At 47.4% G+C, this 57,671-nt stretch carries 58 protein-coding genes (2 of these 58 running past the window's edge); 9 read left to right on the top strand and 49 right to left on the bottom strand.

All coding sequences use genetic code 11. From position 1 onward, the window contains the following. From QNO02_RS11675 to QNO02_RS11650, 6 genes are all read right to left on the bottom strand, one after another. Nucleotides 1–363, bottom strand: the 5' end (the start) of a protein-coding gene (locus QNO02_RS11675; RefSeq protein ID WP_289392087.1) for a Gfo/Idh/MocA family protein. The gene continues 735 nt to the left of window position 1, outside the view; only the first 363 of its 1,098 coding nucleotides appear in the window; the start codon lies at nucleotides 361–363; the stop codon falls past the left edge of the window. A 62-nt stretch (nucleotides 364–425) separates the two neighbouring features. After that, nucleotides 426–1,598 carry a Gfo/Idh/MocA family protein gene (locus QNO02_RS11670; protein ID WP_036609172.1) on the bottom strand — a complete coding sequence of 391 codons (1,173 nt, stop codon included), beginning with the start codon at nucleotides 1,596–1,598 and terminating at the stop codon, nucleotides 426–428. Further along, nucleotides 1,595–2,509: a sugar phosphate isomerase/epimerase family protein gene (locus tag QNO02_RS11665; RefSeq protein ID WP_289392752.1), complete on the bottom strand. Its 915-nt coding sequence runs from the start codon at nucleotides 2,507–2,509 to the stop codon at nucleotides 1,595–1,597. Before QNO02_RS11665 ends, QNO02_RS11670 begins: the two co-directional genes overlap by 4 nt. A gap of 347 nt (nucleotides 2,510–2,856) precedes the next feature. Continuing rightward, a complete protein-coding gene (locus QNO02_RS11660; protein ID WP_036670453.1) occupies nucleotides 2,857–3,354 on the bottom strand; it encodes a metallophosphoesterase family protein in 498 nt (165 codons plus the stop codon). 34 nt (nucleotides 3,355–3,388) lie between these two features. After that, nucleotides 3,389–3,823: an Rrf2 family transcriptional regulator gene (locus tag QNO02_RS11655; protein ID WP_076208829.1), complete on the bottom strand. Its 435-nt coding sequence runs from the start codon at nucleotides 3,821–3,823 to the stop codon at nucleotides 3,389–3,391. Between the two features lie 42 nt (nucleotides 3,824–3,865). Continuing rightward, nucleotides 3,866–4,243, bottom strand: a complete 378-nt coding sequence (locus tag QNO02_RS11650) for a DivIVA domain-containing protein (protein WP_017689054.1) — start codon at nucleotides 4,241–4,243, stop codon at nucleotides 3,866–3,868. A 199-nt stretch (nucleotides 4,244–4,442) separates the two neighbouring features. Between QNO02_RS11650 and QNO02_RS11645 the strand changes: the two genes are divergently transcribed. Further along, nucleotides 4,443–5,009, top strand: a complete 567-nt coding sequence (locus QNO02_RS11645; protein WP_101313450.1) for a TraR/DksA C4-type zinc finger protein — start codon at nucleotides 4,443–4,445, stop codon at nucleotides 5,007–5,009. Between the two features lie 189 nt (nucleotides 5,010–5,198). On the opposite strand, the gene QNO02_RS11640 is transcribed toward QNO02_RS11645, so the two are convergent. The 7 genes from QNO02_RS11640 to QNO02_RS11610 form a co-directional block, all read right to left on the bottom strand. After that, the gene (locus tag QNO02_RS11640; RefSeq protein WP_289392082.1) at nucleotides 5,199–5,891 is read right to left on the bottom strand and encodes an ArsR/SmtB family transcription factor; all 693 of its coding nucleotides are present in this window, start codon (nucleotides 5,889–5,891) and stop codon (nucleotides 5,199–5,201) included. 133 nt (nucleotides 5,892–6,024) lie between these two features. Then, nucleotides 6,025–7,314, bottom strand: a complete 1,290-nt coding sequence (locus QNO02_RS11635; RefSeq protein WP_289392081.1) for an MFS transporter — start codon at nucleotides 7,312–7,314, stop codon at nucleotides 6,025–6,027. A 263-nt stretch (nucleotides 7,315–7,577) separates the two neighbouring features. After that, nucleotides 7,578–7,853, bottom strand: coding sequence for a barstar family protein (locus QNO02_RS11630; protein WP_127543685.1), 276 nt, complete (start codon nucleotides 7,851–7,853; stop codon nucleotides 7,578–7,580). A 14-nt stretch (nucleotides 7,854–7,867) separates the two neighbouring features. Beyond that, on the bottom strand, nucleotides 7,868–8,308 hold the full coding sequence (locus QNO02_RS11625; RefSeq protein WP_289392080.1) for a ribonuclease: 441 nt from the start codon (nucleotides 8,306–8,308) through the stop codon (nucleotides 7,868–7,870). A gap of 269 nt (nucleotides 8,309–8,577) precedes the next feature. Continuing rightward, nucleotides 8,578–9,585, bottom strand: a complete 1,008-nt coding sequence (locus QNO02_RS11620) for a Gfo/Idh/MocA family protein (RefSeq protein WP_076249771.1) — start codon at nucleotides 9,583–9,585, stop codon at nucleotides 8,578–8,580. A 2-nt stretch (nucleotides 9,586–9,587) separates the two neighbouring features. Further along, on the bottom strand, nucleotides 9,588–9,962 hold the full coding sequence (locus tag QNO02_RS11615; RefSeq protein ID WP_036609188.1) for a replication termination protein: 375 nt from the start codon (nucleotides 9,960–9,962) through the stop codon (nucleotides 9,588–9,590). 515 nt (nucleotides 9,963–10,477) lie between these two features. Beyond that, complete coding sequence (locus QNO02_RS11610; protein ID WP_289392079.1) at nucleotides 10,478–11,626, bottom strand: acyltransferase; 1,149 nt, start codon at nucleotides 11,624–11,626, stop codon at nucleotides 10,478–10,480. Between the two features lie 72 nt (nucleotides 11,627–11,698). On the opposite strand from QNO02_RS11610, the gene QNO02_RS11605 reads away from it, so the two are divergent. Then, on the top strand, nucleotides 11,699–12,091 hold the full coding sequence (locus QNO02_RS11605) for a YidH family protein (protein WP_289392078.1): 393 nt from the start codon (nucleotides 11,699–11,701) through the stop codon (nucleotides 12,089–12,091). A gap of 176 nt (nucleotides 12,092–12,267) precedes the next feature. Here the strand turns inward: QNO02_RS11605 and QNO02_RS11600 are convergent, their stop codons facing one another. The 11 genes from QNO02_RS11600 to QNO02_RS11550 all read right to left on the bottom strand — a co-directional run bounded on the left by QNO02_RS11600 (nucleotide 12,268) and on the right by QNO02_RS11550 (nucleotide 27,706). Next, nucleotides 12,268–12,873, bottom strand: coding sequence for a general stress protein (locus QNO02_RS11600; RefSeq protein WP_017689064.1), 606 nt, complete (start codon nucleotides 12,871–12,873; stop codon nucleotides 12,268–12,270). An 869-nt stretch (nucleotides 12,874–13,742) separates the two neighbouring features. Next, nucleotides 13,743–16,262 (bottom strand): ATP-dependent helicase HrpB, encoded by a 2,520-nt coding sequence (gene hrpB, locus QNO02_RS11595; RefSeq protein ID WP_289392076.1) that lies wholly within the window; start codon nucleotides 16,260–16,262, stop codon nucleotides 13,743–13,745. Between the two features lie 152 nt (nucleotides 16,263–16,414). Continuing rightward, nucleotides 16,415–17,221, bottom strand: a complete 807-nt coding sequence (locus QNO02_RS11590; protein WP_017689067.1) for an SDR family oxidoreductase — start codon at nucleotides 17,219–17,221, stop codon at nucleotides 16,415–16,417. Between the two features lie 183 nt (nucleotides 17,222–17,404). Beyond that, a complete protein-coding gene (locus QNO02_RS11585; RefSeq protein WP_091031765.1) occupies nucleotides 17,405–18,247 on the bottom strand; it encodes a protein phosphatase 2C domain-containing protein in 843 nt (280 codons plus the stop codon). Between the two features lie 10 nt (nucleotides 18,248–18,257). Further along, the gene (locus tag QNO02_RS11580; protein ID WP_076330724.1) at nucleotides 18,258–19,010 is read right to left on the bottom strand and encodes a vWA domain-containing protein; all 753 of its coding nucleotides are present in this window, start codon (nucleotides 19,008–19,010) and stop codon (nucleotides 18,258–18,260) included. 215 nt (nucleotides 19,011–19,225) lie between these two features. After that, entirely contained in the window at nucleotides 19,226–21,304 is a 2,079-nt protein-coding gene (locus QNO02_RS11575; protein WP_289392075.1) for a protein kinase family protein, read from the bottom strand. Between the two features lie 158 nt (nucleotides 21,305–21,462). Next, the gene (locus QNO02_RS11570) at nucleotides 21,463–21,738 is read right to left on the bottom strand and encodes a WXG100 family type VII secretion target (RefSeq protein WP_017689071.1); all 276 of its coding nucleotides are present in this window, start codon (nucleotides 21,736–21,738) and stop codon (nucleotides 21,463–21,465) included. Nucleotides 21,739–21,924: 186 nt separating this feature from the next. After that, nucleotides 21,925–22,473: a WXG100 family type VII secretion target gene (locus tag QNO02_RS11565; protein WP_017689072.1), complete on the bottom strand. Its 549-nt coding sequence runs from the start codon at nucleotides 22,471–22,473 to the stop codon at nucleotides 21,925–21,927. A gap of 6 nt (nucleotides 22,474–22,479) precedes the next feature. Beyond that, on the bottom strand, nucleotides 22,480–23,310 hold the full coding sequence (locus QNO02_RS11560; RefSeq protein WP_289392074.1) for a hypothetical protein: 831 nt from the start codon (nucleotides 23,308–23,310) through the stop codon (nucleotides 22,480–22,482). Nucleotides 23,311–23,326: 16 nt separating this feature from the next. After that, nucleotides 23,327–27,331, bottom strand: coding sequence for a type VII secretion protein EssC (gene essC, locus QNO02_RS11555; protein ID WP_289392073.1), 4,005 nt, complete (start codon nucleotides 27,329–27,331; stop codon nucleotides 23,327–23,329). 54 nt (nucleotides 27,332–27,385) lie between these two features. Beyond that, on the bottom strand, nucleotides 27,386–27,706 hold the full coding sequence (locus QNO02_RS11550) for a hypothetical protein (protein WP_074094613.1): 321 nt from the start codon (nucleotides 27,704–27,706) through the stop codon (nucleotides 27,386–27,388). 422 nt (nucleotides 27,707–28,128) lie between these two features. Here QNO02_RS11550 and QNO02_RS11545 point away from each other — a divergent pair, with 422 nt between their 5' ends. Beyond that, the gene (locus QNO02_RS11545) at nucleotides 28,129–28,368 is read left to right on the top strand and encodes a hypothetical protein (protein WP_074094612.1); all 240 of its coding nucleotides are present in this window, start codon (nucleotides 28,129–28,131) and stop codon (nucleotides 28,366–28,368) included. Nucleotides 28,369–28,490: 122 nt separating this feature from the next. On the opposite strand, the gene QNO02_RS11540 is transcribed toward QNO02_RS11545, so the two are convergent. The 6 genes from QNO02_RS11540 to QNO02_RS11515 form a co-directional block, all read right to left on the bottom strand. Next, the gene (locus tag QNO02_RS11540; protein ID WP_164783094.1) at nucleotides 28,491–28,643 is read right to left on the bottom strand and encodes a hypothetical protein; all 153 of its coding nucleotides are present in this window, start codon (nucleotides 28,641–28,643) and stop codon (nucleotides 28,491–28,493) included. Nucleotides 28,644–28,887: 244 nt separating this feature from the next. Then, the gene (locus QNO02_RS11535) at nucleotides 28,888–30,363 is read right to left on the bottom strand and encodes an aldehyde dehydrogenase family protein (protein WP_289392070.1); all 1,476 of its coding nucleotides are present in this window, start codon (nucleotides 30,361–30,363) and stop codon (nucleotides 28,888–28,890) included. Between the two features lie 172 nt (nucleotides 30,364–30,535). After that, entirely contained in the window at nucleotides 30,536–31,072 is a 537-nt protein-coding gene (locus QNO02_RS11530) for a GNAT family N-acetyltransferase (protein ID WP_289392068.1), read from the bottom strand. A 113-nt stretch (nucleotides 31,073–31,185) separates the two neighbouring features. Continuing rightward, nucleotides 31,186–31,524, bottom strand: a complete 339-nt coding sequence (locus QNO02_RS11525; RefSeq protein ID WP_076249779.1) for a L,D-transpeptidase — start codon at nucleotides 31,522–31,524, stop codon at nucleotides 31,186–31,188. Nucleotides 31,525–31,580: 56 nt separating this feature from the next. Further along, nucleotides 31,581–32,606: a ribosome small subunit-dependent GTPase A gene (gene rsgA / locus QNO02_RS11520; RefSeq protein WP_502921880.1), complete on the bottom strand. Its 1,026-nt coding sequence runs from the start codon at nucleotides 32,604–32,606 to the stop codon at nucleotides 31,581–31,583. A gap of 529 nt (nucleotides 32,607–33,135) precedes the next feature. After that, complete coding sequence (locus QNO02_RS11515) at nucleotides 33,136–33,729, bottom strand: DUF2087 domain-containing protein (protein WP_091034982.1); 594 nt, start codon at nucleotides 33,727–33,729, stop codon at nucleotides 33,136–33,138. Between the two features lie 178 nt (nucleotides 33,730–33,907). On the opposite strand from QNO02_RS11515, the gene QNO02_RS11510 reads away from it, so the two are divergent. From QNO02_RS11510 to QNO02_RS11500, 3 genes are all read left to right on the top strand, one after another. Continuing rightward, nucleotides 33,908–34,906 carry a YpdA family putative bacillithiol disulfide reductase gene (locus QNO02_RS11510; protein ID WP_017689082.1) on the top strand — a complete coding sequence of 333 codons (999 nt, stop codon included), beginning with the start codon at nucleotides 33,908–33,910 and terminating at the stop codon, nucleotides 34,904–34,906. A gap of 5 nt (nucleotides 34,907–34,911) precedes the next feature. Then, nucleotides 34,912–35,355 (top strand): DUF441 domain-containing protein, encoded by a 444-nt coding sequence (locus tag QNO02_RS11505; protein ID WP_036609212.1) that lies wholly within the window; start codon nucleotides 34,912–34,914, stop codon nucleotides 35,353–35,355. Nucleotides 35,356–35,674: 319 nt separating this feature from the next. After that, nucleotides 35,675–36,187: a hypothetical protein gene (locus QNO02_RS11500; RefSeq protein WP_036609214.1), complete on the top strand. Its 513-nt coding sequence runs from the start codon at nucleotides 35,675–35,677 to the stop codon at nucleotides 36,185–36,187. A gap of 99 nt (nucleotides 36,188–36,286) precedes the next feature. On the opposite strand, the gene QNO02_RS11495 is transcribed toward QNO02_RS11500, so the two are convergent. Together QNO02_RS11495 and QNO02_RS11490 are read right to left on the bottom strand one after the other, a co-directional pair. Next, entirely contained in the window at nucleotides 36,287–36,736 is a 450-nt protein-coding gene (locus QNO02_RS11495) for an NUDIX domain-containing protein (RefSeq protein ID WP_289392065.1), read from the bottom strand. A 76-nt stretch (nucleotides 36,737–36,812) separates the two neighbouring features. Beyond that, nucleotides 36,813–37,109 (bottom strand): HesB/YadR/YfhF family protein, encoded by a 297-nt coding sequence (locus QNO02_RS11490; protein ID WP_017689086.1) that lies wholly within the window; start codon nucleotides 37,107–37,109, stop codon nucleotides 36,813–36,815. Nucleotides 37,110–37,595: 486 nt separating this feature from the next. On the opposite strand from QNO02_RS11490, the gene QNO02_RS11485 reads away from it, so the two are divergent. Then, the gene (locus tag QNO02_RS11485) at nucleotides 37,596–39,341 is read left to right on the top strand and encodes an ABC transporter ATP-binding protein (RefSeq protein WP_091031779.1); all 1,746 of its coding nucleotides are present in this window, start codon (nucleotides 37,596–37,598) and stop codon (nucleotides 39,339–39,341) included. Between the two features lie 12 nt (nucleotides 39,342–39,353). After that, the gene (locus QNO02_RS11480) at nucleotides 39,354–41,444 is read left to right on the top strand and encodes an ABC transporter ATP-binding protein (protein WP_289392064.1); all 2,091 of its coding nucleotides are present in this window, start codon (nucleotides 39,354–39,356) and stop codon (nucleotides 41,442–41,444) included. A gap of 185 nt (nucleotides 41,445–41,629) precedes the next feature. Here the strand turns inward: QNO02_RS11480 and QNO02_RS11475 are convergent, their stop codons facing one another. The 8 genes from QNO02_RS11475 to QNO02_RS11440 form a co-directional block, all read right to left on the bottom strand. After that, a complete protein-coding gene (locus tag QNO02_RS11475) occupies nucleotides 41,630–42,256 on the bottom strand; it encodes a YdcF family protein (protein WP_289392063.1) in 627 nt (208 codons plus the stop codon). Further along, nucleotides 42,253–42,798: a hypothetical protein gene (locus QNO02_RS11470; RefSeq protein ID WP_091031787.1), complete on the bottom strand. Its 546-nt coding sequence runs from the start codon at nucleotides 42,796–42,798 to the stop codon at nucleotides 42,253–42,255. The genes QNO02_RS11475 and QNO02_RS11470 overlap by 4 nt, the downstream gene beginning before the upstream one ends. Nucleotides 42,799–42,897: 99 nt before the next feature. Continuing rightward, nucleotides 42,898–43,608, bottom strand: coding sequence for a hypothetical protein (locus QNO02_RS11465; protein WP_249911068.1), 711 nt, complete (start codon nucleotides 43,606–43,608; stop codon nucleotides 42,898–42,900). Continuing rightward, nucleotides 43,605–44,660 (bottom strand): ATP-binding cassette domain-containing protein, encoded by a 1,056-nt coding sequence (locus QNO02_RS11460; RefSeq protein WP_289392062.1) that lies wholly within the window; start codon nucleotides 44,658–44,660, stop codon nucleotides 43,605–43,607. The genes QNO02_RS11465 and QNO02_RS11460 overlap by 4 nt, the downstream gene beginning before the upstream one ends. Before the next feature lie 6 nt (nucleotides 44,661–44,666). Continuing rightward, complete coding sequence (argS, locus tag QNO02_RS11455) at nucleotides 44,667–46,397, bottom strand: arginine--tRNA ligase (protein WP_289392061.1); 1,731 nt, start codon at nucleotides 46,395–46,397, stop codon at nucleotides 44,667–44,669. Between the two features lie 276 nt (nucleotides 46,398–46,673). Continuing rightward, nucleotides 46,674–46,808 (bottom strand): hypothetical protein, encoded by a 135-nt coding sequence (locus QNO02_RS11450; protein ID WP_283945611.1) that lies wholly within the window; start codon nucleotides 46,806–46,808, stop codon nucleotides 46,674–46,676. Between the two features lie 124 nt (nucleotides 46,809–46,932). Next, nucleotides 46,933–47,268 (bottom strand): four-helix bundle copper-binding protein, encoded by a 336-nt coding sequence (locus tag QNO02_RS11445; protein WP_036609230.1) that lies wholly within the window; start codon nucleotides 47,266–47,268, stop codon nucleotides 46,933–46,935. 73 nt (nucleotides 47,269–47,341) lie between these two features. After that, a complete protein-coding gene (locus QNO02_RS11440; RefSeq protein WP_289392060.1) occupies nucleotides 47,342–48,460 on the bottom strand; it encodes a CobW family GTP-binding protein in 1,119 nt (372 codons plus the stop codon). A gap of 171 nt (nucleotides 48,461–48,631) precedes the next feature. Between QNO02_RS11440 and QNO02_RS11435 the strand changes: the two genes are divergently transcribed. Next, nucleotides 48,632–49,150: a MogA/MoaB family molybdenum cofactor biosynthesis protein gene (locus tag QNO02_RS11435; protein ID WP_047842524.1), complete on the top strand. Its 519-nt coding sequence runs from the start codon at nucleotides 48,632–48,634 to the stop codon at nucleotides 49,148–49,150. A gap of 68 nt (nucleotides 49,151–49,218) precedes the next feature. Here QNO02_RS11435 and QNO02_RS11430 read toward each other — a convergent pair whose 3' ends face one another. The 9 genes from QNO02_RS11430 to miaB form a co-directional block, all read right to left on the bottom strand. Next, entirely contained in the window at nucleotides 49,219–49,773 is a 555-nt protein-coding gene (locus QNO02_RS11430) for a hypothetical protein (protein ID WP_289392059.1), read from the bottom strand. Nucleotides 49,774–49,847: 74 nt separating this feature from the next. Further along, complete coding sequence (locus QNO02_RS11425) at nucleotides 49,848–50,867, bottom strand: oxidoreductase (RefSeq protein ID WP_091031801.1); 1,020 nt, start codon at nucleotides 50,865–50,867, stop codon at nucleotides 49,848–49,850. A gap of 81 nt (nucleotides 50,868–50,948) precedes the next feature. After that, a complete protein-coding gene (locus QNO02_RS11420; protein ID WP_091031803.1) occupies nucleotides 50,949–51,602 on the bottom strand; it encodes a hypothetical protein in 654 nt (217 codons plus the stop codon). Nucleotides 51,603–51,920: 318 nt separating this feature from the next. Next, complete coding sequence (locus tag QNO02_RS11415) at nucleotides 51,921–53,375, bottom strand: nicotinate phosphoribosyltransferase (protein WP_289392058.1); 1,455 nt, start codon at nucleotides 53,373–53,375, stop codon at nucleotides 51,921–51,923. A 198-nt stretch (nucleotides 53,376–53,573) separates the two neighbouring features. Further along, complete coding sequence (locus tag QNO02_RS11410) at nucleotides 53,574–54,131, bottom strand: cysteine hydrolase family protein (protein WP_289392056.1); 558 nt, start codon at nucleotides 54,129–54,131, stop codon at nucleotides 53,574–53,576. A 67-nt stretch (nucleotides 54,132–54,198) separates the two neighbouring features. After that, nucleotides 54,199–55,002 (bottom strand): NUDIX hydrolase, encoded by an 804-nt coding sequence (locus QNO02_RS11405; RefSeq protein ID WP_091031809.1) that lies wholly within the window; start codon nucleotides 55,000–55,002, stop codon nucleotides 54,199–54,201. Between the two features lie 78 nt (nucleotides 55,003–55,080). Beyond that, entirely contained in the window at nucleotides 55,081–55,485 is a 405-nt protein-coding gene (locus QNO02_RS11400) for a PaaI family thioesterase (protein ID WP_036609249.1), read from the bottom strand. 209 nt (nucleotides 55,486–55,694) lie between these two features. Beyond that, the gene (locus QNO02_RS11395) at nucleotides 55,695–56,108 is read right to left on the bottom strand and encodes a YlbF/YmcA family competence regulator (protein ID WP_272907590.1); all 414 of its coding nucleotides are present in this window, start codon (nucleotides 56,106–56,108) and stop codon (nucleotides 55,695–55,697) included. A 299-nt stretch (nucleotides 56,109–56,407) separates the two neighbouring features. Beyond that, nucleotides 56,408–57,671 carry the 3' portion of a tRNA (N6-isopentenyl adenosine(37)-C2)-methylthiotransferase MiaB gene (gene miaB / locus QNO02_RS11390; protein WP_289392053.1) on the bottom strand. It continues 293 nt past the right edge of the window, so the window shows 1,264 of its 1,557 coding nt (coding positions 294–1,557); its start codon lies beyond the right edge, outside the window; its stop codon occupies nucleotides 56,408–56,410.

Raw genomic sequence — 57,671 nt, 5'->3', positions numbered from 1 at the left:
CGTGGTAAACGGGGCTTTGTCTGTAAAATAATCCTTGCCTGCGGCCAGAACTCTCATACCAAGCGGCGCACGATCTGAAGGGATCGCTGCACTTGCCACCAATAACACCTCATCATCTGCAAGCACCTCTGCTTCAGATCCAGCGACTTGAGCCTGTGGGAACTGCTTCCGAAATGCCTCTACCTTCGCCGGGTCCGGATCATACACCCACTTGAGAGTAGCTCCAGCCTCCAACAATGCCCCAACCATGCCGTAGATGTGTCCGTGATCCAGCGCAACAGTAGCAATCGTGAACTCACCCGGACCACATACGACCTCTTTTGTAACACTTTTTGGTGCATAGAACATTCCGTCTTTAGCCATGTCATCCCATCCTTATTATAAAATGTTGATTACAATGAATTCGTCTATATAAGAAATTGTCTTCATTTAAACGTCTGACTCAAATCAGCAGGTTGACTGCCACTGAATGCCTTGTCTTTCTTCGTCGTTGAACCAGCAATGCGTTCCTGCAGATGCTCGTAGAACAGATCCTCATCGATCGGCAGATCCACCCAGTTATCCGTCCAGGTAGACAGCAACATAGCGTTCGATAACGTCAATCCGTGTATACCATCCTCACCGGGAGCAATAAGTGGTACGCCTGTACGAATCGCATCAACCCAGTTACGAATCAGACCCGGGTGACCCGTTTCCACACCTGTAATCGGAATCTCGCATTTCCAGCATTCTGGCTGTCCAAAACCTCCGGTAAACCGCTGATTGAATTCAGGCTCAGATTCCCGAAGTCGCCAGAACGTAAGTTTTCCATCTTCGATCACGATTTTACCCCGGTCTCCGTTGACCTCGAATCGATTGGTACCCGGTGCTTCTCCAGTAGTCGTTACGAAGACACCCGTTGCTCCATTTTCATACTCCACATAAGCTGTTACATCATCTTCCACTTCAATGTTCCGATACTTGCCAAACGAACAGAAAGCACGCATTCGCACCGGCATCATGCCGATGGTCCACTGCCACAGATCCAGTTGATGCGGGTCCTGGTTAATCAGTACACCGCCCCCTTCACCTGCCCATGTTGCCCGCCAGCCGCCGGAATCATAGTAACTTTGGGATCGATACCAGTTCGTAATAATCCAGTTGGTACGCCGTACTTCACCCAGTTCGCCCGAAGCAATCAAGTCTCTCAGCTTAATGTAGAGTGGATTGGTCCGCTGGTTGTACATCATGGAAAAGACTTTGCCACTGGCTGCGGCCGCTTCATTCATCTTGCGTACCTGTTTCGTATATACACCGGCCGGCTTCTCGATCATGACATGCAAGCCATGCTGGAAAGCCTGAATGGCCTGTTCCGGATGATCATAATGCGGCGTTGCAATAATGACTGCATCAATCGTACCCGAAGCCATCATCTGCTCTGCATCCTGCCAATAGGTGACCGTTGCCGGAAGGTGACTGGATACCCAGCTCTCCATCTCTCTTCTTACATCACATACGGCGACCAGCTCTGCACCGGGTACTTCTCCAGCCACCAACGTTCTGGCATGTGCTGCTCCCATGTTTCCTATACCAATCACCGCTACTCGTACGATACTCATGACTGCTCCTCCTCGTCCACACGACGCTCAATTTCGGCGAAAACGTCTGCAAAATGCTGTAACATCGCCTTGGATTCCAAGGCACCACTAAAGTCCTCAATTCCGTAGTATCCGTCATACCCAACGGCACGAAGATCCCGCACCATCTGTACCCAATCGACCATGCCTTCAGTCAGCGGCGTCCAGTGACATTTCCAGGCTGTATTCAGAGCCACTCCGCTGCTCTTCTCAGTCACATTAGCCTTTTGTGAATCTTTCCCTTCTGGTTCAAACCACCCGGCATTTTTTACATGTACATGAGCCAGGTAAGGACCCAACAACTCAAGTCCCATTCGATGATTCTCATATCCTTCATGCACCATATTGCCTGGATCGTACAATACACCCACATGCTGCGGGTCGAGCGATTGCACAAGCCGATAGGCCAGTGATGCCGTGGGTGCAATCGTCTGATGATGCGTCTCTACAATCGCCTTGATGTTGTATTGTTTGGCCAGATCTTGCACTTCATTCAGGTAATCAACGGCTTTACGATACAACTCAGGATAACTGGTTTTGCGATCATATCCTGGAACACCCACACGCATCATAGATGCTCCTAATCCAGCCGCAGCCTGAAACGCCTGCTCGGTGGCAGACAAATCCCCACAGTTCAGATACGGTACAAGTGCGATCGATTTTCTACCTTTCCCTAACGCTGCTTCACGAAAAACAGGAACCTGTTCCTCCCAGCGGCTCGGATCTACCGAGCATCGATTATTTCTCCAGTAAGAAGGCTCTTCAGATATAGCATCTTCAGGAATTCCACGGAATCTCCACTCAATTCCATCAATTCCCGCTGCTGCCGCAGCCGATGCCAGTTCTTCTGCATTCAGATCAGGGGTAGCCACCGTGAATACAGACAGTTTCATCATGATCCATCTCCTTATGTAAACGTATTCATTTCATGTCGTAAAGGCATTGTATCACTCCACTGAACGTCACCATAGGGGAAAACGCCAACAGATGAATGACAGATAACGAACAGAGCACATTCCCCATTCAGAGATAACTTCCAAGAGAATGATGTGATCAAAAATCAAAAAAGACATCCCTGGAACAGATTTGAATTCTGCTCAAAGATGCCTTGTACAATAATCATATATATAAGATGAAATTTAAGGAGAAGGTTCCCTCTCAGTTATCAAGTCGCCACTTCAGTAGCTGGTTCTGGTTCTGGCTCTTGTACTCGTCCAACTTGCAACCAGCGCTTATCTCTCTAATCCCGATCAAAGAACACATGTTCAGCCTGTATTTTCCCCTGATCTATTGTCATGATGCCAAATGAGTATTGTTTCTGAAAACGCCGATCCGTAGGCGACCCCGGATTAAATACCAGTGTGTTGTCCACGGTATGCATCACCGGGATATGTGAGTGTCCGTAGATCACAGCATCCACATGCTGGCCTGCAAAGGTATGAATTGCATTCTGCTCCGTACCCTTTGATCCCAGATGACCGTGCACTAGCCCCAGACGAAGTCCTTCCACTTCAACAATACGGGAATATCCCAGTTTTTCAGCGATTTCGGACGGGTCTGTATTACCCGCTACCCCTTCAACTGGTGCATACTCACTAAGCAATGGGTACACACTCCAATCCGACCAGTCACCGGCATGAAGAATGAGATCGGCACTCGGCAATACATCCAGGAGCCTAGTCGGTAACTTCCGTGATTTACGTGATAAATGTGTGTCGGAGATTACTACAATTTTCATATACCAACCCACCTTTCCTTCGTCTTATTACAATCTATTCTGTCTGCGATGGAACAGCTTGCATCTGAGTACATGAACGTTCCATATCTTCGAGTGTAATGGATGCAAAGAACTGCTCCACCTTCGCCTCGGCAACCTGATACAGATTAGTCAGCAAGCCGTCTATATGCAAGCCTACCTCACAATCCGGGTTACAATTGCCATGAATCGGGAACAATGGACCTTCGTCCTTGGCAGCCTGATAGATCATGGCTAATGTGATTTCACTTGATGGCTTCGCTAAGTAGAAACCTCTTGTTCCAGGAGAGGAGTTCACCAATCCTGCCTTTTTCAGCCCGCCCAGAATACGTCTAACGACGACAGGGTTGGTATTCACGCTACCTGCAATATGTGCAGACGTGATTCGTTCAGGCGCGCTGAGTGACAATAACAACAAACAATGCACACTGACCGAAAAATGAGTACTCATGATTAACCACCTTTATTTTATATAATCCAGGACATGACGACCTTATTCAGAGAACAGATCCTTTTCGGGACGTGCTCTGATCTTGAGCTGTCGCACACTGTATTCCAGTTGTTTCACAATATCATCCAGTTGTTTGCGATCAATCTTGGTTGGATCTTCCACCGGTTTCGCGGACGACTTGAGATCGCGGATCGTTAACTGCTGTTCTTGCCATTTGTCCATCAGATCTGCAATATTGGCATAGAAACGTTCGTAATCTTTGATGACCAGATCAAGATAAGCATCTACCTCATCCGGATCATAACCACGAAGTTTATAATTAAATTGTTTTTCATGTATCGATAACGCATCTAGCTGCACACCCAATTGTTTGAACAATTGTCTCTGTTTATCCAATCTTCGTTTCATATGTTCATCCATATTGACAACCTCCATTATAAGCCAAGCCGTAGTTCTATTTCCTGGGAAGAACACACGGCAATTTCTCTCTCTATTTTTTATAACACATAATCAGTCAGATATAAAACGATACAGCCCTATTCCTCACGAAAATGATTGCTTTTCATCCATTTCGGGTAAAGACTCACTACACCCCACAACGGGAAAGGAGCATGTCCTTATGAGTACATTAACTAAAGATCAACATCAAATACTGAAAAACGCCCTTTTGGAGCAACGTGAAAACTTGCAACGTCATTTTGAATCCAGCATGGAAGACGGTGCTCCAGTCGAGTCGCTGAAAGATTCAACCGGTGAGCTGTCCTCCTACGATAATCATCCGGCAGATGCCGGTACGGAAACATTTGAACGTAGCCGTGATCTGGCGATTGACGATACATTAACAGACGAATTCAATCAAGTGAACGACGCATTGGAACGTATGGAGCAAGGTACATATGGAACCTGTGTAACGTGCGGCGAAGATATTCCCTTCGAACGACTTGAAGCTATCCCCTATACGGCTTACTGTATTGACGACACGCCTAATCGGGAGATCAGCAACGATCGCCCCGTTGAAGAAGAAGTGATGACCATGCCTCCGAGTGGTGCTGGAGAAGGAAGACAGAAGCGGGCCGGCAAGTTCGACAACGCAGATGCCTGGGAAGCGGTCGAAGAATATGGCACATCCAACTCCCCCGCAACCGCAGCCAAACGTGATGTGAAGGGCTACGATGAGAACATGTAACTTTGTTATGAACTGAAACGTTAAGCGTCAAAATTGATTGATTCCATAGGCTGCTCCACCATTAGCCTTCCTTATCACGCATTAAAAAGCCGCCATTGGGCGGCTTTTTCTAGTTTTCTCCATAACAGTCTCTCACGTTTGCGGTTACTTGCTTCCATCAATAAGGCTGAACCCATGTATTCCATCCGTTTATTCTTCCGCCTCACTACCAGATGATGCAGATTCCTGCCGCTTAGACACAGATCGAGACGTTTTCGGAGTTGATTTGCCCTTATCAGACGTAGCTTTCTTTTTCTCTTTTGCATTTGTCTTAGAAGCAGGTATTTTCACTATAGGTTTAGAGAGAGCAGAGAATAACTGAAAGACCTCATGTTCCCCTTGTCGATTCTCTTTTGTAGTATAGGGTTCACAGAGTTTTATGATGTTTTTATACAACTGCTCTACTTCCTCACGGGTTGCATACAGCGTGATGTCCGAGAGGAACATCCGATCTTCGTTTTCCGCCTGATGCATGAATCGCTGACGACTCTGTTCGAACATTTCATTTAATAATTTGAGCGTCTCGGACCGAAACACCTGTTTCAATGGAGAGTTTTCCTTGTCTTCATCTTCGTGACGGAGATGGATCTCTCCGGTGAATGGTTCATAATATTTGGCGATAATCCCATTAATCTCACGCGTGGAAACGATGGTCAACAGACCAATTTTCTCCAGCTTTTTTACATGATAGTGAACTTTGGCTGGCACCTCACCCATCTGGTCGGCGATCTCTTTGACAGTGGATGGTCTGCCCTGCTTGTTAAACATATTCATGATCTGTATCCGATACGGATCGGAGTAGATTTTAATTTCTTCAATTGTTGAAAGAACCTTGTGCGCCATCCCTGTATCCTCATTTCCGGGGTACCTGTTGTCCATCGATATCTCTATTATAACGTTGCGTCAGGACTTCGGTCAAAACGAACCGGAAATGACTTGATGCAGAAAATCGGCTAATGATCACTTCTGAATATCTTCACAGAGCACTTCGAAAACTTTTGCTAAATAACAACACACCTGCTGACATGGCAAGCATAATACCAAAAACGATAAACAGAACGGGCATGGTCATCCAATCTGCAAGTGCTCCCGAAACCAGACTCCCAAGTGGTGCAACACTCACGACAAGCATAGTCTGAAGGGCATACACTCTGCCCAGCATCTCCGAAGGGGTAACTTCCATCAGATAGGTAGCCAGCGGTGTTGTAGCGAGCGGAATCCCCATACCCATCAGTAGACAAAAGGCCGCTGCAACCGGCAGTTGGAAGGAAGTCATGTAAGCGGGTAGTGCCGTCATCGCATAACTGAGACCCAACATGACAATACCGCTGATGACCAGCACACTTTTACGATAGTTCGCTCCCCTTTGTGTCAACCATACACCGCTAAGCAACATCCCCACCACCATCAGCCCACTGAGCAGACTTAATCCCCCAGCGCCAGCATGCAGCGTTTCAATGACATAGGGTGTACGGAGAACATTAAACGGCATCAGGCAGAAATTAACGAAGGCAAACAGGATGGAGACAATTAACAATAAGGCATGTTTACGGAGAAAATGAAAAGCTTCCGCCATTTCGGAGAATATACTACTTTTGTCGGATGAAAGAGAATTCATTTCAGTTGATGTTTTATCTTCATTGTTAGCAGATGTTGAGACTTCAGGGTAGCCTACTCGGCTCATAATTAAAGCACTTAGCGCAAACAACCCCGCATCAATCAGGATCGTCCAGGCAATGCCTATTGTAGCAATAAGGGCACCCGCCACTGCAAGTCCCGCGAGTTCGGCCACTCTGGTTGCGGAAGAGGACATAGCATTACCCGAAAGCAGCATCGATTGGGGAAGCAATCGGGGGACACTGGACACTTCCGCAGGAGTAGTGAAACATTCCAGCAAAGAATTCAGAATCGTGATGACAAACAGATGCCAGACTTCAAGTTGGCCCAATCCAAACAGCAGAGCTGTAATACCCACCAACAACCCGCGACCGGTATTCGTAATCACAATCACTTTTTTGGGAGACATGCGATCAACCAAAGCCCCGGCGAACAGACCCAGAAGGATATTGGGCAAAAAATTCACCGCCAGCAACGTACCCATCAACACTTTCGAACCGGTTAGAATGTAAACCATCCAACTGTAGGCAATCGAGTCAATCGAATCACCAAATCTGGATACAACTTTACTAAGCATAAATTGCATGTACGGTCTGATTCGTATTAACTCACCCATACCTTGCTTGCCAACTGCTGTGTTATCACTCATCCCTTTTCACTCCTCAACGTTAAAATATTTTTCATGTTAATTTTATTTTAACGTAAGTTATGCAGAAATCAACACCTCCGTGAAAATAATTTTAACGACAAGTAAGTAAAGTAAAAAATCCGCTATTCTTTCAGAGAATTCGTAATCAACACAGGGACTTTTGGGACAACCTTTTTGAACAACCTCCTATAACACAAAAAAAACAGACCACATGTGGTCTGCTCGACTGGACGTATTGTATTTGAACTGTCTTTATTTGCTACCTACTTCTCAACAAGCAATTGAAATCCAGCCTGTTCAGCCTGTACCTCCAACATCAAATCACGTACCCGGCCTGCTTCATTCCCCAGTCGTTCTTCGCTGATTTGGTAGTTGGTCCATTTTAACTCTAGTGGAAGTTCAATTGTACCCGTCAGGCAATCCCACAGAGCGTCGAGATTACCGCCATAAAAATCCGGCAGTTTAAGCTTAACCCTTAATTGTTGATGAAGTTCAACGCTACTAGCAAAGTCTTCTCCATCCAGAATCACGGTATTCATGGCTGCTCCTTCCTCTATTTCAAACGTGTAAATGATGCATAGTGATCTGTCGTTTTGTAGATGAGTCCATCATTGGAGTACACAATTCGATCCGAATTACGGAAGCCGGAAGTATAGTTAATATCCGCTTCGCGCCATGTACGTCCGCTGGCCGAAGGCAGAAGCCCCTCCCGATTGCCAAATACGTCTCCACCGATGCTTTTCCCAGGAGCCACTACAGCCAAGTTTCCTTTTGACGCTACCCAGCCGAGCCCTGTTGCCTGTGATTTGGTAATAAAGTTACATGGCAACGTTCCGTTTGCACTCAAATAATTTGCTACACCCGTAAACGTATTGATGATGGTACATGTTGCAGCAGATGCCTTCTGCTGTGCGACTGGAGTGAACTGTGAACCTGTGAGGAAAACAAACGTTAACAACAATGCCAGTAATGCGGTGGATATCAACTTTTTCATCAATCCGGCCTCCCGATCCCTCAAAGTAGATGAACGTTGTCACGATATGCGTTCTGCAAGCTGTAATGGTTTAGTTGTATGTTCTGCTAGATTATAGTAAACAAGTCATCTCATGACTATTTATATCACATCATTTTGGTAGAAATATCAAATAAAGACGTTGAATTTGTAAAATATTATAATGGTAACATTTTAAGACAGAAAAAAAGACTCTCATCCCTGAAGATGGAGTCTACTTTTCTAGTATGTTTAAACTGACCTGACCTAATCTAACCGATCAATTGCACACGTTGACGAGTTCGAGCCGATTCCAGGCACGCATCAATAACGCGCATGTTTTGAATGGTATTTTCCGGACTGAAAGGTAAGGCCTCTCCTTCAAGCACAGCCGTTGCAAACGTCTCCACCTGAAGCACATAGGAATTCGACACGGATACACGTTCCTCACGGCTGACCGAATCGGTGTGCACAATAATCTGAGGTGGAATATCGCTGTTCTCCCAGCCAAATACTTTTGGCAGTTCAATCCGCCCTTCCGTCCCGAGAATCTCCATCTCCGCTCGACCTGAAGCCCACATGCCACAGTCAAAAGTTAAAGCTACCGAATTCGGAAACTCTACCAGTCCCGACGCCATCATATCCACGCCATCATGCTCGTCCGAGAATAGAGCGTGAACTGTCACCGCTTCCGGTTCCTGTCCCAGATACATCCGGGCCGCCGAGATCGGATACACGCCAAGATCGAATAATGATCCGCCGCCCATCTCTCTTTTGAACCTTACATTCTCCTTGTCATCAGCGGTATTACAGGTAAAATTACCATGGATGGCTCTGACGATGCCAATCTCTCCACTAGCTATAATCTCTTGCACACGTCTGTGCTTGGGATGATATCGATACATAATCGCTTCTGCAAAAAGAACACCATGCTGATGACATACCTCGATCATTTCTGCCGATTCATCTGCATTCAAGGCAGCCGGTTTCTCACACAACACGTGTTTGCCAGCCTGTGCCGCTTTGATGGTCCATTCTTTGTGCATATGGTTAGGCAAAGGAATATAGACGGCTTCAATGTCCGGATCAGCGATGAGCTCTTCATAACTGCCATACGATCTGGCAATGCCGAGTTCTTCGGCAAGGGTTTCTGCCTTTTCTTTGCTGCGGCTGGCAATTGCCAACACCTCACCACGTTCAGACTGCTGGATCGCCGGAATGACTGCATTTTTGGCAATGGTTGACGTACCGAGTACACCCCACTGTAACTGTCTGTTCATGCTCATCTTCCTTTCGTACCGTAATTGTCCTCTTCTGCCTTGTGTAACATGCCGAGACAACGATCCAGGTCCGTTTTGACCTGTTTCTTGTATAACTCAGCTTTTTCCGCTCCATCATCCGTGAAATGATATAAAACGATTTCCTGAAAATCGACCTTTGGATCATTGCCCTTCAGCTTCTTTGTGCGATAAAAAACACCTTGCTGTACCAATTCATGCAGTGCCCGATATACCTCGCTCTGGGGTGGTACATAACCGTAGTCTTTGAATTCCTGCTTCATCGCCTCCAGCATCTCGTAACCATACCCCCTGTGCTGTTCAACCATCGTAATCAGATACAGCTTGATAAATGCCCGCTGTGCAATCATAAAAGCCACGTTCATTCCCCTCCTGTCAGAACCTATATATCTAGTATTATAAAACTTATGTTCGGGTTCTGCCATCTTTCTCCGCTTTGCCTCCCTTTTATCCATCTTCAAAGAAGGTGAGAAAGAAATCGTGTGGATACGCGTTAACCTTAGGGAAGCACGGAAAAAGGTTTTCTGTTGTGAATTTTTCAGGTAATGAAATTTTAATTGTTATTCAAAAGAATCAATTTCATAATACCTTTAGCTGCTTCAATCAAGGCTGGATATCGATCGAAACGGTTCAATTTGTCTATATCCAGTTACAGAAATCCATTTTTAGTGAGTTATGAAATTGATTCAAAAGTTGTTTATTTCAGGGCTCAGGGTGTCGTGAGATCGAATTTTAATGACAAGAAAGTCTGTGCAAAAGCTGTAAAAGCTGTAATACCTGTGCTCCTGTATCTTGTGTTCATATACTCTCGTACTCCCGTACACTTCTATGCGGCTGTGGTGATCTATTATGAATTTTTCATATGTTGATGGATTCATTTATCGCGGACAGACTTCGGTACGGTTCCCACAATCCATTTGCCCCAGCTTACACGCGAGATAAGCCATGTCACTACACAGGATAATGTAAGAGCCAACAACCAGGTGATGATCATTCGGACGACAGGGTTCCAACCCATAGCAACGTAAAACAACTCATCCGGAATGTAGCTATACCGCAGCATCAACATATGCATCAGATAACCGCCATACGATACACCACCAATCCATCCCAGCAATCGTGTAGCCCTGAGGTTGTGAAGTTTTCCGGCCAGCTGGTACATGACCATAATGGAAGCGATCAGAAAGAGTGCCATATCAGGGCGGATCAAGCTGACTGTGTAGAACGTAATTTTGATTCCTTCCGGCTTCTGAAACTCTAGCATTAATAAATAAGTAAACCGCAGACCCAGAACAATAAACACTGTCCAGTACATCCAGCGCAATCGATGAATCCATTCATTCCAGTGCTGGACGGATAACCCCGCTGCTGCACCAAGTACAAAATAAATAAAGAAATAAAGGAAATTACGGTCTGCATACGTTGTAAAAGCATCTGTTAGCACCGGGATATTCACCCGTTCCATGAACTTGGCAATGTTTCTTAATTGATCCGCAAGTACAAGATACACCACACCAGAAATCAATAATGCGATCAAGCGCCCCTTGGCCTCATATCGGTTATATACATAACGAATGGCTCGCAAAAAGAGCGGAAATAACAGATAAAACTGAATCAACATAATGATGTACCAAAAGTGTGAAGTCGTTTTGCCCGTAAGCAACTTCAGGCCTAGGTCTGGGATGTCATTCCATCCAAATCCGGTCCAGCCCCGCGGTGCAAGTGTAAAATAAATGAGTGACCAGATCAGGTAAGGCACGATCACGTCCTTTACTCTTTTTCTCATAAACTTGCCGTAATTCAGCTTGTCTCCCGTGTTATAGAAGAGCACCATACCTGTTATGAATATGAATAAAGGAACTGCAAATTTGGAGAGCATCAGCAGTATGGCCAGTAACACGCCATCCTCCAGTCTCGTTTCCGGGACCAATGAGTAATGTGCGATGGAATGCTGGAGAACCACCGCTCCAAAGGCAATTCCCCTTAAGCTCTCTATTTCTGTAATTCGTTCTTTGCGAGGCATATATTCAGCCATCCTTTCTTGGTTTTGCGATAAAAACAAAGTACAATGAAGCCGTATATTTATTGAACGGAGTTGATTCACATTTCTTTAACAGACAAAGACGTAACCACTACCGATTCCAAGTATGTCCAGCAACATCTGGCTAACGAGCGAACTTTTCTGGCCTGGGTGCGCACGGGTATTGCCATGGCGGGCATAGGCTTTCTTGCTGCCGGATTTGGTTTCAATTCGTCGGCGTATGATCAACTTGCACATGTTGCGGCGATTATTACGGGTATCACTTCTCTGATTGGCGGCATATCCATCATTGTGTATTCGGCAGCAGCGTATCATCGGAAGCGTACACAAATCAATGAACAGACGTTTCAGGCATCGACCGGATTAATCCGGTTTCTTACCATGATGTTACTGGTGATTGGACTCGCTTTGGCTGTACTGTTATATGTATTGTTATTCCCTGCTTGACTGGGTAAAAACACCATCCGACATTATTGACACCCACCTATATGCAACACAGGGACAAAAGCCGGCTTCCCTTAAGGAAACCGGCTAATGACCATCTGGTGGATCATATATGTCATTCCATTTTGCAGATAATAAGTCCTTGGGTTTATTTCATATCGATTAAATTCGCGGCAAGATTACAGGAATGTATTGTTACCGAATCGCGCTGCCTTGTTTTGGGCTTCCAATCTGCGTTCTTCCATATCCAGATCCGGACGTTCGGCTGGCACATCTCCGCGATGAGCTGCTTCGGCTCTGTCTCGGTTAAGCTGGCTGTTGCCACTGAACACATCGTACACATCGGAGTCACGATCCGTAGAATCAACGAGCAACAGGATTTTACCATTCTGTACATACTCCTCATACTGTTTAGCGTCCTCTTCCGGAATACCAAGACCCACAAGTCCACCCACCAATCCGCCAGCTCCTGCACCCACAGCTGCACCGGTAAATGCTGCTGCGATAGGGCCTGCGGCCAGAATCGGTCCTATGCCGGGTATGGCTAGTGCACCGATACCTGCGAGCAGACCGGCTACGCCACCAAGGACACCACCTGTTGCTGCACCAGCAGCCACGCCCTCAGGGGCTTTGGTACCTGTCTCTTCCCGAATTGCCTTCAGTTCATCCCGATCTTGTGTAACAACGGAGATTTCATCTGAAGTGAATCCTTGTGCTTTCAAACCCTCGATAGCCTGCGATGCTTCACGTTCTGTATTAAACACACCTACGATTTTCTTCTGCATAGTGAATCCCTCCTCATATTATTGAGTGGTTCGCTATGTTATTACCCGCCTAAGTTTCTTTTAAACGCTAGCAAGTCAATATACTATGTGTTGATAGTAAATAATTGCTAAGGTTCATTCCTTTTAATCCTCATCAGGGTGTGCCTTCAAACTCAGGTATGTGATACGTTATCAGGCATGTTCTACGTTGAAGGATGTTAGGGTCCAAAACATCTTGAAGTCCAGACTGGCTGATCCTGGCGGATTGTCCCAGGCAATTTTCTAAGGAACCGAGGACGTCTTATTTATCCTTCGGGCCCTCCTTATATTTTGTAAGGAACATGAGACACGTTATTTACCAAAATCACCTGACAAACCCGTTGTAAATGGCTGGTTATTCAAATATAGCGTGTTTTAGATTCCTTAGGTTACTGTGGGCGCTTCAAATCGCTGAATAAGACGTCACAAGTTCGTTAGCGCTCCGCTCCATGGTTCTGCTCCATGTTCAGCTCCCCAGGCACGTGCAGTTACGCTTCAGCTTCGGCAGGTTTGAAGATACGCTCTGGGGTGTACCTTCAACCTCTAAAAAAGCAGATTTTGCTGAATTCTCGTTCCATGCCGAAAGTTTTCAGCAGGCGTGCCGGGGCACTTCAAGGGAAGGTAACGCAGCATGGAGCGAAAAGGCAAAGTAACGTAACATGGGGCGAAAAGGTAGTAAAAGATGCACGTCAGCGAGTTTTGAGACACGTCCTGGTTAGAGGATGATGCTTTAAGGTAGAGAATGATTCGATCAGCTACAAAACTGAAGGTTGTTCAGCAGAGTCTGAGCCTGATGAAGAGCGCCCTTTGGGAGCCAAATAGTTGATGTCTTTAAAAATGAAGTAATTCATCTATTTGCCCCGTGGTTTGGCCCGATTTGTGGCGACCGCTTCAAGTGGATTATCCGGCCAGTAATGCTTCGGATAACGACCTTTCAGATCTTTTTTGACGTCAAAGTACGTCTCTCGCCAGAAATTCGCCAAGTCTCGTGTAACCTGTACAGGTCGCTGAGCCGGTGATAATAGGTGGATGGTCAACGGGACTCGCCCACCCGCTATACGCGGTGTCTCCTGTTGTCCAAACATCTCCTGTAATCTTACTGCCAGCGCCGGGTCCTCTGGACGACTGTAGTCCACAGGAATACGTGAGCCACTGGGCACCTGTATATGCGTCGGAGCTTCATCGTCCAGTTGTTGTCGTTGCGTCCAGCTCAGGCCACCAAGTAATACATCTTGCATCGACAATCTCTTGAGGTCGGCTGCCGATCGCATGCCTGTCAGATAAGGGGTAAGATGTTCTGCCAACTCTTCGGTCAGATCATCTTCGATCAGGTCAGGCCACTCAGGTAGATGGAGATGCAGGAATCGTAGCCTGTCCGCAAGTTGTTTGGACGTTTTTGTCCAGGGCAGACAATCCAGCCCTTCCATCCGTATCCCGTTTAACAGTGCTTCCAGCACCTGATCTTCAGGTGGCTGTGCAATACTGCTCTCTTTAATCACAAGGGCTCCAATACGAAGTCTCTTATGTGCGCGCACGCTGCGAGTGTTGGAATCCCAGGCCACTTGCACTTCATTGTGCAGCAAGTGCTGACCTGCCTGCACCAATGTCTGCTCCTGCAACGGCGCAGCCAGCAGGATGCGCGCATCTGCGCCCTGGTCGTCTGCCTCGGCTGCGACCAGATACGCTGCACGGCTCAGCGATTCTGTCGCTGCGAGCCGTACGCCGCGGCCGCTGCTCAGCAGATAGCGGCCGTCCTCCCGGCGTTGCCCGATCCGGTCCGGATAGGCGAAGGACAGCAGCAATCCGCAGCTGTCCTCATCCGGCCGCACCGGATCGGCCGACGAGCCGAGCGCCGAGCGCAGCTGGCGGCTCTCCTGGAGCATGCGCCGCACGGCCGCGCCGTCTGCGACAGCCGCTGCCGCTTGCGGCATGCCGCTGCTGTCCGCGGTCAGCAGCGCCTCTACGCGCGGGCGGAGGTCCGTGCCCGCGCCTGCACTGCCACTGCTGCGTAGGCCGGCAGGCTCCTGCAGCAGTGCCGCCAGCATGCTGGCGTAGCTGGCCAGCCCAAGCTCCGCTGCGCGGAGCAACATGCTGGCCAGTCGCGGATGCACGCCCAGCGTGTTCATCCGCCGCCCGAAGGGCGTGATGCGGCCTGTGTCGTCCAGGCCGCCCAGCTGGCGCAGCAGAGCCTGTGCCTGGCCGTAGGCGGCGTCAGGCGGGGTGTCCAGCCATTGCAGCTCTGCTGGGGACTGGACACCCCAGACGGCAAGCTCCAGCGCCAGCGGCGCAAGATCCGCGGAAGTGATCTCCGGGCGAGCTGCCTCAGGCAGTCCCCCGTGAACCTCTTCGCTCCATAGCCGGTAACACACTCCTGGGGCAATTCGCCCTGCACGCCCCCGCCGTTGATCGGCTGACGCCTTAGACACCGGCAGGGTGACAAGCCGGCTCATGCCCGTACGCGGCGAGAATGCCGATGCACGGCTCAGCCCCGCATCCACCACAATCTTAACTCCAGCGAGGGTGAGGCTGGATTCCGCAATGGAGGTGGAGAGCACCACTTTGCGCGTACCCTCAGCCGCCGGACGTATGGCCTCATCCTGTTGTTCCACCGGCATACTGCCATACAGAGAATGAACTTTCACATGTCCAGGAAGAGATCCATTTGATAACTCCCGCTCTGTACGATGTATCTCTCTAGCCCCTGGAAGGAAAACAAGCACGTCCCCCTCCTGTTCGGCTAATGCCTTAGTCACCGTCTGAGCCGTGAATTGTTCCAGCGGCATAGCTGTTGGTCTCGGCAAATATCGTGTTTCCACCGGAAACGTGCGACCCGGACAGTGAATTGATTTTGTACCTTCGCCAAGCAATGCACAGACGGGAACAGGATCAAGGGTCGCCGACATCACCAGCAATTTCAAATCTGGACGTAACATCGCTCGGGATTCCAAGGCCAGAGCCAGACCCAAATCCCCATGTAGATGCCGCTCATGAAATTCATCGAATATAATCATTGCCGTATCTTCAAGACTCTGGTCCTGCTGCAACATCCGGGTCAATACCCCTTCCGTCACCACTTCAATGCGTGTCCCCTGACTCACCCGGGTATCCATGCGTACACGATATCCTACAGTCTGACCCGCTTTTTCCCCAAGCGTAGCCGCCAGTCTCGAAGCAGCCGAACGCGCGGCCAGCCTCCGGGGTTCCAGCATTATGATTTTCCGTCCCGCAACCCACGGTTCTTCCAGCAAAGCCAGCGGTACAACAGTTGTTTTTCCCGCTCCTGGCTCTGCAATTAACACACCTGTATCTTGATCCCGAAATAACTGTCTTAACTCAGGAATAACCTCTTGTATCGGTAACTCTATATGCATATGATCGCTCCTATTGAATGTACCTACTGCTCTTCAAAATCTCTATTCGAATGTTAGCATTATAACAAAAAAAGCCGTTCCAGAGGAACGACTATCGCAGACACACCCTAAGACACGCCTTAGCAAAAATGAAATTTATCCAGAATGCTCACTTAGCTGAGCAATGATTCTGCACCATCAATCACGATCTCTGCTCCGGTAATATGTCTGGATTCGGACGATGCAAGGAAGCTTACCAGATCGGCAACATGTTCCGGCTGACCCGGCCCGTCCGCAAGCGGTTGCTGTCCTTCCGGGAACTCCATCGGAATAATGATCTGTTGTAGATCATCCGTTTTGACCGTACTTTGATCGATATTTGTCGCAATCGCTCCTGGGCAGATCACGTTCACACGTATCTTGAACTTCGCCAGCTCAAGTGCAGCCATCTTGGCAAAAGCAACCTGTCCTGCCTTGGACGTGCTGTACGCCGACATGCCAAAGCTTGAGAAACGTTGATTGCCATTAATCGAACTCGTGATGATGATACTGCCGCCACCCCGTTTTTTCACGTGAGGCAATGCATATTTAATCGTGAAAAATGTACCATTCAGGTTGGTTGTAATAATCTGCTGCCAATCCTCAACCTGAATCTCCTCAATGGGTGCCGAGACACCGTTAATGCCCGCATTGGCAAAAACAATATCCAAACCGCCGAATAACTCAACGGTTTCCAGTACAGCCTTTTCCACACGTGCCGGGTCGGAAATGTCTACATCAAATGCTCTTGCCGCACCGGGGTGCAGCGCATTAATCTCTGCTTCCGTTTCCGAGATCCGATCATTCACCAGATCAAACAATGCAACATGTGCACCCTCTTTAGCCAGCTTGACCGCAGTGGCTTTCCCAATCCCGGAGCCTGCTCCGGTAATAATCGCAACCTTGCCTTGGAACCGTGACTTGCCGTTATGTTGTGTCATTATCCATTCCACTCCTTCATTTTAGCAATTATGTAAGAATGTACGTTCAAACTCAAAGTCAATTCTTCACAAGATTACCCAAAAAGAGTGTCTTTTAAATCAACACCAACAAGTTTTTTCACCGTTGATCTACACCAATGTCACAGCAACATCAGGAACGGTCCATAACTTTATAACTGACACTCACCATTCCAGCTCAATGAAAGCGGCATCATCTTCAAGACCGCCGGTATGTGTGGCATCCAGCAGTACCTGAATGTGTTCATCTGGGACATAGGCTTGAATGGCATCCAGATCATTTAATCCATCCGTATATAACTGAAGACGTAATGAATCTCCTGCGGATCCTTTCATCTCGTAGATGTGCGGCTTACCACCAACAGGTCCTTCAAGTGTAGACCAACGCTCATTTGTCTTGCAGTGAGTCTGAAATAATTCAGACTGTTCCTGGCCATTACGCCACAGACGAATGCGGGAATCTCCTTGCCACGCAAGCCACACCCGACTTTTGCGACCGCCTCCCGTAAGCTCAATCCGTCCACATACATACATGGCTTGACTGCCCCGACTTCGCTTTTCCATCAACACTTCACGCAGCAGCAAAGGGGAACTTTCCAGCGGCTGTAATTTCTCCAGTTGCTCGGATGCCGGAAGGGTGAGGTCATGAAGAAGACGCTCCACGGCATCCTCCGTCGGATGCTGCGTCGTTTCCAGCCAATCCAGTAAGGCATTCCCCAGAAAACGCGCTGCAAAATCACCCAGATAACTCATGCCTACGCCATCACACAATACAAAATTGCAGACATTTCCTTTCATACGTACCGCAGCAAAGTCCTGTCCTGTATCTCCCTGATGTACCGTCTCAGCCGCTCTGCCATAACCATATCTGCACTTAATTGTGCCCTGATAGCGGGTTAGTGGCTGTTCTCCCGTCTGTACACTCACATAGCGAAAGTTGCCATGCCGTTGCTCGGCATGGCCCCCCTTATCTCCAGCAGACAATGTTGCCAAACGCATCGCTCTCATGATTCCCCTCCTATCTCACAGGCGTAGCAGCGGACATCTGGAACCCGATTGATACCAATTCTGCACATGTACCTGGCAGCATCATTAGTGCACCGGGTGCAAGCAAATAATCAGCTTCAACAAGCATTTCCCGATAACTTTCGGGCAGGACGGATGACATATTCCGCAGCTTCTCTCCATGCTCATCCTGTAGATTCGTTTCCGAAGAGATTCCCTTCCATCTTCTAGGTTCAGCAATTGGTCCTTCCAGCAGATGATCCGATATAAAAATATTCTCCACCAGTACATTGCCGTCAGGTACACTCATGCCCATGATTCTTTTCGCAATGGGCTCAGGATCTTCACCTGTGGCTACCCCATCGGTCATATGGCACACAAGTGGTGCAGGACAATCCTGCATATTCGGAATTTCGGCCTGCAGAATCTTTTCCGCCTGCAGGAAAGCCTTCGCAGAATCTGAAAACCGTTTCGGTGTCAAGTCAGGCAGAGAACCAACGGCAGCGATCTCGTCAATTCCTTTGATACCGTTCAACAAGTCATATACATCATCGCTGTAAGCCAATATGGCTATACGATAGCGAGGTGTCAGACGATTTCCCTTTGTAGAGCGAAACACCATTTGGCGGATCGCGAGAGATAGGGCATCATAGACGACATCAATCCGTCGACGATTTTCCAGAACCATGTTCATGGAGGCGCTAATGTCAATTAAATATATAATAAGTGCAGGTGTACGCTGTGATGCTTGAATCGTGTAGTTCATCTAGGGTGAGTCACCTCCATCATTCACATTAATTTACAAGGTTGTTCAAAAAGTCCGCTTTTGATTACGAAGGATGCCTTCAGGCATCATCAGCATCGAATATGAAATTCAGCCGAAATGTCCGTTGCTCACGTAGTTTTCCCTACGCCCCGCTACTCCATTTCTAGCTTCATCCCATCTTCTCGGTACTGAAAACCGTCCTTTTTGAACACGTACTATAAGTTGGGCAACGTGTAGCTGTTGTTGCTCAGGAATTTGTTAATGGCACTCATTCGAGCCGCTACTTTGCCGACACCTTTGAAATAGGAAGCATCGGTATTGTAAAGATTTTTGAAATCACGGGCATACGATTCCGCATTTTCAATTTTTCTGCCTTTTTGCGCGTTATACGTCTTATTGTAATGAGCAATCAGCGTGACCACATTCTGGGCACGTTTTTTCTTCAGAGCTGCTTTCTGAGCAATCTCCTGTTGACGTTTAACTTCAGCTGCCGCTTTACGCTCCGCTTCCTGTTTTGCAAGCTTGGCATCATTCTCTTTTTTCCAGACCAGATAAGCTTCATATTTTGCCTGTTTATCGTACTTCTCCTGCTGCGCTCTCTTAGCGGCTTCTTTCTTCTGCTGCTCCTGCTTCACCAGATAGGCCTCATATTTCGCCTGTTTGTCGTACTTGGCTTGTAACGCCTTACGTTCTTCTTCTTTTTTCTTTGCTTCAGCTGCCTTCTGCTTGGCTTCAGCGAGCTTTTTCTTTTCCTCTGCGTCCAGTTTTGCAGCATCTGCGGCCTTTTGCTTCTCTTGTTCTTCCTGTTGTTTGAGCGCAGCTGCCTTTGCTGCTTCAGCCTCTTCCGCAGCTTTGATCTCTGCCAGTCGTGTGGCTTCCTGCTGTTCTTTCTGTTTCACCTCTGCCTGATCGGCGAGTATTTTAACCGTTGGCACGCCACCTGCCAGCAATAGAATAAGCACAGCGGAGGAAATCATGAACTTTTTGGATCTGTAGAATGGCACAGGTACAGGTTTGTCTGTGTCTTCTTTTGGATTAAGCTTGGCATCCAGTTCCTTGATTGCAGCCTCGACTTCCATCTGCATCGCGCTGTTATGAGGAATAAAATGATAAAGCGAGCGGTACACTTCCAGTGCTGCAGCCGGTTTATCTTCATCCTCCAGGGCTCTTGCTTGCAGGAACAGACGGTTCACAACCGCTTCCTGATCGGGAGATTGCGGCGTTTGAGGACGGTTCCCGTCTTGCGTATTCACCGGTTCACTTACTGGTTCTGAGCTCTTTTTCAGATTCACATCAGCTGCTTCGGACGGATTGGCAGTTTCTTCTTCCAATGTCACAGCAGCAGCCGCATTGGCCTGATCCACGTCTACCGCAGCCAATGCAACATACCACTCACCAAACGTCGGACAGCTGCTCAGATCGTGACTTTCCCAAGCTCGAATGAACAGATCGGACAGTTTGGAACCCCAACGCTTCTCAAGGGACTCCCGCATCGCATAATACCGTTCACTCACTGTTTGCATTTCATGCTGGTCAAAATAACTTTCGCCCCACGCTTTCTCTACAATCACAGGGTCCGACCAGCTTAACATTTCAGCAATAATAACAGCTCCGGCAAATCGGTCAGCATATGAACTCCACAAACCGCTGTGCACTGTTCGATGGGCTGCATAACCGGGTGACCCGGCAAGCAGGGCATCCGGACGATCCATTTTGGAACCGTACATCTGCTCGACATCCACAAGTTCTACCGCAGACGTCTTCCCCAGGTTCTCCACTTCGGAAAAAAACGGAATCATTACATTGGGAGCGGACATATCGCAATGAGCCAGTCCACGTTGTTCCATAGCCGAACCCGTTCCAGCAAGCGCTCTGGCCAGCTTCAGGCTCTCCTCAGCCGTCAACTGTCTCTGATCACTGATCACATCGAACCAGGTCTGACCTTGCACCCATGGCATCAACACCGCATATAACAGATCGGGATGTTTTCCAATGAGCGCTCCGTTTCTTTCCGGAGTGAGCACATCACGCTTGCATACCTGCAAACCTGGCAGTTCACTGTAAGACTCCATATGTTCAGACTGATACACCATAGCTGGAATACGGAATTTAGGAAAAAATACTTTTAGTGCTTTGGCCCCATGAATGGAACCATTACGGGGTATCAACTGATAAACAATCCCCTGCCTTCCGGCTTGGGCATAAGCCAGACCCGGCGCAGCCGGATGTTGCCCAATCGTATAGGCAATGTCGTTAATCACCACTTCATCCCCGGGATTTGGTTGAAAAGACATGCTTATCCCTCTCTCTGTCCTAGTGTCATAGTTGCAGCAAAAACCGGGTGTTGTGACAACGCCCGGTTTTTGCTGTAGTTGTACATCTTCAGCTTGCTATCCACCTATAATTCAGGACGAATTCAGACTTCACATCGGCCTGATCTATGTAAAGCAGATTAACGAGCTTGGTCAGCTGTACGGAATTTGTTAGCAATAGCTGTAAGTTCAGCGCTGATGCTGTTCAGCGTTTGAACGAATGATTGCATTTGTTTGCTAGCTTCTTGGAACTCTTGGAAGAAGCGTTGCTTTGTCATACCTTCCCATTGTCCTTCCATGCTTGTGATGGATTGAGTCAATGTAGATACGATTTGCTGACTTTGCTCACCGCTTTGTTTAAATTGGTTGGAAACCTGATCAAGCTGCTCTGGGGTAACTAAAATACGTCCTGCCATTTGTAAATTCCTCCTTGGTTTGTGCAATTAAATTTTTACTTGTTCAAATTGTACTATACCAGGATCGATCGGACAAAAGCCGAAGGACCTAATCCTATTTACCCCATTTTCAGTACTTGAAACTTCTCCTAACAGCCTATTTACAAAAAAAGATTCACTTTCTGCTGTTACTTTTATTCATGCTGTTCAGGAAACCACAGGCTCGGTCCCTCTTCTTCCCCGAAAGGAAGGATCTGTGAATCTCCATGCTACAGGCTCAGGCTGCATAGCCTGCACCAGTGTAGCCGGGGAGCCATCAGGCGGAGCGGCATCCTGAACACGATATACGGCCGCCATTGCGGAAAGGGGATCGGATACTACAGCTACAGTTGCAGAATGTGCAGGCATGATTTCTCCTGTACGATTGTTCTGAAGAACATTCAGCATATTGACCGCATTACCATAGGCTGTGTTCACATGACTCAGCACGGAACGATACTCCATGTCTGCCTGCTGGAATAACAACGCTTTGCGTCCCAGCTGTACGCTTAAGTCCATTAATCGACGCAGCGCATCCTCGCCCAGTCGTTTACTGTGATTCCATTCATTCATCACCGCTGCGCGGGATTCAACCTCCCACTCCAGCGAATGAATCGCCTGATCCAACACTGTCATCTTTTGCTGTATTTGCTCCGCTGCATACTGAATCTGCTTGCTCAGTGCCCGAAGCACATCCGGTTCCACACGAATGCGCATTTACCATCACCTTTCCTCTTCCCCTGCAGGCTGTTTAAGCCAGTCCAGCAGCATCTCGTGAAACTGTTCTCTAGTCGTTAGTGCTGCAACAAGCCAATCATCTGAAGCCGCAGTGCTCATCCGGAACAACCAGTTGGATACCGCACTTGCAGCAAATGCTGCCGACTGCGACTTCCACCCGTCTTCATTCCATACAAGCAACCTGAGCTCCCCGTCTGACTCCTTACCCACCAGACAGCGTGCCAGTGCAAGTGAGCCCTCAGGATCACTTGTCTCCTGTTCGAGTTCCGCTGCTACGGTCTGTACTCCGCTGTTTTCGAGCTCATTCATGACATCATAAAATTTTTTCTTGGAGCACATTAGGGCCGGTTTCTCCGCAGGAGAATGGCCGCTCCATTTCATCCGCTCTATCAGAACATCAATGGCTTCACGAACACTTCCCAGATCGCTGAGCCGGAACGAGTCCGTTACGTCGTCAACACGGGAAACTTCAACGACCCGCTCATCCGTGCAATGGATATAACTCTCATGCGACTTGCCGTTGATCGTGTAGCGAATCCAACAAGCTCTGTCGGACAATCCGGCAATGGCTACCCTGGAGAAAACGGTCGGTGTCATGATCAGCTCATCGGTATCCTGATCCCGAATCAGATATCCTTTGTCAAGCAGGGAGGTTTTGACACGCTCCCACTCCATCGCGATATCCTCCGCCATATAGCCGCGAAACGGATCTTCCACACCAAGCAGTCGGTCTGAACCGAGAATACCAGCCAGGAAAAAAAGTTCCTTTGTTTGCAACGTGACTACCTTTTGCTTAGAATCATGAACCGTCAACATTATGAGCCACCTCCCCTCAAACTACAACATGCCATCGGTCACGAATTTCAGAAATCCAATCGGTCATTTTCCAGCTGTCATCACATGGAACTGCACCTTTAACCCTGGAATATTTACGTTTTACATAATAACCTTGACCCGGAGGCAGTACCTTCAGCCCACCTGAACTACCTCCAGATTCGGAATAAGGTATACGGAAGAACGAGAGATCGTTAGGGTCTAAAGTCCCGAACAGCATTCCGCTCTGGGAAGCCTTCACATCCGTTACCCAGTCAGAACCGAAGGTCGGGAAGTCTGCCGGAACCCCGGACAGAATCACGTGTACACCGCGATCCCTTCCTTGACGAACAATCGCTCCCAATTGATCTTTTACATTAAAATCGTTTAGCTGCTTGGACAAGGTGTCCGCATCATCGATGACGAGCACAAGTTCCGGTCCACCGGAAATCTCGCCTCTTTTCAGAACTTCATCGTACAACTGTTGAATCACAGGTGCAAGCTGTTCTTCTCGCGATACATGTCCACGGACATGGGGCAAACTGCTGATTTCCCCCAGCCCACCTGAGCCATAACGCATATCTACTGTGTATATTTGCACATCTTCCGGAGAAGCATGATAAGCCAGTGATAACATCCATGTCAATAAAAATGTTGTTTTGCCGCCTTCCATCGGACTTGTTACCATGAAATGCGGACCTTCACGCAGATTAAGCTCGAATGGTTCCAGATCATCCGTAAGCAGTCCCACAGGGACAGTTACAGACGATGTATCCCAAGCCTGACCATATGATCCTGTCCGAATGAGCAGATCTTTCAGTTTGATCTCTTCCGGAAGCGGAGCAATCTGCGGCGCTTCTTCCCCTGTCCAGCCTTGGCGAATCTCAGCAATCGTACGGCGCAGTGCCGATGAACGTTTGCCCTCATCTGCCCCTGAAGAAGGTAATGCCGCCTGGAACATTAATGGAGGCACTTGCCCTTTGACCAGACCTCTTCCTGGCGGAAGTTGGCTTGGTGCCTTGGAAGGTCTCCCCACGGCATAATAATAATCGCTTGGATCGGATAACTCAAATGAAACCGCATTGGGAATATTGCTTCTGAATTTTTCAAATACATCGGTTACCCGATTGGCGGTGAGCACAAAGGTGATACCCAAACTTCCGCCTTCACGCAGGATCGTCTCCAGAAGTTCATTTTCTTCCGGATAAGCATTGCGGAATGAAAGATAACCATCGATAACGACCACAACCTGCGGTACAGCCGCGTGAGCTGTCCGGCGGTACGCCGAAATCGTTTTAACACCCGCCTCCGAGATGATATCTTTGCGTTGTGCTGACAGCTTGAGAATATAGCGGAATAACCGCTTGATCCGGTCTTCCTCTTCAGCCATCATCACACCACCGATCTGAGGTAGTGCTGCAAAGTCTTTCATCATGCGGCCCATGTCGATAATGTAACCATGCCAAGGCTCAGTTCTGTGGGAACGGGCCAGGGACATAAGCAAGGTCTGAACAAATGTTGTTTTTCCTAGTCCCGGCATGCCGTACACGACCAGATGGCCTTGATCCACAGGCAATGCGAGCGGCTGTTGGCGCTGATTAGGGAGATCATCCAGCAAACCAACCAGTGGTTTCAGACCACTCGCTCCGCCATCAAGCAGCAGATCCCGATTCTCTACTTCCTGCCATTCCTGAAGACCTTCCCATTCCAGTGTCTCTGGTAAAGGTGGCAACCATGGTCCTGGCAAACGACGGATACCCGCATCCGCTGCAGACTGCGCAACATAATCAATAAATACCTGAAGCTGTTTCGGAACATCTTCACCTTTGAGAACGGCTCTACGCTCTCCAGTTAACAGAGGCTCCCGCTTACCGTTCAGGCGTACTTCCATAACAGGCAACACCGTCGTTGAATCCTCCTGCTGGTTATAGGGTGCACCACTCCAGGCGAATTGCATTTCTTCAAACACTTCATCACTACCAACCTGGAAATATCCACGACCAGGCTTTGTAATCCAGGCAGCATTTGGAATCTTGATCATATCCCTGCTATCTCCCTCACTCTGTACGCGAAGGCAGATCCGGAAGCGCGAATTACTCCATATTTTATCGTCCACAACACCAGCTGGCTTTTGGGTTGCCAGAATTAGATGAACCCCAAGTGTCCGGCCAATGGCCGCGATACTGATCAATTCATCCATGAACTCCGGCTGGTCCCGCTTCAATTGAGCAAACTCGTCAATGATAATAACCAGATGCGGAAGTGGCTGTTCATGTCTGGAGCGCAGAATTTTGTAATATTCATCAATATGCTGGAGGTTTCCCGCATCATTTAATATTTTTTGCCTTCTGACCAGTTCGGCCCGAAGTGAGATGTTCGCCCGCTCGATCAGATTTCCATCCAGATTGGTGATCGTCCCTACCACATGAGGCAGATCAACAAATGTATTGGACATCCCGCCACCTTTATAGTCAATCAGCATGAAGGCCAGATCGTGTGGATGGAATTCAGCAGCGAGTGAAGCTACGATGGACTGGATGACTTCACTTTTACCTGAACCGGTTGTACCTGCAATCAGACCATGGGGACCATGACCCTGACGTTCAATTTTGTCATGCAGGTTTATCGCTATTTTTTTGCCGCCAGCTCGTACACCCATTGGTACGGGCAGTGTGTCAGGATATCTCGTCTGTCCCCACCTGGACACCACATCCAGATCTTCCACGCGAGATGTGCTCAGCATATCGAATAACGGAAGCACTTGTGGGATATCTGACGCAGATGACCGCTTTAACCGGATCGGTGACATATAACGGGAAAGTGCCTCTGCCATCTCCTTCGAGATCACATCAGGCTTGTACGTTTGTTGAATAACATCTGCATCTTCCGTTTTTTTGATATACACCCCTTTGCCTTTGGAGGCATCCATAATCAACTGACAATGCATCGGCAGAGACTCCTTGCGATTAGCCAGTATGATGGTGCATACATCAATTTCCTGAGCCGATTCCAGCAGCAAGGGGAGTAACGGTTCTTCTTCAATCAATTGCGTATCGGAGAGAATTACAACGTAACATGGCGTTTGTACGCTTTTCTTGTAACGGTCTTCCTTATTGTTACGACGCCGGTTCAACACGGAAAACAAGCTGTCCGCTAATTGATGCGCACCGCTGTGCCTGTCGGCCATATAGCGTTGTCCTTGGTCTTCATCCCAGATATGGGGCATCCAGCGAAGCCAGTCCCATTCCTTGCTGTCCTTTTCTTCATAGAAAGCAGCAAGCTTCAATTCATCCGGGGAATGGCGTACCGTCAGCTGTGAGATGATGACTCGCAGGGAAGCAAGCACTTCCTCCCGATCACCGACAAGTCCCATAACCTTCGATTGGAACAAAGGCAATGTAATGGAAGCATCCGGTACCGTCTGGAATTCAGCCGCAAGTTCATGGGCCGCTTCAATTAGCTCATCCTTCTCGTATCCATCAATCCGCGGAACCTGAAGTTTGATGCGGAATGGAATCTCTCCCGTACCAATGCGCACCTGAAGGAAATCATCATCCTCTGGTGAACGCTCCCACAGGGAACTGTTCCGGTTCTTCACCACTTGAAGACACACACCCGGATCACCATGAATTTCGTACAGGCTTTTCACTTGCTCCGCCTGAGCTTCCTTCAGTTCTTCCCGGTGTTTGTCCAGTTGGGCAAGATACATTGTTTTTCGTTCTTCCAATTTTTTGCGATATGATTTCTTGTTGCTCAGATACACGAAGAATGGAATGGTGTACGAAGTAAGCATCATCATGACCGTCATCATCTGAAACATCATATAACTGCTGTTATTCATTTTGCCGGTCATATTGATATATACGTAGAAACCAATGCTGACCATGGTCATCATGATCGGCACAATAATGGATATCATGGAAAACGTGGGTTTGCTCGGTTCTGTTGGAGGCCTGAGTATTTCGAGTCCTTCTTCCTTGAGAACCGGTGTCATTCTTGGAGAACGCTGATATAACACATTCACGAAGAGAAGACCTCCTTTAGTTCGTTCAATAATGAATGTATACGTTCAAAAGCCCTATTCGTTGCTGTCCTGTTGAAACAATGAACGTCTTCCATATACAGGCGCTTCTTCCGAAGTCGTTGAAAAAGCCCGCTGGACACGTACGCAACTGCCTTGTCGCAGCCCTGTTTCCATTAACTGCTGTGCGTTCTGCGGAGAGAACCACAGACCTTCCGGAAACTTGGCTTCAAGGATGTACTGAATGCCGTCTCCCGGTGCCTGTCCAAAAATGCGAACACCGAGTAATGTCTTCAAATGTTCAATGGTACATTCGTCCGGAACATCAATGTCGAACCATTCTCCTTCCTCGCGGCCGGAATACACGGTTAGAATCATCCGAATCCCTCCCATGGTCTCATATGTAAATTGTCCTAATGTCAGATTAAATCAAAAAAAAGAGAATGAATCGTTATATCAACCCTATTTTCTTACATAAACACCCTGTTTGCAATGTACCACCTGTAATTTTGTTACATATGACCCACGTATATATTAAAATATCGTACATTCGACTCAGAACTTTCGTGGCAGTTATGCATTTAAATATTGCGAGGATACGAAACTCTTCGTTTTTTGTTCCATTTAAATGGTAATTAAGTTACGTTTTTCAGGACTTTTATTCCTTCGCTCACAATTGAATTGTGAACACTTTTCAAACATTACCCACCTTTATGTTTTCATAAGCTGATTTTAAGGTAATTTTAAGCATTGGAATTTAATATTACCTGTATGAAATAACAACCGTGAGGTGATTTCAAGTGAGAACCCTAATAACCTTTCAAAACAAATCAATCCCTGTATATTTTAATCAAGAAAACAAACAACCTATGCAGAAGACATTAAGATTGCTTAGCAGTGCTCTTGAGCATAAAATTAGCAACGGTAAACGCGCCATTCAAAAATGTCTGCATTCATTAATTAGTATTGAGATTGTTAATGGAGAAGCCATTCTCCACAGTCGAAGTGAAAACGACTCCCTTGCTTTATCTTTATATTAAAAGGAGTCAACCAAGACACATTCATTACAAGACATGAAAAAGGAAGCTGTCGTTATGGACAAGCTTCCTTTTTTGAGTTGTATACACGTTAACAGCGGATCGCAATTATTAGCAGCCATCACTCAGTGCAGTTTGCTCAGGACATAGGCGGCATCATGTTCTTCCGCAATCTCGGCTTTACGAATACGAATGACAAACAGCCGAACCAAATTGGCACGTGTATGTTCTTCCTGACAGGTATTCAGTTTCCTCAGAATAAAGCGGTCAATGGACATGAATTTAAGCCCCTTTGCCATTGGATTTACGGATCGATTTTTCCGTGTATCCATAAATAACCAGATAGCGTCAGCCCCAAACAGCTTTTCCGCTCTTATATTAAGCCGTATTTTGCTGAGGTGTAAAATTGTGCAAAAAGCCCGTCCCACCAAGCTGGAGACGGACTTTCGCATGATTTGTCGATCTTTTTATAACCCACTCTAACCATTCATAAATGCCCCTGCTAGTTCACTCTTTTTCGACTTATTTCACTCCCGGATATTCCCGATATTGGTGCTGAATGCTGATCCAACGCGTACGTGTAAACTTCTCAATGGCCCAATCCCCACCGAAACGTCCAATCCCTGAAGCTTTTTCACCGCCAAACATCACATGCGCTTCATCGTTCACAGACTGATCATTTACATGCACCATACCAGATTCAATGCGCTGGGCAACCTGATGTCCTCGATTCAGATCTTTGGTGAATACGGAACCACTAAGTCCATAAGGCGTATCATTTGCCAAACGAACAGCTTCCTGTTCATCATGAGCCTTCATGATCACTGCCACAGGGCCAAACAATTCCTGCTGCACGATATCCTGTTCAGGTTTAACATCGGCAAGTACAGTAGGAGACAGCACGCTGCCTTTACTGGTCCCCCCGAGCATTAACTGTGCTCCTTCATTTTCAGCTTTGTTCACAAGCTCCAGCAATCGTTCTACCTCTTTTTCCCGAATGAGTGGACCCACAAGTGTTTTGGAATCCGCCGGATCACCTGCCTGGACATTCTTCGTTTTGGCAACAAATGATTCGACGAATTGGTCGTAAATATCGGCATGCACGATGATACGATTCAGAGCCATGCAGATCTGTCCCTGATGCAGAAACTTGCCAAAGACTGCCGCTTCGGCAGCACGTTCAATGTCCGCATCTTCAAGCACAACCATCGCGTTGTTGCCACCTAGTTCCAGTGCCGTTTCTTTTAAATGTTCACCCGCCAGTTTACCGATCCCTTGCCCAACTTCTGTGGAACCCGTAAATGAAATTACTTTGGGAACCGGATGAGCGACAAAGTAATCCCCGATCTCGCTGCCACTTCCCGCAACGACATTCAGCACGCCGTCAGGCAGACCAGCCTGTTCAAACAAATCGGCAATGAGCCAACCTGCCGTAATCGGAGTGTCTGATGCTGGTTTAATCACTACACCATTCCCAAGAGCAATTGCTGGAGCTACAGATCGCAGGCATAGATGCAAAGGGAAGTTCCATGGCCCGATAACACCAATCACTCCCTTCGGCTCACGAACCACACGGTTCTCTTTGCCAGGAGTATTGGACGGAATAATCTCACCCTTCATGCGATAAGGAAAAGATGCTGCTTCGTCCACAATGCGTTTAGCCGCTGCAAACTCCGCCTCCGATTTGATTCGGGTACTCCCGGATTCCGTGATCAACAGTTGAATAATCTCCTCTTTTCGCTCTGTCATCTGGGATGAAACTTTACGCAATACCTCTTCTTTCGCAGCGGGCAAAGACTTCGCCCATTCAATCGAATTTTTCTGAGCTGACTGATAAGCCTTATCTATGTCTTTCTTATTGGAAGAGCGCCATGTGGCAATAACTTCTCCCGTATAAGGATTGATATTCTCCATTGTTTTCTCACCGGAGCCATCTACCCATTGGCCATTAATATATTGTTTCGTCCATGTTGTATGTTCAGTGTCCATTAAAGTCATGTGAATACGCCTCCTGATCAAGATTAAATGTCACACCTGCACAACGGTGTAATACATCATTAACCTTGTTCAGAATTACGCAAACGTGAAGACCTGAATTAGCTATTCCATTCTTTAAGCTTAAGGAAACAACACAACCCACACTATTCTGTCGCCATCTGGACGTCTTTCATCAGTCGGGCAGGCTTTTCTCTCCAAAGAGGCTCAAGTCTTCCCATCCGTAGCCAACTTCGATCAGATCTTGACCACCAATGCGGAGAGACTGTGTCTGGACTGGAGTGCCTCCCATCTTTTCATAGAAGCGACAAGCTGAATTACGCTCCAAAGCCCATATGATCAAACGTTTCATATTGTAGGTCTGCAGATGATGAACGACATGTGTCGCCAGTTGCTGACCTATCCCCGTTTGTTGCACTTCCTTCAGCAAATATATAGCGTACAACTCTCCATCATAAGGTAATTTGCCTTCACGCTCCTTACCCCCACACGCAAATCCGACAATGTTCCCATGATCCTGTTCAGCTACCACCAGGATCTGATCCTTTTCGCCAGAACGAATGGTCTTCTCCCACTGAGACAATCTTGATTCTATAGTCAAATGATCCAAAAAATCGTCAGGCACAATTCCCCGATATGTTGTTTTCCAACTCTCTGTATGTACATGGGCTATACCTTGCGCATCCCCTTCACGCGCCGGCCTGATCAGCATAGCTATCACTCGCTTTCTCTCGTAACTGCCATAGTTTTACCATATTATATGTTCTTCTTTCTATAATTCCAAATTGATCCATTGAACTACCTCTTATAAAGTAAAATCCGGCCCTACGGCCGGATCGTCACTCTCGTACCTACAGATACCTTGGAAGACAAATCCAGTACATCCGAGTTGTACATGCGTATACAACCATGGGAGACGGATTTGCCAATAGACCAAGGCTCATTGGTTCCGTGTATACCATAATGGGGAGCTGACAGTCCCATCCAGAACACGCCAAACGGCCCACCTGGATTCGATTGTTTGTTAATAATAGTGAACTCCCCGTTTGGAGTCTGCGTGAGCATCTTTCCGGTGGCTACGGGATAACCCTTAATCACCTGATTGCCATCCAGAAGATATAACATGTGGTCAGACAGATCTACAATAATCCTGTAATCTGGCATAATGACATCCCTCCTGACCTATCTTATGCAAGATGCCGGATGATGCCCGCCTGATTTCAGGCTTCCTCCCACTCTTTCACACTACGGGAGTGCTTGGGTTTGCGACTATTGGCCGGTTTGCTGGAGGCGGTACGCCTTCTGGATGCCACTTCTTCCTTGCGTTGCTGATATTGCAATTCCTTCTGCATTTTTAGATAATTATTCAGTCTTTTTTCATCCAATGAACCATCCTGTATGGCCTCTTTCACTGCACATCCAGCTTCCCTTGTATGACTGCAATCCAGAAATCTGCACTTGGCCGCAAGTTCTTCAATTTCTCCAAACGCATGCGACAGCCCATCATTGCCCTCATCCCAAAGATTAAGCTCGCGCATTCCCGGAGTATCGATCAATACGGCTCCCTGTGGAAGTACAAACATCTCCCGGTGTGTTGTCGTATGTCTCCCACGGCTGTCTCCCTCGCGGACGGATTGTGTAAGCTGCACATCCTCACCCATCATCCAGTTCACCAGCGTAGACTTGCCACTGCCAGAAGATCCTGTGAGCGCAACAGTCAGCCCTGGCTGCAAGTATCGTTCCAATAAGGATTTCCCTTGACCCTCCACTGCAGATATCGCAAGCACTTCAACGCCTGGAGCGATTCCTTCTACACTTCGGATCTGTTCTTCCACATTGTTGCACAGATCACTTTTGCTCAAGACAATGACTGGCCTTACGCCACCATTCCAAGCCATCATCACGTATCTTTCGAGTCGTCTAAGGTTGAAATCATGATTAAGTGCAGCCACGATTAACAGTGTATCTACGTTTGCGGCGATTAATTGTTCCTTGGTCACCGGACCTGCTGCCTGTCTTGATACCCTGCTCTGACGTGGCACCAGATTGTGAATAATTGCTTCTTCACCTGCCTGACCTGTAATCGCCACCCAATCTCCAACCGCTGGTACCAAGCTGGTCTCCAGACTATCATGACGCATTCTACCCGATATTCTTCCCCAGCATTCACCCTCTTCTGTAACCAAACGTTGCAGATGTCCATGGTCTGCGATAATTCTGGCTGGCTTTTTCTCCTGCTCTTCCATTCCTGTCTCTTGCCACAGTTTCTGCCACTTTGCAGACCAGCCGTACTTCTCAATATGATTATCTAAAATAAAAATTCCTCCCAAAATAAGTTTGTTTACTTCGTTCAAGCCGAGTGAACAATCATCTCCGGTTCAGATCAAAACAAAAAACCACGAGTAGAAATACACCCGCGGCAATAAGTAGTTAGCCGAATCAAAGATCATCCCTTCTCGTAGATATACCGAACAGCATACATAGCCATCCGCTATAAACAATTCAGGAACCCCTTTTATCGGCAAACAAAAAAGCCACGGGTGCGTCACCCGTGGCTTCATCTGAGCATGTGATACTTCACGTTAAAATGGATACTGCTATCCAGCTAACGCAAAATTACATGCTTTGATCCGTTCCGGAGACGCTGTTCATATTCAAATTAACGTATACTGCATTTAAGTTTGTCATAAACAATCGCCTCCCTTGTAGAATTATCCATTATGTTACACACTGAGCTTTGCAGTTGTCAAGCCCAAACTATTTTACCTGTCTACTTTATTTGACCTGATCCCAGCGCGTCCACATTTCCTTCGGATTCAATTCATAGATCTCCTCTTCCCGATACATGAACTGATGCATGATAAATTCCCGCCGAATCGTGGCAAAGTCTTCATGGTATTGCTTTATAAATGTATTGATTTCTTTCTCCGTATACTTCCGACCAAATTCAAGCTGCTCGACCAGATGACCAAGTACAATCAGTTTTTTCTTGTATTGAGCCGGAATCTGACGCAGTCGTCCATCTTTGGAGAAAAAATTTCTCATGACCGACGCTTTCAATGTTTCGTTCACATCACTCATATCCGTAACCTCCTCTCGCTTAAAGATAAAATCAACCGAGGCCTGTGCATTCTCACGGATAAACGAAGGATTCAGTGTGAAATACACTGTATTTTTCTCCCGTCGTTCCTTGATCAGCGCCGCCTCCCTCAGCTTGGATGCATGATGTGTCACGGTTGGCTGTGACAGATTCAACCGCTCGGCAAGTGCCTGTCCGTGCAGTTCACCCTGTGCCAGCAACAGCAGCATGCGAAGCCGGGTCGGGTCAGCCAACGCTTTATGATAAGCCACAATTTTCTCCAGCTGCATCATCGTTCATCTCACTTTCAATTAGATAAATATCTAATTTGATATTAGTCTTTTCTCCTCTCCACGTCAACTCCTTTGGATTCAAGTAAGCTTGTCTAATTTAAACTCACGCTTGAACTGGCATTGGCTCGTTATTTACGGTAGGATTATATTGCTTGAAATAAGGAGGATTAAGAACATGGAAGATGTCATTATTATCGGCGGAGGCCCATGCGGTCTGTCTGCTGCCATTGAATGTGAGCGGCTGGGACTGTCCGCTGTGATCGTTGAGAAATACAATATCGTTCAATCTATTTATCTGTATCCAACCCATATGCAGTTTTTCAGCACAGCCGAGCTGCTTGAGATCGGGAACGTTCCGTTCAGCACACCTAATGATAAACCGTTTCGTTATGAAGCACTTGCCTATTATCGCAGGGTAGCCGAACATTTTGGTCTGCGTGTTCATAACTATGAGGAAGCCCGTGAAATTAAACGCAAGGATGATGGTACGTTTGAGGTACATACGCTCAATCGCCGCGGGGAGGCCATCGTACATGTTGGACGTAATGTAGTTGTAGCTACCGGTTATTTTGACCATCCTAACTATCTGGGCATTCCTGGAGAAGATAAAGATAAAGTAACCCACTACTTCCGGGAAGCTCACCCTTATACCCGTACACGTGTCGCCATTATTGGCGGAAGCAACTCAGCCGTGGATGCGGCCATGGAACTGGTTCGGGTCGGAGCACATATTGATATGGTTTATCGCGGCAGTGGTCTGTCCCAGCATATTAAACCATGGGTACGTCCGCTATTCGAGAGCATGGTGACAAAAGGCCGTATTACACTGCACCTGGAATCACGCGTGAATGAAATACTGGATGATTCGATTCGTCTGATACACACGGATGGTTCCACTCGGGAACTGGATAATGACTTCGTACTGGCAATGACCGGTTTCCGTCCAGATCGTCAACTACTCACGTCGGTAGGTGTGGAGATGTCTGATGATATGGATAAACCTCTATATGATGCACAAACGATGGAAAGCAGCGTACCTGGTGTATATGTGGGCGGAGTCATCGCTTCGGGTCGTAATGCCAATGAAGTCTTTATTGAATCCGGACGCTGGCATGGACGTTACATTGCGGAACATATCGTTAGCAAACAACGTGGACAGACCGAAGGGAAATGAAAACAATGGATATGACTTCCCTACTGTTGCTCGTATTTGCGGCTCTCGGGATTATCAGCAGCAACACACCTGTGACCGTAGCGATGGTATTTCTGTTGTTGCTACGAGTCCTGAACCTGAATCAGGCATTTCCATGGCTTGAAAAATACGGACTTACACTGGGCATTATCATTCTAACCATTGGCGTGATGGCACCTCTTGCCAGTGGCAAGATGAGTCTGCAGACGATCGGCGAGTCTTTCCTGCACTGGAAATCATTACTCGCCATTGGCGTAGGATTACTGGTGGCATATCTCGGAGGACGTGGCGCTACGCTGATGGGTACACAGCCAACTGTCGTTGCAGGGCTGTTAATCGGAACGGTACTTGGGGTTGCCCTGTTCAAGGGTGTACCTGTGGGTCCATTGATTGCGGCGGGAATTTTATCATTGCTACTGGGCAAATCCTGATTCAAGTTGTGAAGGTTGTGACCTGACATTCTATGCAGATTGGCTGTATTTCCCACCGTTGTGTGATATACTTCTATTCATGCAAATTATGTACACGAGTCTACAACAGAATAATCCACATTAGAGGTTGTTCAAAAAGTCCGCTTTTGATTACGAAGGATGCCTAGAGGCATCATCAGCATCGAATATGGAATTCAGCCGAAATGTCTTCTCGGTACTTAAAACCGTCCTATTTGAACACGTACTATTATGGTTATGCTGTTGCATGAAATATAGATTCACTTTGCAACTATTAATGGCGCAGGAGGATTAAGGAACCATGTCACGTCAGTTTATTACAGAAGCCGTGATGGTGGCCATTTACGGTCAATTGCTAGCGCCGCCCGCGCCTGTTGAATATATTGTTCCTTATACCACCATCCTTGAGCTATATGAATTCCAGACCAGTCCTGATCCCATGATGGATAACCCGGCAGATGATCAGCATGTGAAATCCAAAATCAATGAAATGATTTCTTATTTCGAGGAACCGCTGAATAAGAAAAAAATAGAGCGTGCGTTACTTGTTCCATGGGCCAAAAGCCCCTCCATTTTATTTGGTGACCAAGTATCCATTGCCATTATCAACGCAATAGATACGGCACAGTACGGGGAGTATTTCGATCCCATTGAGACAGAACTGCTGCTGACATCTCAGCGACTGAGTATCCCAATTCTCACCGATCAGGTTGAACTGATCGCACGCATAATTGAGTCCGAATCACCTGTACAGGTATTTGATATTGATGATTTTGATTTTGCGATGGATGATGAACCACTGGATCAGGTGTAATTCATGCTCTGAGCACGTGAATCGGATTTTAAAAAAAATGACCTTGGCATCCACTTTATCGTGTATGCCAAGGTCATTTTTTTTGCGTCAACACTTATTTTATTCTGCAATATCCCGCGCTAACAGAATTCGGCTAATCTGATTCAGAGGTGGTAACGACTCCAGCGCAAAAAACTTCAGACCTGCATCACTATTTACACGCGACTCCACAAGGTCATCCTGAATGATCACTGTCCGAAACAGAGCAATGACATAATACTCTTCATCTCCGCTTGAATCCAGATACCGAAGGTCAGGCCCCGAATAGAGACCTTCCAGTGTCATGGTATCAGCAGTCCAACCTGTCTCTTCCCACAACTCCCGATGTGCAGCATCTTCAATGGCCTCACCCGGGCGCATCTCACCTGCTGGCAACCGCCAGTGACCGTGTTCAGCATGCTGAATCAGCAGTAATTCACCTTGTTCGTTCTCAGCCCGCACAGCCGCCTTTACAACAATATGAGAGCGTTTTGCGATATACTGGGCCAAATCTCGTGCTGGCAGATTCACTGCTTATCCCCTCCTCCTACTCGGAAGCCGGTGGCGACCTGTAATCCATCTATTGCTTAGCAGAATACTTCAAGAATTAGATTTCGGTATAACGATATTCGATATCCTGACCTTCATCAACGATATCCACATGCAGTTGATGCCCTTTCAGATACCAATAATCGTGATCTTCCATAAAGAATTGAATCCCCGACACTTCAGTTTGATCCGCAGGATGTCTTGGTTTCTCCACAGCAATACCTAGCGAAAATCCAGGGTGAAGACCTCCGCCAGAGCTATACCGGGCAAAAAATCGAATGCTGTCTCCCTCGTTCAAATTCAGTTCTTCCTTGTACCAGCGAGCAGCTTGATCGGATACATGTATGGTACTCATTTGGTGTCAGCTCCTTCTGTATATATATGTTCCATCATATCTCGAAAGGGGACTTGAATACAAACCCAAGAGACCACATGAAGACAAATTAAGTTGTGAAAAATGTTTGACAGATTGTAAAAGCCGGTGTTAAGATGCAAACATACGAGGTCTACATTGTATTTATTTCCAAAAAAAGAAAGGGTGATTACGGTGTTTAACAAACATATGATAGGTCAATTCAGCACACAACTAAATACCGGAGCACACCCGAAATCATTATTCCGTTCATAAGTCGGCGTTACAGATGATCTTTCATTAGAACCTCTGTGATGTTTACTCACAATCGAACTTATGTATGGTGGCGGCTCTGTTCTCGGAGCCATGCTGCCGTATGATCATATGAAGACATACCGCCTGCGTGCGGTATGTCTTTTTTTGTGGGTACATTTTGGCATACATGAACGGAATCTGCATTTCTCGGACATCGAAAGGAAGGGATAACACTTGTTCTCTGTACTTAAAAACCTGGCCTGGTTCTTCCGGCTGGAACGCAAACGATACCTAACCGGTGTCATCTTGCTTATTCTGGTGGGCATTGCCGAACTGCTGCCTCCTCGTCTTCTTGGTAATGCCATCGACGAGATTGTGCGCGGTTCCATTACCGGCACCTCACTTACCCGTTATATCTTGCTTATTCTGGGAACGGTCATCATTATCTATCTGGTTACATACGTTTGGATGCACAAACTGTTTGGTGGTGCCAATCTGGTGGAGCGGCTGCTTCGTTCACGCTTTATGGACCACTTGTTACGGATGACTCCTCCCTTTTTTGAGAAAAACAGAACAGGAGATCTGATGGCACGGGCCACCAATGATCTTCGTTCCATTGCCACTACAGCAGGCTTCGGCATGCTGACCTTAACAGACTCTACAGCCTTTCTGGCCACCGTATTGTTCGCTATGGGTTTCCTGGTCAGTTGGAAACTGACCTTGGCGGCAATCCTGCCATTACCTTTTATCGCCATTGCCATGATGATCTATGGTAAAGCTGTACATCAACGTTACACCCTGGCACAGGATGCATTCGGAGATATGAATGACCAGGTGCTGGAATCCATTGCCGGGATCCGTGTTGTGCGTGCCTATGTGCAGGAACGTCTGGACGAGAAACGGTTCGCCGACGTGACCGAAGATGTGTATCGCAAAAATCTGGCTGTTGCCAGAATGGATGCGCTATTCGAACCCACCATCCGGCTCTTCGTAGGACTCAGTTATGTGATTGCACTTGCCTACGGTATATATCTTGTATTTCATAATGAAATTACCCTAGGGGATCTCGTATCGTTCAACATGTACCTGGGGATGATGATCTGGCCCATGTTTGCCATCGGCGAATTAATTAACCTGATGCAACGTGGTAGCGCTTCGCTTGATCGGGTCAACGAGACTTTATCGGTAGAACCTGCCGTACAAGATGTGGAGCAACCTGCTCACGTTACGAATCCGGAAGAAATTGCGATGCAGGATGTTACATTCCGTTACCCCAGCTCCACTGTCGACAATCTCAGTCATATCAGCTTTTCGCTGCGACGGGGTCAAACATTGGGTGTTGTGGGTCGTACGGGTAGCGGTAAGTCTACTTTGCTCAAACAACTGCTTCATGAATACCCTGCCGGTTCGGGCACATTAAGCATCTCGGGTCATCCCATTCAGGATATCGCCAAAGATGACTTGCACAGCTGGATCGGGTACGTACCACAGGAACAAGTTCTGTTCTCCAAATCAGTTCGTCAGAACATTCAATTCGGTAAACCTGGGGCCAGTGATGAAGTCATCATGGAAGCCATTCGTACAGCCGCTTTTGACGGGGATCTGGGAACCTTGTCCGATGGACTCGATACACTCGTTGGTGAAAAAGGAATCTCTCTGTCCGGAGGACAGAAACAGCGGGTATCGCTGGCGCGTGCCTTTATTGCTAATCCTGATATCCTGATCCTCGATGATGCCTTATCTGCTGTCGATGCACGTACTGAAGCCAAAATCATTGAAAATATACGCAACAAACGCTCGGGCAAAACCACGCTGATCTCGACTCATCGCCTGTCTGCTATTGAACATGCTGACCGAATCATCGTACTGGAGCACGGGAAAATTACGGAAGAAGGCACTCACCAGGAACTGTTAGCCATGAACGGCTGGTACCGTGAACAGTATGAACGGCAACAGGTCGAGTCCAATCTGTCCACGTAGGAGGTCAATTCATTGAAGTCTAATACAGGCAAAAGGCTGCTTGATTACGCCTTGAAAGCCAAAGGAACATTTATCGCTGCATTAATTATGCTTACCATTGGTGTTGCGGCTGAGCTTGCCGGGCCGTTCATCGCCAAATCCATGATCGACAATCACTTGCTCGCGATTGAGCAGCCTTTCTATGAGACGACAGCTTCAGATGAAGCCGCGGTCTACAACGGTAAGAACTACAAACGCGAAGGTTTGTTCGAACCGGGTGAAAACAAAGGTTCCGAAGTGCGGGTATTACAAGCCGGCAGAAGTTTTTATTTTGTAAACGAACCGGTAAGCGCACCTGACGGGGACCGCACATATGCGGATGGAACCCTCACGGTTACACGCGCAGGTGAAGTGACAGGCCAATATGCGGCAGCCCCCCTGTCCGCTGGTGAACTGTTTGCTTTTTACAAACCGGAGATGCCCAGCATCTATCAATTAATTGTGTATTACATGATCTTCCTCGTGATCTCGGTCATTATGGAGTTTGGTAAAACATTCTGGCTGCAGTCCTCGGCCAACAAGGTCATTCAAAGACTGCGTAACGATGTGTATGCCCATATTCAGCGACTGCCGGTGCACTTTTTTGATAACCTGCCCGCAGGTAAAGTTGTATCTCGGGTCACGAACGATACGGAAGCCGTCAAGGATCTGTTCGTTGCCGTTCTTTCGAACTTTTTCTCAGGAATCATCACGATTACAGGTGTGTATGTCGCACTCTTCCTGCTTGATGTTCGCCTGGGTCTAATCTCATTATTCGTTGTGCCGATGCTCATTACATGGATTGTGCTCTATCGCAAATTCGCTACTCGTTACAACACGATCATTCGATCCCGACTGAGTGAGATCAATGCCATCATTAACGAGTCCATCCAGGGGATGTCCATTATCCGCGTATTCCGCCATCAGAAACAAACCAAACAGGAATTCGAAGATCTGAATGATGACTATATGAAACACCAGAACAAAATGCTTAACCTGAATGCCTTCACCTCACACAACCTGGTTAACGTATTACGGAATATCGCCTTTGCGGTGGTCCTGTGGTACTTCGGTTCCAGTGTCCTGGATGGCACAAGTATTATCTCTCTGGGTGTTCTGTATGCCTTCGTTGATGTTCTGGGTCGCTTGTTCCAGCCAATCACCGGTATGGTGAATCAACTCGCCAACCTGGACTCCTCCCTCGTATCTGCTGGTCGCGTCTTTGAGCTGATGGATGAAAAGGGAGAAGCTGTAACCGATGGCTCCATGCCAAGATACAAAGGGAATGTTGTCTTCGATGATGTATCCTTTGCCTATAAAAAAGATTACGTGCTTAACAATATCTCGTTTAAAGCATCCCAAGGTCAGACGGTCGCTCTGGTCGGCCACACCGGTTCGGGTAAAAGCTCAATCATCAACCTGTTATTCCGGTTTTATGATCCGCAAAAAGGCAAGATCACAATTGACGGTCAGAACGTCAAGGATCTGCCTAAACAGTGGATTCGCGAGCATATGGGGATTGTATTGCAGGACCCGTATCTGTTCACAGGCACCATTGCTTCCAACGTCAGTCTTGGCGATGAGAAGATCTCCCGTGAACGGATTGAACAGGCGCTGCGTGATGTAGGCGCTGAACGTATACTGGCTCATTTGCCTCAAGGCTTTGACGAACCTGTCATCGAAAAAGGAAGCACATTGTCTGCTGGACAGCGTCAGTTGATCTCCTTTGCTCGTGCACTGGCGTTTGATCCGGCCATCCTCATTTTGGATGAAGCGACAGCCAATATTGATACGGAAACGGAAGCATTAATTCAGAACGCACTCGAAGTCCTCAAAAAAGGACGTACCACCTTCATCATTGCTCACCGTCTCTCCACCATTCGTTCAGCAGATCAGATTCTGGTTCTGCATCGCGGGCGTATCGTTGAGCAAGGTGCACATGATGAACTGATGGAGCTTAAAGGCCGCTATTATAAGATGTATCAGCTTCAACAAGGTGCGCAAGCAGCAGCGGTCGCAACTCTCGAGAATCCGTCAGGTAATTCCGTTCCAACCTCAACCTCCTTTGCCGGAGGCAATGCATAACAGAGTAAAGCTGAAAGTTCTTTAAGTAACCAATCAAAAATGATGTACTCGACGGCAACACAAAAACCGATCTACACCGCAAACCCTGAGGTAGCTGTGTAGATCGGTTTTTTTGTATTTTCATCGGGATTCAAATTCCGATACTGTTTATTTCCTCCAGTCAAAAAAACAATCCGCGTGCAACCTCATGGCTGCTGCGGATTGTCTATCCATCCTTTGATCGTATATCCCATGTACATCACGGTCTCTCTTGCGAGAAAAGGAAACTTGCTGCGCCAGGTTCGATACGCCGTTGTTCGTGTCGGAGAGGGTACGGCATCCATACCCAGACCGGCAGCCAGCTTCATGGCCCGTTTCATATGTAATGGATCACTCACAATCGTATAGGTTTGATAACCGGCCTGTTCACCAATTGGAATTGAATTGACTAGATTCTCCTCGGTAATTCTGGATTTGGTCTCTATGCGAATGTCCGCAGGATCTACTCCATGTGCGATGGCATACTTCTGACCCACTTCAGCTTCCGTATGTTCTCCCTCATCACCTGACCCGCCTGTGAAAAGCAGATTACGAACGGTACCCTGACGGTATAATTCAATCCCGTGTTCAATACGTTCGCGAAATACAGGTGAAGGGTTATCCCCCGCCACGGCTGCGCCCAGAATGATTGCTGCATCCGATATCCTGGATGAATCCTCATCCGTATATGCAGATATTCGTACTGCCGTAACCACAGTCCACAGGATTCCAACCAATACTACAGCCAGAACCGTCATTAATATCCAGCGTTTCGTTATCCGTTTGCTTGTCATTCATCCTCTTCCAAAGCCCTTGCTTGCATACTCTCGGTATGAATCCGCTCCAGCGTTTGCAGAGCTGCTGCGGATTCGGCATCCAGACCAAGCTCTGCAATCCAGGCACCCGTATATTGCTGAAGACGGATCTCCAACTCCTGTGCACGGTCTTTGAAATCCTCCAATTCCTTAATCATGCGTGATCGTCCTTCCGGACTGAATGTCTCGTGAATTCGTTCCTTGAAATAATGATGTACGATACGGTTACGTTGCTGCCATAATTCATTCAACTGGCGAGTCTCTTCCTCAGAGAATGTAAAATGATGGCGCACTTCGTGAATGAGCTGCCCCAGTGAACTGCTCATCTTTCGTTCGTACAGATCTTCCAGATCCTCTTCAGACACGGCTTTGCCCTGAGACATTTTCATTAATAAAATCAGATTGACCAGCTGCTGTTCAAGCGCCTGCCCGTAGTACACGGCCAATCCGTAATAGGCAAACAATTCCCTGGAGTGTTCGCTGTCCAGCATGTCACCATTCTGGATATCTGTATTTTGCATATGCGAGCGCCCCCTTCAACCGTACAATGTTAACCATTCCATGTCCCTCTATCCTAACCAAACCAAGAGCAACATTCAAGTTATCGGGAAGCGCGTCTTCTAACTCCGCAGATCTCTTCTACCGGACAGCCACACATGGATGATTAGTAACCCCATTGCGTAGAGCACAGTCCACAGCATAACCGAAACAAAAGAGTCCATCTTTGATTCATCAAATAACATCATCTCACGAACCAGATAAAAAGCTGGCGGAAGAATGCGGCCAAGCCATTCTAACGATTCAGGCAAACGTTCACTTAAGGAACCTTGGATAAACGATAGTAATAATACAATAATGAGGGCAGGCATACTTCGACTAAGCAAGGGAATGTACGATTTTTGAAAAAATACACTGATGCCCAATCCCAGCAACGATAACCCCAGATGTCCTAACCAAGTCATCATCCACTCCTCACCTGTGGGTTGTCTCTCAAACATTCCTGCGAACACGGGATACAGCACAGTGATTACGGTGAGCATGAATTGCATGATCCAGGCACAGATGAGTTGACTTGTTACAACCTTACGCCTGCTTCCTGTATGAAGGACAAGTAATTGATACTGCTTAGCAGGTTCGGTATTCATCACCATTACTCCGAGCCAAGCAGCTGCCAGAAATAACAGCATAGCCGTAACACTGTAACTGTCCGCAATAGGGTTGGGTTTGTAGGAATAGATCAGCAACATGGCGATGATATAAAAGATAACCGGTGCAAAATATTTCTGTGAGCGAATGTGATGCCTTAACAAATATCGGGTCAGATAGATCATTGGGCTTCTCCCCCCGCATCATCCATGGAAGAGCTTAAGTCCACAGATTCTGTGACACCTCCACGACTCGCATGTACAGCTGGATGTTGTCCTTCCAGCAGACTTTCCATATGTAGTTGACTTTCTTCCTGTTGTACAGACACAACCGAACCTCCGGAAGCCAGAATCATTCTGAGGACATCATCAGTTGATTGTTGAACTACTTTCCAATCCCACAACCAAGACTTGGATTTCTCCGAGCTCGTATTATGAACTAAAGACATTACTCCCGGTTGTTGTACAACGGATGGATTGTTGGCCAGATCCTCTCCAGCTTCCGTCAGACTTTGAATACGTACAACGGGTTCGCCAGCTTGTAATATATCTTCACGACTCCAGTAACGGAGCACGCGCCCTTGCTTCAACACAATCACCTGGTCTGCCAAACGTTCAATAAGCAACGGTTCATGGCACGCTGTAACGATGGATGTCCCTTCATCCTTCCATTGCCCCAATAAGGATACAACTGCCTCTTGAGCTGGAATATCCAAGCCTGATAAAGGTTCATCCAGCAACAAAAGACCCCCCGGTCCAGGTAACAGGGCCTGAATCAAATTTACTTTTTGCAGTGTGCCCTTCGATAATAAGGGTAACTTCTGATCAATCGCGGTATCGAGATATAAAAGTTCACTAAGTTCTCTAATCCGCCCACGCAGTACTTCGGGGCGAATGCCCCGAATCCGACCCATGTCCCACAAGTACTCTCCAGAGGTAAAGGGTAAACGTGGCAGGCCATCTACTGCATACCCATCAGAACCCTTCATTGTACGCTGGATCGATCCTGTATCGGGTAACAAAATACCTGCCAACATACGTAGCAACGTACTTTTACCAGAACCGTTTCTGCCAACAAGCACAGCACATTCTCCCTGCTTCACTTCCAGATTAATTTCATCAAGTACTTGAGCATTACCTAATCGCTTGCTCACTTGTTGAAGCAACATACCTCGACCTGATGAGTCTGCTACATCTTGATCGGCTTTCTTGAAAAGTCCAAGTGTACTCCATATCACCTGGGATCACATCCGCTCTGGAGCTTGCACACCTAGCAAATGTAAACTGTACGCGAGGCGTTCGGCAGTCCGTTTGGCCAATGCCACCCGGAAGGACCTTACATCAGATGACGCATCCGCAATCCGTTCGGCGTGATAGAAGCGGTTGAATGCTTGAGCGACATCTATTGTATATTTGGCAATGACCGAAGGCTCATTCCGATGAATTGCTTTTTCCAAATACTCGGGATATTCACCGAGCAGTTTCAGCAATGCCCATGAGGTATCTCCGATAATGAATGAAGTGGTCACTGTGTCATTCTCACCATCCGCAAGGCTGGGGTTAGGCAGAGGGTTTTCATTTTCCACGCGGATCGCCTCTTCTGCCTTGGCAAGCACACTTTGAATCCGAGCATGGGTGTATTGCACATAGGGTCCGGTCTCCCCTTCAAAACTCACCGCATCTTCCAGTGAGAAGTCCACATCGTTTAACCGATTATTACGTAGATCACCGAAGACAATTGCACCTACACCAACAGCCTCGGCCACTTTCTGAGGGTTCTCCAGATTCGGGTTTTTCTCCTGAATAATCTGTAGTGCACGAGCAACTGCCTCATCCAACACTTCCTGCAAAAAGACGACTTTACCACGACGTGTAGACATTTTCCGTCCCTCAAAACGCATTAAGCCAAACGGGATATGTTCACACTTCGCAGACCATTCATGACCCATCCGGGATAGGACCGCAAATACCTGCCGGAAATGTAGCTTCTGCTCGCCTCCGACCACATATAACAACCGATCTGCCTTCATCACCTCATGACGATAAACCGCCGTAGCCAAATCCCGTGTAGGATAGATTGTTGTTCCATCTTTTTTGATAATCAGGCACGGGGGCATGTTCTCGTCCTCCAGACGTACCACGAGTGCTCCATCACTCTCTTCAAGTAAACCTTTCTCCTTGAGTTCTTCAACCACCGCGCCCATCTTGTCATTGTAAAAGCTCTCCCCCAGCGTATGGTCGAACTGTACATTCAGACGTTCATACATCCGGTTGAATTCCTTCATGCTCACTTCCACAAAGAACGCCCATAACCGCTGTGCTTCATCATCCCCTTGCTCCAGCTTGCGGAACCACTCCCGTGCCTCAATCTCCAGAGAAGGATCGTTCTCCGCCTCATCGTGGAAACGCACATACAGCTCCAGAGAAGTACGGATCGGGTCTGCCTGCAAGGCTTCATCATTGCCCCACCGCTTGTACGCTGCGATCTGCTTGCCAAACTGGGTTCCCCAGTCTCCCAGATGATTCACACTTACGGAGGTATAACCCGCTTCGTTATACAACCTATACAGTGCTGCACCGATTACAGTAGAACGCAAATGTCCGATTCCGAAGGGTTTTGCGATGTTAGGGGAAGACATATCAATCACAACACGTGAACCTTGACCAAGCTGAAGCTTACCAAATGTGGCATTCCCCAGTTCTTTCAGCAGATTCGGCGCGAGCTTCTCCCGGTTGAAACGGATATTTACATACGGCCCGGCGGGAGTCGCTTCAAGTCCTGCTGCCTGCAATCCCGTTGCGAGCTCGGTCGCAATGACTGCCGGTGCTTTTTTTAATGACTTCGCCAATACAAAACAAGGGAATGCTGCATCACCCATCTCGGCCTGCGGTGGGACCTCCAGTAATTTCAGAACCTCTTCTTCATTCAATCCCGTTAAAGGGGCAATATCGGCCGCAGCCTGCTTCATCAACATGTCGAACACTCCTTATAATTCATAATTAGCTGAAAAAAACACAAAAAAGCTCTCGTCTCTACATAAGAGACGAGAGCTGACTTAACAGTTCCCGCGGTACCACTCTAGGTGAACAGCTACTCTTAATATGCATAAACATACATACCGGTAGAACCTGTTCCGCTCGATGCGTATAACGGACGCATGCCGGGGTACCCTCAGACAGATATGGCCTATCCCCAATCGGGATACGTACATCTTTTCGGATAACCATCTCACGGGTGCGGTTCACTCAGGTCATGTCATACCGGCTTCCACCTCTCCCGGCTCGCTGTCATGTATGGATCTGGCTACTCTCCCGATCAGTGATATTCTTCGTTTCAATTCATTGCCATCATTATACATACCACGATCAGACTTGGCAACCCGCATTAAAAATCCCCTACTGAAAGGCAACACATAGACACATCTTCTCAGATGCCTGTGTTCACTGCCTTCCCTTAGGGGACAACGGTCATTATCGGTTTTAATTATATATATTCCAGAGAAATAATAATTACGCTACTGCTGCCATCAATCGGCAAGCTTCTGCACATCTGCGGCAAGCTTCTGCACATGCTTGGCAGTGATCATGGTGGTGTTTGCCACACTCTGCGGCGCAAGCTTCACAAGCTTTCACACACAATTCGCATATTTCAGCAATAAAATCGCTTCCACGTGTCATCGCTTGTGCAGCAAAACTGCAGATCTCCGCACATTCCCGATTCAAACGAATGCAATCACGCAGCATCGCCAGATCATATTCTTTAAGACTCGATATGTAACATACGTTGCAAGCATTCATGCACTCCAGGCAAGCATCGATACATTGTTGATATTGTTGTTGTGTCATTTAAAGTTACCTCCCAGGCAAAGTTTGCTATGCATCTTAATACCCAGTTCGGAGGAATATTGAATCATCTAACCTACTTTATTGCTTCCAATTCCAGTAATTGGTCACGAATGACAGTTTGGTCAAAATGTTCACCTATAAACACTGCAACATTAGGGACCTCTCCCTGAGGTGTGATCTTCATGTAGTCCGATTCACGGTAGGCATACTGGAACCAGAAGCGACTCGCTGTGTCACTAAACGATAAAATGCCTTTTGCTCGATACACATCCCGTGGCAAAGCAGATACAAATTGTTCAAACGCCTCACTGTTCACCGGATGACTGAAATAATGCGTATATACCATGACATGTTCGTGTGAGGCATGAGGAGCAACATGCTCGTGACCGTGGTCATGGACATGGCTATAGGATGCGTCATTATTCGTAGCATCACCTTGGACTGTATGATGTGTATGTTCATGTCCATGACTGCATCCATCTGTGCCACAGGTTTCCGTATGCACATGATGCTCTTGGTGAGCCGGCTTATCTGCTTCAGAAGCTGAATCACGTACATGCACGTCTGCCCCGCTGCGAAGCAGCAGATCCATCTCCACCTCACATTTCACTGTAGGAATTACAGGTGCGAAGCCATTCCATTTTGCCAAAAGCTGTTCCAGATCCTTCAGTTCCTGTGCACTCACCCTATCCGTTTTATTCAAGAGAAGCACAGACGCACAGCGAATCTGCTCCTGCATCAGTTTGAACGTCTGCCCCTTCTGCTCCTGATATAGGCCAGATAGATGCGCTGCATCCACAACGGTAATGAGACTTTTCAGTTCCAGTCGCATGTAGAGTGAGGTCTCCGTTACCGCATCCAAAATCTCCATTGGGTTCGCGGCACCGGTGGCTTCAATGATGATCACATCCGGTGATTCCTCTTGAACGAGATCAGCAAGTTGCAATCCCAAGTCACCACGTACGGTACAACAGATGCATCCACCTAACATCTCTGTCATCGGAACGGTGGAATCCACAATCTGACCATCCAGATTGACTTCGCCTAACTCATTCATCACCACTGCGGGACGCAAACCCTGCTGTTGCCAATGTTCGATCAACTGAACAAGCAGTGTTGTTTTGCCACTCCCCAAAAAACCTGACAGTATATATACAGGTATGGATTGTTCTTTTAAAATCGTTTCGTTCATCCTTAAACACCTCTCTGATTGTCCTTCTTGTAACCTGATCTAACTATATCTAGCGAGTGTACACCATCCCGCATTCGTTGTGCAATAACGTTCAACTCTTCCCCAGTACATTGCCTGATTCTACCGGATGGTCTATGCTATGAGGACATGTTGATTGAAGGAGGAAGTTTCATGACTAATTCAGTGGAACAACATCGCCAGGAAGCTCCGACCACGGTATCGTGCATGATTGTTACAGTATCGGACACACGCACTAAAGACACTGACACCAGTGGCCAGCTCATGCACCAGCTTCTGAATGAAGCGGGTTATCAGATTGTTGAATACATCATCACACCAGATGAAACGGAGAACATTCGTAGCATCCTGCAAGATGCAGCCGTTCGTGATGATATCGAAGCCGTGCTGCTTAGCGGCGGAACAGGGATTGCACCCCGAGATACAACCTACGAAGCTGTATCCTCACTACTCGACAAGGAACTCCCGGGCTTTGGTGAGATCTTCCGTTTTCTCAGTTACACCGAAGATATCGGTTCCGCTGCCATCCTGAGCAGAGCCGTCGCTGGAACGATCGGACGCACAGCCGTATTCTCCATGCCGGGTTCCAAAGGAGCCGTCAAATTGGCTATGGAAAAACTCATTTTGCCCGAGCTGCGGCATGTGATGCGTGAAATATATAAACCCGTCTGAAAGATCAGACGGGTTTTTCGGGTTTATTTTCAACTGTATGGTAAAGTACGAAGGGTATCTCGCTCTACTTATCTTAGTTGCCCCAGCACATGTCGGAACACCTGCAACACATCCTGTTCATACTTGTCCTTTTCCCCACCAGAAGCTGTATATACGAGTGAGACGTTTCCTTTGCTGCGAATCGTTGTTCGGCCAAGCGCATTCTCCAAGACAGCTTCATCACGATTCTCACTGTACATTTGTTTCATGCTGGCAGCCCGGGTTGTCGCATCACTGAAAATATGGACTTTCACGATATGTCTGCCACTTCCATTCAACAAATACATATAAGAGATCCCACCATGGCCGTCATCGGCAGACATATTATTCATCAGCTGAATGCCTTTTGCTTCAAAACTCTTACTGATCTCACTCACCAATTCACCGTTTAATCCGTGTCCTTGACTCTGTGCCCTCATATTTCCTTCATCTGTCGCTTCGCGGGTGTAGACCTTCCGCTCCTGTTCAATGGATGATGCCGAACAAGCCACCAGTGACCAGATACTCGTGATCAACACGCCACTTACAAGTACCAACTTCATTGTTCTTCCAGCCAGACTTCGGCCTTTTCTAGCAAACCACATGCCAATCCTTCCTTTCCAGCCACGTGTACTGTGACCCAATCAGGTAGAATTAGCATGTCTAAGGACTTAGAATCTTATGCGGATGGCAGATCTGATATCGTATTGACCACCGTACGACCTACTGCACCACCTTGGAGTATCGTCTCCAGCGTATGAGGCAATTGATCTAGAGAAATCTCCCGGATTCCCAGTTCCAGCGCGCGCTCCGGTTTCCATTCTCCACCGAGAAGTTTCCACACTCGTTCCCGACGTTCCATCGGGCAATATACAGAGTCTATACCAATAAGCTGGATACCACGCAAAATAAACGGAAGCACCGTAGATTCAAAAGCTGTGCCGCCTGTTAACCCGGATACCGCTAACGCACCTCCGTATTGAATCTGTTTCAATCGCTCCGCGAGAGCTGGTCCTCCTGTTGGATCAACAACGCCTGCCCATAGCTGTTTCCCCATGGCTCCTTTGGCTGGAGCATCAGCTTGTTCACGACTAATCACCTCTGAGGCTCCCAAGTTTCGGAGCAATGACTCCTCCTGCTCCTTCTTGCCTGTGCTGGCTGTTACTTCAAAGCCGAGTTTCGCTAAAATCGCAACGGCCATACTCCCAACGCCACCTGTTGCACCCGTAACCAGAACCTTGCCCATCTCCGGTGTAACTCCAGCTTGCAGAAGCGCATCTACCGAAAGTGCAGCCGTAAATCCTGCGGTTCCAATCGCCATAGCTTCTTTCTCACTAAGACCCGGTGGTAGCGGCACCAGCCATTCACTGCGCAGACGCGCATACTCGCTGTATCCTCCGTAATGAGATACACCCGGTTCGAACCCAGTACTGATCACCCGATCTCCCGGTGCAAAACGTCCACTTACCGACTCCTCTACCGTTCCGGCGAGATCGATTCCGGGTACAATCGGGTATTCACGAACGACACCACCCTTTTCAAGCGTCGCGAGCCCGTCTTTATAGTTGACACTGGAATATTGTACCTGTACCGTTACATCTCCATTTGGCAGATCTTCCTGCTTCAGTTGCTCTATGGCAGCTTTCACTCCGCCCTGTTCTTCTTTACGGACAACATATGCGTTAAACTGGTTTTTCATCGATATGCACTCCTTCTTCTGAGTTTTATATATTTTTCCATTAAGCACATGAAATGTTCGCATTCAGGCTTAACGTAATGATCAGGCTCTGTCTCTCCTTAATGTCAACAGATAGATTAGTGGACCCACAATGGGAATAATGCCTGCCACTGCCCAAGCTGGTGAACGTCGACTCACTATAGTATCCCTGTATATCGCAAGCATGGAGAGTAAGGTCAGCAGTACAAAATCAATGGTCATGATATGTACAAAGGAAGATTGTCTGAACGCGTCCATATATACATCCGGATCACCTTGCGTCACGGCATAGAATGCTGTCCCCAGCGTTAACAGCAGAAGGACTACATGCGTCAGCTTATGGGCCACTACCCGTGCAATTCCCGACTCCCGCTGACGGCCAAAATGCAAGCTTGCGTAACCCGAAGCTCTATTGGCGGATGATGACCATGCATAATAGGGAAGCAGCGCAAAAGCGCCTAGTCCAAAAGAAAACAACACAAAAGGCCAAGCCGGTACACGTGCACCTCGTTCTTTCACAGATGTTCTTAACAGTATACAGGCATAAACTGCCGGGAAAATACCTAACCACGAAAACACAGTAAGTAACCACGGCTCTTTGCTTTGCATTGTGATCAGTTCTTTGAATATCGGGTCACTTCCAGGTGACTGCCCCGGTGCCAACAACAATGCATAGGCAATAAAAGCGATCCAGACCAGGCCCAATATGCATCTCATGTCTGCACCTCCTCTTACTTTCATCCCCTACAGCCGTGCGATTGAATCAATCGTTGCAGAATTTGGCGTCTCCTGCGCTTTCCCGAGAAATAATGACTGCCTTGCACCTCTAAATGCGCGTTCAAAAAGTCCATTCTTGAACAACCTCTCGAACTGAACAAGCCAAATTCCAGTATGCCTGCTACCTCGGCGGTCTGTCCATGAGATTTCTTACATCACTGGATCATACAAGAAAAATGTATACCCTTTATGAGCATCAAAAAGGCATAAGCCAGTCATTTTCCCTGGTTATGCCTCTCTGTAATTCTGATGTGTAGATCATTCCTCTGTGAATTTCACATGTTCCGCAATGAGCTTCTGCTTCATATTCCATGCCGCAGGGCTGATGTTCACACGGTAGATCTCCGGGTTGAGCTTCCGTTGGTATTCAGGCCAGAAGAGGTTCATCTGTTCCTGGTGGTACGCACGAATCTCATCCAGATTAGGCAGCTCATATACTTTGCGTCCGTTCACAAAGATCGGCTCCAGCATATTTACCGCTTCGTAGCGGGTAACGGTCTTTTTCAAGTAAGGGTGTAGCGGGTTGAACAGCTTGAGCGGTCCGCCCTGTAGCGGCTGCTCTTCATCTGGATAGCAGATATAATCTGCAATCGCTTTGCCATGTTTCGGATCAATGATCCGGAACACTTCCTTTTTACCTGGAGTGGACACCTTTTCAGGATTGGCAGATATTTTGATCGTAGGCAGCATAGCACCGTCCACTTCACGCTCCACCAATTTGTATACTCCACCCAAAGACGGCTGGTCAGAAGCCGTAATCAACTGTGTACCAACACCCCATGTATCAATCCGTGCTCCCTGAGCCTTCAGGTTGAAAATCGTATTTTCATCCAAATCATTGGATGCTACAATTTTCACATAATCCAGGCCAGCCTCATCCAACATCTGACGTGCCTGAATGGACAAGTACGCCAGGTCACCGCTGTCCAGACGAATCGCATTCATCTTTTTGCCTTGGCTCTCCAACTTCTTGGCGGTCTTGATGGCATGGGGTACCCCACTGTTCAACGTGTCAAAGGTATCCACCAACAGCGTAACCTGATCCGGCAACACTTTGGCATACACGTCAAACGCCTCCTGTTCGCTCATAAAGCTCTGTACCCAGGAATGGGCATGTGTACCTGCTGTAGGGATTCCGAAGCGCTCACCGGCCAGCATGTTGGACGTTGCATGGAAGCCTGCTACATACGAGGCACGTGCGCCCCAGATGGCAGCATCGGCTTCCTGTGCGCGCCGTGTACCGAATTCGAGTAACGTATCCTGCTGTGCTACCTGTTTGATCCGCGAAGCCTTGGTTGCAATCAACGTCTGATAGTTCATGAAGTTAAGTATCGCCGTCTCCACCAATTGTGTCTCCATAATGGAGCCTTCTACCCGAATGAGCGGTTCGTCAGGGAAAACGATTGCCCCCTCCTTCATGGAATGAATCGTCCCCTGAAATGAAAACTGGAGCAATTCTTCCAGAAAGGCCGGATCGTAATTTTCCTCTTGTTTGGATAAAAATTTGATGTCGTCCATCGTAAACCGAAGCTGGCTGATATAGTTCACAATCCGTTCCAATCCGGCAAATACCGCATATCCGTTGCCAAAAGGAAGCTTACGGAAATAGGCTTCAAATACCGCCTTCCGCTTGTGTGTACCATTCACCCAATGGGCGTACATCATATTGATCTGATATTTATCCGTATGTAAAGCCAGACTAGTTGTCTGCATTTGTCTCATCCTCTCTGACTTCCGCTCGTGCCCCCAGATTTCATCTGTGAACACGGGTTAACATATGGAGACTTATTCTTCATGATTCTGTTCATCCGTATTAAACAAACAAGTCTCCCGTAAAAAAACTCTATACACCATTCACCACATTCATCCGGTTCCTAACATGAGGCCAACCAAACATGACTATGGAGTAAATTAAGCCAAGACTGTCTCGCTCGCCTTAACCACCGAAGCACCAAGGCTGGAACGAAAATGTCCAAGTGCCCACTCATGCCCTGCTGGATTGAAGCTCGCAACGGCATCTTCATATACCGTAATATGAAAACCTTTATTGTAAGCATCCACTGCGGTATGCAATATGCAAATATCCGTACATACCCCAATCAGTGCAATATCCTTAATACCACGTGCACGCAGTATGAGTTCCAGATCAGTCCCACAGAATGCACTATATCTCGTCTTATCCATCCACTGTATATCTGTTTTCCGTTCTTCCATCACCTGGGCAAGACGACCATATAACTGTCTCCCCTCCGTATTTCTGATGTTATGAGGTGGAAAAAGGACAGTCTCCGGGTGATACGGATCATTTTCCTCGTGCAGATCCACAGCCATGATTACCTCATGTTTGTTCTTACAATAGGCCTCGGTTACAGCTGCAATCGTCTCGTCGATCTCTACTGCCGGCTGACCTACAGGCAAAGAACCTGTCACAAAATCGTTCGTAAAATCAATGACAATCAGTGCTTTCATCGTCAACACTCCCTTAGCCAAGAAATGGTTGATTCTGATTCAATCAGATTGACACACCTACACCTTATTACGTATAGATGGAAAGTCGTGGTACGAGTTCTGTAAAACGATATAGTTGCGCCGGACGCTGCGAGTACTGGTTGGAACTCACCAGGTTCCCCTCTTCATCCCGTACTTCTTCCACAATGCCTTTACGGCTGCGGGTAGACGTAATCTTGCGAATGAAGTTTGGTTCTTCAAAATCCGGTACAACACTTTGAATAACCTGATATAATTCACTTAATGTAAACTCACGTGGCAGGAATTGACGAGCAATCGTCGTTTCCAGCATCTGCTGTTGAATACGTCGATAAGCATCTTCGATGATTGTTCTGTGATCAAAAGCCAGTTCCAGTTCTTGCAGCGCCTCCTGAATGGTGAACAATCCAACATCCTCAGCATCATCTGCTGCTTGGCGTTGATCCAGCATCCATTCTTCTACAAGTGCAAAAAATGCGTGAGAGATAATCCAGCCCCTTGGGTCACGACCCGGCTGACTGTATACATTCAAGTATTCCAGATGTCCACCGTCTACACCTGTCTCTTCCATCAGCTCACGCTTAGCTGCACCATAGATGGATTCATTTTCCTGACAAAATCCACCGGGTAATGCCCATCTGCCTGCAAAAGGCCAGCCTTTGCGCTTGATCAGCATCACTTTCAGTTCCCGAATGGGAAGTGTCTTTGTCACCGTCTTGCGCTCCCGCTTGGTCAAGGTGAACATAACGATATCCGCAGGAACACCATCGGGGGTACGATATTTTTTGGAACTATAAGCACGTGCTGCTTGTTCGTCGCTCTCTGCATTAAAGTGTTCGTAGTTTTCGCTCATGGGCACCACCGACTATTTTCATTTTGATAATTTCATTATGACATAATAATATCTTTTGTCAACCGCAGGATTCTTGCGTTACGTTCTCGGGCGTGCTATGCGGAATGTCGCCGTAGCCATACATCCCAACGTGCCCGATGCATCACGAACCTCCGATTGAGTCGTAACACTGCGTCCTGCTTGATGCAGTACCGTAGCTGTCACCGTTAACTCCCCTTGTTTCATTGGTGCAAGAAAATGCACGTTCAGATTCGTTGTCACACAGCCGTCCACTTCCATTGCTGCTGTTGCGACCATCCCCATCGCCTGATCCATCAGTGAAGTCAATACACCCCCATGAATAATCCCCATGGAGTTCGTATGATGTTCGCCTGCTGTCAACGCGATCTGTACTTCTTTACCGTCTCCTTTAATATAACGACAGCCGAGAAATCCCCAGAATCGTCCGTCTCCGTCTTCCACCATTTTGTCCAAAATACTCATTATTCATTTCTCCTTTATTCACTGTACGTATCAAGCTCTCTTGATGTCATGTGCCTTTATCATTAAAAATCAGCTGCGCCACACAAAATAACCCCACAGCGTGGAGCTTTGCTTGGAATTATATTCCGAGTACTTGGCGATAGCCACTCCACGTTAACGGTTATGTAATGTCAAAAAAGGCGCGGACAGCGTCCGCACCCTTCCGTCATTTAACCGCAACTGGTCGGAGGTGAATCCGTTCCAGCCTCCACGTTTACTTTTTCAGAAACCGTATCCCGGATTACAGAGATCACTAGTTGAAGCAAGTAGTTGATGTCGCTCTGGCTCTGCTGGAATTCCGTAACCAATGGAATACTGTCCAGTTCGCTTTGCAGATCGTCAATTTCCTGTTCAATTTTGCTGACCATCTCCACATTTTTGAAGCTTTCAAAAGCAACAATCTCTTTTTGTTTTTTCTTGATCGTTGCAATCAACTGCTGGATGCGCTCATGATCACGAATTTTGGTTTCAGCCTGTTGAAACTGTCTAACTTCCTCACTCGTTCCGAGCATATCAGCCAATTCTTTGGCTTTTCCCATAATGTCGTCGCGTATGACCAGATTGCGCGTATCGTAGGTTGGCATTCCATAATGGTTGTACTGCACTTCTTCCTGCGCCACTGAAATCGCTCCATTCTATGAGATGATATAAGATGAATATTCATGTTGCCCTAGCTCAGTTGACTGCTCAGTGACCGCTACGGTGTCGGATCGTTCTTTTGATCGCTGTTGTCTCCGAATTTTTTTCGATTGAACATATTCAAGGTGAAAATTCGGAGACAAAGGCGAACGCTTCGCTTCTACAGAATCGATTCCGTCACCTTCGCTACGCTCGGCGTAACCCCGCTAAGTGCAAAAAATCATTCATCTTATTGGTGTGTGTATTACTGATTGGCAGCTACCGGCTCAGAGAGCAGGTTGCCCCGAATATAAAAAGTCATCGGATCGGTGATTTCCACTTGTACGAAAGTACCGATCAATTCTTTGGGTCCTTCAAAATGCACCAACTTGTTGCTGCGCGTACGTCCTGCCAGAACTTCGGAATTCCGCTTGCTCTCGCCTTCAACGAGCACTTCAACGATTTTGCCGCGTTGCTCTTCATTGCTTCGGTGACTGTATTCGTTGATCGTTTCGTTCAAGCGCTTCAAACGTTCCTTCTTCACTTCCATCGGTACGTTGTCTTCCATCACCGCAGCCGGTGTACCTTCACGCGGGGAATAAATAAAGGTATAGGCAAAATCATACCCTACTTCACGGACAAGGGAAAGTGTATCTTCAAACTGTTCTTCCGTTTCCCCTGGAAAACCAACAATAATATCCGTTGTCAACACAACATCCGGGATGGCCTTTTTAATTTTGTCAGCCAGTTTCAGATAGTGTTCCCGGCTATACTTGCGGCTCATACGTTTGAGTACTTCTGAACTGCCAGATTGCACCGGAAGATGAATGTGCTCCACCAGGTTTCCGCCCTTGGCCAGCACTTCAATCAAGCGATCATCGAAGTCACGTGGGTGACTGGTTGTGAATCGTACTCGCGGAATATCAATTTGGCGAATGGCATCCATCAAGTCGCCAAAGCTGTAGTTCAGGTCGGTGAAATCCTTGCCGTACGCATTCACATTTTGACCAAGCAGCGTGATCTCCTTAAAGCCTTGTCGTGCCAAATCCCTAACTTCGGCAATGACATCTTCCGGACGACGGCTGCGTTCTTTGCCCCGCGTAAACGGAACGATGCAATATGTACAGAACTTGTCGCAGCCATACATAATGTTCACCCAGCCGCGCATACCCTCACGTTTCTTCGGCAGGTTCTCAATAATGTCGCCTTCCTTGGACCACACCTCAACAACCATTTCTTTGCTGAACAACGCTTCCTGGATTAGATGTGGCAATCGATGCACATTATGTGTACCAAAGATCATATCCACAAATCCATGCTTCTGCATGATTCGGTTAACGACGCCTTCTTCTTGGGACATACACCCGCATACGCCAAGTAACAATCCCGGACGTTCGAGTTTTAGCGTTTTCAGGTGCCCAAGCTCACCAAATACTTTATCTTCCGCATTTTCCCGTATGGCACACGTATTGAGCAGAATAATATCAGCCTCTTTGCGATCCTCTGTAGCCTGATATCCCATAGACTCA

The sequence above is a fragment of the Paenibacillus sp. PK1-4R genome (assembly GCF_030369595.1).
Taxonomy (GTDB): domain Bacteria; phylum Bacillota; class Bacilli; order Paenibacillales; family Paenibacillaceae; genus Paenibacillus.
The sequence above is the reverse complement of the archived record's forward strand: the minus strand, read 5'-3'. Positions and strand labels throughout refer to the sequence as shown.

Bases quoted from the DNA above. Each gene is read 5' to 3' on its own strand.
- QNO02_RS11450 (WP_283945611.1), bottom strand. From the start codon at position 46,808: ATGCGGGTTGCCAAGTCTGATCGTGGTATGTATAATGATGGCAATGAA.
- argS (WP_289392061.1), bottom strand. From the start codon at position 46,397: ATGTTGATGAAGCAGGCTGCGGCCGATATTGCCCCTTTAACGGGATTG.
- QNO02_RS11470 (WP_091031787.1), bottom strand. From the start codon at position 42,798: ATGCAAAATACAGATATCCAGAATGGTGACATGCTGGACAGCGAACAC.
- QNO02_RS11445 (WP_036609230.1), bottom strand. From the start codon at position 47,268: ATGACACAACAACAATATCAACAATGTATCGATGCTTGCCTGGAGTGC.
- QNO02_RS11440 (WP_289392060.1), bottom strand. From the start codon at position 48,460: ATGAACGAAACGATTTTAAAAGAACAATCCATACCTGTATATATACTG.
- QNO02_RS11590 (WP_017689067.1), bottom strand. From the start codon at position 17,221: ATGACACAACATAACGGCAAGTCACGGTTCCAAGGCAAGGTTGCGATT.
- QNO02_RS11635 (WP_289392081.1), bottom strand. From the start codon at position 7,314: ATGAGTGATAACACAGCAGTTGGCAAGCAAGGTATGGGTGAGTTAATA.
- QNO02_RS11575 (WP_289392075.1), bottom strand. From the start codon at position 21,304: ATGTCTTTTCAACCAAATCCCGGGGATGAAGTGGTGATTAACGACATT.
- hrpB (WP_289392076.1), bottom strand. From the start codon at position 16,262: ATGCATATAGAGTTACCGATACAAGAGGTTATTCCTGAGTTAAGACAG.
- QNO02_RS11585 (WP_091031765.1), bottom strand. From the start codon at position 18,247: ATGAGAGCGATGCGTTTGGCAACATTGTCTGCTGGAGATAAGGGGGGC.
- QNO02_RS11515 (WP_091034982.1), bottom strand. From the start codon at position 33,729: ATGCAGCTGGAGAAAATTGTGGCTTATCATAAAGCGTTGGCTGACCCG.
- QNO02_RS11415 (WP_289392058.1), bottom strand. From the start codon at position 53,375: ATGCAGACAACTAGTCTGGCTTTACATACGGATAAATATCAGATCAAT.
- QNO02_RS11630 (WP_127543685.1), bottom strand. From the start codon at position 7,853: ATGAATACCGTGATTCTGGATGGAGAAGACTTTGCTAGTAGCGTTGAA.
- QNO02_RS11650 (WP_017689054.1), bottom strand. From the start codon at position 4,243: ATGGATGAACATATGAAACGAAGATTGGATAAACAGAGACAATTGTTC.
- QNO02_RS11395 (WP_272907590.1), bottom strand. From the start codon at position 56,108: ATGCCAACCTACGATACGCGCAATCTGGTCATACGCGACGACATTATG.
- QNO02_RS11540 (WP_164783094.1), bottom strand. From the start codon at position 28,643: ATGTCCATTGACCGCTTTATTCTGAGGAAACTGAATACCTGTCAGGAA.
- QNO02_RS11625 (WP_289392080.1), bottom strand. From the start codon at position 8,308: ATGAAAAAGTTGATATCCACCGCATTACTGGCATTGTTGTTAACGTTT.
- QNO02_RS11565 (WP_017689072.1), bottom strand. From the start codon at position 22,473: ATGCGCATTCGTGTGGAACCGGATGTGCTTCGGGCACTGAGCAAGCAG.
- QNO02_RS11655 (WP_076208829.1), bottom strand. From the start codon at position 3,823: ATGAGTACTCATTTTTCGGTCAGTGTGCATTGTTTGTTGTTATTGTCA.
- QNO02_RS11400 (WP_036609249.1), bottom strand. From the start codon at position 55,485: ATGAGTATTTTGGACAAAATGGTGGAAGACGGAGACGGACGATTCTGG.
- QNO02_RS11505 (WP_036609212.1), top strand. From the start codon at position 34,912: ATGGATATGACTTCCCTACTGTTGCTCGTATTTGCGGCTCTCGGGATT.
- QNO02_RS11670 (WP_036609172.1), bottom strand. From the start codon at position 1,598: ATGAGTATCGTACGAGTAGCGGTGATTGGTATAGGAAACATGGGAGCA.
- QNO02_RS11430 (WP_289392059.1), bottom strand. From the start codon at position 49,773: ATGTGGTTTGCTAGAAAAGGCCGAAGTCTGGCTGGAAGAACAATGAAG.
- QNO02_RS11465 (WP_249911068.1), bottom strand. From the start codon at position 43,608: ATGATCTATCTGACCCGATATTTGTTAAGGCATCACATTCGCTCACAG.
- QNO02_RS11435 (WP_047842524.1), top strand. From the start codon at position 48,632: ATGACTAATTCAGTGGAACAACATCGCCAGGAAGCTCCGACCACGGTA.
- QNO02_RS11530 (WP_289392068.1), bottom strand. From the start codon at position 31,072: ATGCTGATCAGGCCGGCGCGTGAAGGGGATGCGCAAGGTATAGCCCAT.
- QNO02_RS11510 (WP_017689082.1), top strand. From the start codon at position 33,908: ATGGAAGATGTCATTATTATCGGCGGAGGCCCATGCGGTCTGTCTGCT.
- QNO02_RS11500 (WP_036609214.1), top strand. From the start codon at position 35,675: ATGTCACGTCAGTTTATTACAGAAGCCGTGATGGTGGCCATTTACGGT.
- QNO02_RS11490 (WP_017689086.1), bottom strand. From the start codon at position 37,109: ATGAGTACCATACATGTATCCGATCAAGCTGCTCGCTGGTACAAGGAA.
- QNO02_RS11475 (WP_289392063.1), bottom strand. From the start codon at position 42,256: ATGACAAGCAAACGGATAACGAAACGCTGGATATTAATGACGGTTCTG.
- QNO02_RS11665 (WP_289392752.1), bottom strand. From the start codon at position 2,509: ATGAAACTGTCTGTATTCACGGTGGCTACCCCTGATCTGAATGCAGAA.
- QNO02_RS11420 (WP_091031803.1), bottom strand. From the start codon at position 51,602: ATGAGATGCATATTGGGCCTGGTCTGGATCGCTTTTATTGCCTATGCA.
- QNO02_RS11410 (WP_289392056.1), bottom strand. From the start codon at position 54,131: ATGAAAGCACTGATTGTCATTGATTTTACGAACGATTTTGTGACAGGT.
- QNO02_RS11600 (WP_017689064.1), bottom strand. From the start codon at position 12,873: ATGCAGAAGAAAATCGTAGGTGTGTTTAATACAGAACGTGAAGCATCG.
- QNO02_RS11535 (WP_289392070.1), bottom strand. From the start codon at position 30,363: ATGACTTTAATGGACACTGAACATACAACATGGACGAAACAATATATT.
- QNO02_RS11620 (WP_076249771.1), bottom strand. From the start codon at position 9,585: ATGAACAGACAGTTACAGTGGGGTGTACTCGGTACGTCAACCATTGCC.
- QNO02_RS11405 (WP_091031809.1), bottom strand. From the start codon at position 55,002: ATGAGCGAAAACTACGAACACTTTAATGCAGAGAGCGACGAACAAGCA.
- rsgA (WP_502921880.1), bottom strand. From the start codon at position 32,606: ATGGAAGAGCAGGAGAAAAAGCCAGCCAGAATTATCGCAGACCATGGA.
- QNO02_RS11425 (WP_091031801.1), bottom strand. From the start codon at position 50,867: ATGAAAAACCAGTTTAACGCATATGTTGTCCGTAAAGAAGAACAGGGC.
- QNO02_RS11610 (WP_289392079.1), bottom strand. From the start codon at position 11,626: ATGCCTCGCAAAGAACGAATTACAGAAATAGAGAGCTTAAGGGGAATT.
- QNO02_RS11550 (WP_074094613.1), bottom strand. From the start codon at position 27,706: ATGATTCTAACCGTGTATTCCGGCCGCGAGGAAGGAGAATGGTTCGAC.
- QNO02_RS11660 (WP_036670453.1), bottom strand. From the start codon at position 3,354: ATGAAAATTGTAGTAATCTCCGACACACATTTATCACGTAAATCACGG.
- QNO02_RS11560 (WP_289392074.1), bottom strand. From the start codon at position 23,310: ATGTTGACGGTTCATGATTCTAAGCAAAAGGTAGTCACGTTGCAAACA.
- QNO02_RS11525 (WP_076249779.1), bottom strand. From the start codon at position 31,524: ATGCCAGATTACAGGATTATTGTAGATCTGTCTGACCACATGTTATAT.
- QNO02_RS11570 (WP_017689071.1), bottom strand. From the start codon at position 21,738: ATGGCAGGACGTATTTTAGTTACCCCAGAGCAGCTTGATCAGGTTTCC.
- QNO02_RS11645 (WP_101313450.1), top strand. From the start codon at position 4,443: ATGAGTACATTAACTAAAGATCAACATCAAATACTGAAAAACGCCCTT.
- QNO02_RS11580 (WP_076330724.1), bottom strand. From the start codon at position 19,010: ATGAACTACACGATTCAAGCATCACAGCGTACACCTGCACTTATTATA.
- QNO02_RS11640 (WP_289392082.1), bottom strand. From the start codon at position 5,891: ATGGCGCACAAGGTTCTTTCAACAATTGAAGAAATTAAAATCTACTCC.